Origin of the sequence: Staphylococcus sp. ZWU0021 (assembly GCF_000798895.1) — a bacterium.
Classification (GTDB): Bacteria; Bacillota; Bacilli; order Staphylococcales; family Staphylococcaceae; genus Staphylococcus; species Staphylococcus saprophyticus.
Map to the genome: position 1 here is coordinate 1 of NZ_JTLN01000027.1, position 57,281 is coordinate 57,281.

The 57,281-nt window shown below is 32.9% G+C and carries 72 protein-coding genes and 2 pseudogenes (1 of these 74 running past the window's edge); 70 read left to right on the forward strand and 4 right to left on the reverse strand.

The features are described 5' to 3' along the window. The 30 genes from L987_RS13700 to L987_RS05585 form a co-directional block, all read left to right on the forward strand. Positions 1-154, forward strand: a 154-nt coding sequence (locus L987_RS13700; RefSeq protein WP_269429215.1) for an SA1788 family PVL leukocidin-associated protein, incomplete at its 5' end; no start/stop codon positions are given. Further along, positions 154-969 (forward strand): DUF3310 domain-containing protein, encoded by an 816-nt coding sequence (locus tag L987_RS14105; protein ID WP_052190955.1) that lies wholly within the window; start codon positions 154-156, stop codon positions 967-969. The genes L987_RS13700 and L987_RS14105, both read left to right, overlap by 1 nt. After that, positions 969-1,178: a hypothetical protein gene (locus L987_RS05450; RefSeq protein ID WP_047503389.1), complete on the forward strand. Its 210-nt coding sequence runs from the start codon at positions 969-971 to the stop codon at positions 1,176-1,178. The genes L987_RS14105 and L987_RS05450 overlap by 1 nt, the downstream gene beginning before the upstream one ends. Beyond that, positions 1,162-1,536, forward strand: a complete 375-nt coding sequence (locus L987_RS05455; RefSeq protein ID WP_052190957.1) for a hypothetical protein — start codon at positions 1,162-1,164, stop codon at positions 1,534-1,536. Before L987_RS05450 ends, L987_RS05455 begins: the two co-directional genes overlap by 17 nt. Positions 1,537-1,649: 113 nt before the next feature. Then, the gene (locus tag L987_RS05460) at positions 1,650-2,126 is read left to right on the forward strand and encodes a hypothetical protein (protein ID WP_047503391.1); all 477 of its coding nucleotides are present in this window, start codon (positions 1,650-1,652) and stop codon (positions 2,124-2,126) included. Further along, positions 2,127-2,396 (forward strand): DUF1024 family protein, encoded by a 270-nt coding sequence (locus L987_RS05465; RefSeq protein ID WP_052190959.1) that lies wholly within the window; start codon positions 2,127-2,129, stop codon positions 2,394-2,396. It abuts the gene before it with no gap. 1 nt (position 2,397) lies between these two features. Next, entirely contained in the window at positions 2,398-2,583 is a 186-nt protein-coding gene (locus tag L987_RS05470) for a hypothetical protein (RefSeq protein WP_047503393.1), read from the forward strand. Further along, a complete protein-coding gene (locus L987_RS05475; RefSeq protein ID WP_047503396.1) occupies positions 2,576-3,097 on the forward strand; it encodes a dUTP diphosphatase in 522 nt (173 codons plus the stop codon). Before L987_RS05470 ends, L987_RS05475 begins: the two co-directional genes overlap by 8 nt. 142 nt (positions 3,098-3,239) lie before the next feature. Next, a complete protein-coding gene (locus tag L987_RS05480) occupies positions 3,240-3,434 on the forward strand; it encodes a hypothetical protein (protein ID WP_047503399.1) in 195 nt (64 codons plus the stop codon). After that, the gene (locus L987_RS13280; RefSeq protein ID WP_052190961.1) at positions 3,422-3,655 is read left to right on the forward strand and encodes a DUF1381 domain-containing protein; all 234 of its coding nucleotides are present in this window, start codon (positions 3,422-3,424) and stop codon (positions 3,653-3,655) included. Before L987_RS05480 ends, L987_RS13280 begins: the two co-directional genes overlap by 13 nt. Further along, positions 3,656-3,886, forward strand: a complete 231-nt coding sequence (locus tag L987_RS05490; RefSeq protein WP_047503402.1) for a hypothetical protein — start codon at positions 3,656-3,658, stop codon at positions 3,884-3,886. Continuing rightward, positions 3,887-4,303, forward strand: coding sequence for a transcriptional activator RinB (gene rinB / locus L987_RS14110; RefSeq protein ID WP_047503405.1), 417 nt, complete (start codon positions 3,887-3,889; stop codon positions 4,301-4,303). Between the two features lies 1 nt (position 4,304). Next, a complete protein-coding gene (locus L987_RS05500; protein WP_047503408.1) occupies positions 4,305-4,502 on the forward strand; it encodes a hypothetical protein in 198 nt (65 codons plus the stop codon). Next, positions 4,502-4,729, forward strand: coding sequence for a DUF1514 family protein (locus L987_RS05505; RefSeq protein WP_047503410.1), 228 nt, complete (start codon positions 4,502-4,504; stop codon positions 4,727-4,729). The genes L987_RS05500 and L987_RS05505 overlap by 1 nt, the downstream gene beginning before the upstream one ends. 9 nt (positions 4,730-4,738) lie before the next feature. Further along, on the forward strand, positions 4,739-5,014 hold the full coding sequence (locus tag L987_RS05510) for a helix-turn-helix domain-containing protein (RefSeq protein WP_052190964.1): 276 nt from the start codon (positions 4,739-4,741) through the stop codon (positions 5,012-5,014). Between the two features lie 2 nt (positions 5,015-5,016). Next, complete coding sequence (locus L987_RS05515) at positions 5,017-5,316, forward strand: hypothetical protein (protein WP_047503412.1); 300 nt, start codon at positions 5,017-5,019, stop codon at positions 5,314-5,316. 17 nt (positions 5,317-5,333) lie between these two features. Further along, on the forward strand, positions 5,334-5,780 hold the full coding sequence (locus L987_RS05520) for a DUF722 domain-containing protein (protein WP_047503414.1): 447 nt from the start codon (positions 5,334-5,336) through the stop codon (positions 5,778-5,780). A gap of 592 nt (positions 5,781-6,372) precedes the next feature. Then, positions 6,373-6,723: an HNH endonuclease gene (locus L987_RS05525; protein WP_047503416.1), complete on the forward strand. Its 351-nt coding sequence runs from the start codon at positions 6,373-6,375 to the stop codon at positions 6,721-6,723. Positions 6,724-6,884: 161 nt separating this feature from the next. Further along, positions 6,885-7,370, forward strand: coding sequence for a phage terminase small subunit P27 family (locus L987_RS05530; protein ID WP_047503419.1), 486 nt, complete (start codon positions 6,885-6,887; stop codon positions 7,368-7,370). Further along, complete coding sequence (locus L987_RS05535; RefSeq protein ID WP_047503422.1) at positions 7,363-9,114, forward strand: terminase large subunit; 1,752 nt, start codon at positions 7,363-7,365, stop codon at positions 9,112-9,114. The genes L987_RS05530 and L987_RS05535 overlap by 8 nt, the downstream gene beginning before the upstream one ends. A gap of 11 nt (positions 9,115-9,125) precedes the next feature. Beyond that, positions 9,126-9,317, forward strand: a complete 192-nt coding sequence (locus L987_RS05540) for a hypothetical protein (protein ID WP_047503431.1) — start codon at positions 9,126-9,128, stop codon at positions 9,315-9,317. After that, positions 9,317-10,552, forward strand: a complete 1,236-nt coding sequence (locus L987_RS05545) for a phage portal protein (protein WP_047503434.1) — start codon at positions 9,317-9,319, stop codon at positions 10,550-10,552. The genes L987_RS05540 and L987_RS05545 overlap by 1 nt, the downstream gene beginning before the upstream one ends. After that, a complete protein-coding gene (locus L987_RS05550) occupies positions 10,539-11,096 on the forward strand; it encodes an HK97 family phage prohead protease (protein WP_047503437.1) in 558 nt (185 codons plus the stop codon). Before L987_RS05545 ends, L987_RS05550 begins: the two co-directional genes overlap by 14 nt. Before the next feature lie 40 nt (positions 11,097-11,136). After that, positions 11,137-12,489 (forward strand): phage major capsid protein, encoded by a 1,353-nt coding sequence (locus L987_RS05555; RefSeq protein WP_047503440.1) that lies wholly within the window; start codon positions 11,137-11,139, stop codon positions 12,487-12,489. Positions 12,490-12,560: 71 nt separating this feature from the next. Then, complete coding sequence (locus tag L987_RS05560; protein WP_047503442.1) at positions 12,561-12,902, forward strand: head-tail connector protein; 342 nt, start codon at positions 12,561-12,563, stop codon at positions 12,900-12,902. After that, a complete protein-coding gene (locus L987_RS05565) occupies positions 12,892-13,221 on the forward strand; it encodes a hypothetical protein (protein WP_047503446.1) in 330 nt (109 codons plus the stop codon). The genes L987_RS05560 and L987_RS05565 overlap by 11 nt, the downstream gene beginning before the upstream one ends. Then, positions 13,218-13,622 (forward strand): hypothetical protein, encoded by a 405-nt coding sequence (locus tag L987_RS05570; protein WP_047503450.1) that lies wholly within the window; start codon positions 13,218-13,220, stop codon positions 13,620-13,622. The genes L987_RS05565 and L987_RS05570 overlap by 4 nt, the downstream gene beginning before the upstream one ends. A gap of 4 nt (positions 13,623-13,626) precedes the next feature. Further along, complete coding sequence (locus L987_RS05575) at positions 13,627-14,031, forward strand: hypothetical protein (RefSeq protein WP_047503453.1); 405 nt, start codon at positions 13,627-13,629, stop codon at positions 14,029-14,031. A gap of 12 nt (positions 14,032-14,043) precedes the next feature. Beyond that, positions 14,044-14,631, forward strand: coding sequence for a major tail protein (locus tag L987_RS05580; RefSeq protein ID WP_047503455.1), 588 nt, complete (start codon positions 14,044-14,046; stop codon positions 14,629-14,631). Between the two features lie 96 nt (positions 14,632-14,727). Continuing rightward, complete coding sequence (locus tag L987_RS05585; protein ID WP_047503458.1) at positions 14,728-15,267, forward strand: Ig-like domain-containing protein; 540 nt, start codon at positions 14,728-14,730, stop codon at positions 15,265-15,267. Positions 15,268-15,332: 65 nt separating this feature from the next. Here L987_RS05585 and L987_RS13480 read toward each other — a convergent pair whose 3' ends face one another. After that, positions 15,333-15,473 carry a ribbon-helix-helix domain-containing protein gene (locus L987_RS13480; protein WP_081979843.1) on the reverse strand — a complete coding sequence of 47 codons (141 nt, stop codon included), beginning with the start codon at positions 15,471-15,473 and terminating at the stop codon, positions 15,333-15,335. A gap of 106 nt (positions 15,474-15,579) precedes the next feature. On the opposite strand from L987_RS13480, the gene L987_RS13285 reads away from it, so the two are divergent. Genes L987_RS13285 through L987_RS05645 form a run of 15 tightly spaced genes read left to right on the forward strand, consistent with a single transcriptional unit; the run spans position 15,580 to position 31,371 of the window. Beyond that, positions 15,580-16,671 (forward strand): hypothetical protein, encoded by a 1,092-nt coding sequence (locus tag L987_RS13285; RefSeq protein ID WP_052190965.1) that lies wholly within the window; start codon positions 15,580-15,582, stop codon positions 16,669-16,671. 60 nt (positions 16,672-16,731) lie between these two features. Next, a complete protein-coding gene (gpG, locus tag L987_RS05595; protein WP_047503461.1) occupies positions 16,732-17,094 on the forward strand; it encodes a phage tail assembly chaperone G in 363 nt (120 codons plus the stop codon). A 32-nt stretch (positions 17,095-17,126) separates the two neighbouring features. Further along, on the forward strand, positions 17,127-17,279 hold the full coding sequence (gene gpGT, locus L987_RS14115; RefSeq protein WP_156105207.1) for a phage tail assembly chaperone GT: 153 nt from the start codon (positions 17,127-17,129) through the stop codon (positions 17,277-17,279). 28 nt (positions 17,280-17,307) lie between these two features. Further along, a complete protein-coding gene (locus tag L987_RS05600) occupies positions 17,308-21,831 on the forward strand; it encodes a tape measure protein (RefSeq protein ID WP_047503464.1) in 4,524 nt (1,507 codons plus the stop codon). A 1-nt stretch (position 21,832) separates the two neighbouring features. Continuing rightward, positions 21,833-22,660, forward strand: a complete 828-nt coding sequence (locus L987_RS05605) for a distal tail protein Dit (protein WP_052190967.1) — start codon at positions 21,833-21,835, stop codon at positions 22,658-22,660. Positions 22,661-22,668: 8 nt separating this feature from the next. Continuing rightward, a complete protein-coding gene (locus L987_RS05610; RefSeq protein WP_047503467.1) occupies positions 22,669-24,225 on the forward strand; it encodes a prophage endopeptidase tail family protein in 1,557 nt (518 codons plus the stop codon). Next, entirely contained in the window at positions 24,218-24,433 is a 216-nt protein-coding gene (locus tag L987_RS05615; RefSeq protein ID WP_047503470.1) for a hypothetical protein, read from the forward strand. Before L987_RS05610 ends, L987_RS05615 begins: the two co-directional genes overlap by 8 nt. Then, a complete protein-coding gene (locus L987_RS05620; protein ID WP_047503473.1) occupies positions 24,430-26,394 on the forward strand; it encodes a right-handed parallel beta-helix repeat-containing protein in 1,965 nt (654 codons plus the stop codon). Before L987_RS05615 ends, L987_RS05620 begins: the two co-directional genes overlap by 4 nt. A 3-nt stretch (positions 26,395-26,397) precedes the next feature. Then, positions 26,398-27,867 carry a phage baseplate upper protein gene (locus tag L987_RS13290; RefSeq protein ID WP_052190970.1) on the forward strand — a complete coding sequence of 490 codons (1,470 nt, stop codon included), beginning with the start codon at positions 26,398-26,400 and terminating at the stop codon, positions 27,865-27,867. A 4-nt stretch (positions 27,868-27,871) separates the two neighbouring features. Next, positions 27,872-28,273 (forward strand): hypothetical protein, encoded by a 402-nt coding sequence (locus L987_RS05630; RefSeq protein ID WP_047503476.1) that lies wholly within the window; start codon positions 27,872-27,874, stop codon positions 28,271-28,273. A 3-nt stretch (positions 28,274-28,276) separates the two neighbouring features. After that, positions 28,277-28,429, forward strand: a complete 153-nt coding sequence (locus L987_RS13485) for an XkdX family protein (RefSeq protein ID WP_081979844.1) — start codon at positions 28,277-28,279, stop codon at positions 28,427-28,429. A 36-nt stretch (positions 28,430-28,465) separates the two neighbouring features. Continuing rightward, the gene (locus tag L987_RS13715) at positions 28,466-28,906 is read left to right on the forward strand and encodes a hypothetical protein (RefSeq protein WP_156105208.1); all 441 of its coding nucleotides are present in this window, start codon (positions 28,466-28,468) and stop codon (positions 28,904-28,906) included. Then, positions 28,890-29,285: a hypothetical protein gene (locus L987_RS05635; RefSeq protein ID WP_041080056.1), complete on the forward strand. Its 396-nt coding sequence runs from the start codon at positions 28,890-28,892 to the stop codon at positions 29,283-29,285. The genes L987_RS13715 and L987_RS05635 overlap by 17 nt, the downstream gene beginning before the upstream one ends. A 53-nt stretch (positions 29,286-29,338) precedes the next feature. Then, the gene (locus tag L987_RS05640; protein ID WP_047503478.1) at positions 29,339-29,644 is read left to right on the forward strand and encodes a holin; all 306 of its coding nucleotides are present in this window, start codon (positions 29,339-29,341) and stop codon (positions 29,642-29,644) included. Further along, entirely contained in the window at positions 29,641-31,371 is a 1,731-nt protein-coding gene (locus L987_RS05645; RefSeq protein WP_047503480.1) for an N-acetylmuramoyl-L-alanine amidase, read from the forward strand. Before L987_RS05640 ends, L987_RS05645 begins: the two co-directional genes overlap by 4 nt. A 720-nt stretch (positions 31,372-32,091) precedes the next feature. Here the strand turns inward: L987_RS05645 and L987_RS05650 are convergent. Further along, positions 32,092-33,135 (reverse strand): annotated as a pseudogene (locus L987_RS05650) (tyrosine-type recombinase/integrase). Between the two features lie 616 nt (positions 33,136-33,751). Between L987_RS05650 and L987_RS05655 the strand changes: the two are divergent. The 9 genes from L987_RS05655 (at position 33,752) to L987_RS05690 (ending at position 40,501) form a co-directional block, all read left to right on the forward strand. Beyond that, positions 33,752-34,000, forward strand: a complete 249-nt coding sequence (locus tag L987_RS05655) for a GlsB/YeaQ/YmgE family stress response membrane protein (RefSeq protein WP_047503483.1) — start codon at positions 33,752-33,754, stop codon at positions 33,998-34,000. A 95-nt stretch (positions 34,001-34,095) separates the two neighbouring features. Beyond that, entirely contained in the window at positions 34,096-34,287 is a 192-nt protein-coding gene (locus L987_RS05660; RefSeq protein WP_011303347.1) for a hypothetical protein, read from the forward strand. 9 nt (positions 34,288-34,296) lie between these two features. Beyond that, positions 34,297-34,707 carry a YolD-like family protein gene (locus L987_RS05665; RefSeq protein ID WP_047503486.1) on the forward strand — a complete coding sequence of 137 codons (411 nt, stop codon included), beginning with the start codon at positions 34,297-34,299 and terminating at the stop codon, positions 34,705-34,707. Positions 34,708-35,020: 313 nt separating this feature from the next. Continuing rightward, a complete protein-coding gene (locus L987_RS14120; RefSeq protein WP_011303345.1) occupies positions 35,021-35,212 on the forward strand; it encodes a hypothetical protein in 192 nt (63 codons plus the stop codon). Positions 35,213-35,752: 540 nt separating this feature from the next. Beyond that, on the forward strand, positions 35,753-35,860 hold the full coding sequence (locus tag L987_RS13905) for a putative holin-like toxin (protein WP_011303344.1): 108 nt from the start codon (positions 35,753-35,755) through the stop codon (positions 35,858-35,860). Positions 35,861-35,943: 83 nt separating this feature from the next. Continuing rightward, positions 35,944-36,627, forward strand: coding sequence for a helix-turn-helix domain-containing protein (locus tag L987_RS05675; RefSeq protein WP_011303343.1), 684 nt, complete (start codon positions 35,944-35,946; stop codon positions 36,625-36,627). Next, positions 36,588-37,496 (forward strand): IS3 family transposase, encoded by a 909-nt coding sequence (locus L987_RS05680; RefSeq protein WP_081324953.1) that lies wholly within the window; start codon positions 36,588-36,590, stop codon positions 37,494-37,496. The genes L987_RS05675 and L987_RS05680 overlap by 40 nt, the downstream gene beginning before the upstream one ends. 140 nt (positions 37,497-37,636) lie before the next feature. After that, entirely contained in the window at positions 37,637-37,951 is a 315-nt protein-coding gene (locus tag L987_RS05685) for an ArsR/SmtB family transcription factor (RefSeq protein WP_047503489.1), read from the forward strand. Positions 37,952-38,143: 192 nt separating this feature from the next. Further along, positions 38,144-40,501, forward strand: a complete 2,358-nt coding sequence (locus L987_RS05690) for a heavy metal translocating P-type ATPase (RefSeq protein WP_231558575.1) — start codon at positions 38,144-38,146, stop codon at positions 40,499-40,501. A 558-nt stretch (positions 40,502-41,059) separates the two neighbouring features. On the opposite strand, the gene L987_RS05695 is transcribed toward L987_RS05690, so the two are convergent. Beyond that, on the reverse strand, positions 41,060-41,683 hold the full coding sequence (locus L987_RS05695) for a LysE family translocator (RefSeq protein WP_047503495.1): 624 nt from the start codon (positions 41,681-41,683) through the stop codon (positions 41,060-41,062). Between the two features lie 380 nt (positions 41,684-42,063). Between L987_RS05695 and L987_RS14125 the strand changes: the two genes are divergently transcribed. The 7 genes and pseudogenes from L987_RS14125 to L987_RS05720 all read left to right on the forward strand — a co-directional run bounded on the left by L987_RS14125 (position 42,064) and on the right by L987_RS05720 (position 46,444). Next, positions 42,064-42,318 carry an ATP/GTP-binding protein gene (locus L987_RS14125; protein WP_231558576.1) on the forward strand — a complete coding sequence of 85 codons (255 nt, stop codon included), beginning with the start codon at positions 42,064-42,066 and terminating at the stop codon, positions 42,316-42,318. Positions 42,319-42,843: 525 nt separating this feature from the next. Next, positions 42,844-43,338, forward strand: a pseudogene (locus L987_RS14130) (glycosyltransferase family 2 protein). 41 nt (positions 43,339-43,379) lie between these two features. Next, positions 43,380-44,069: a hypothetical protein gene (locus L987_RS14135; RefSeq protein ID WP_231558577.1), complete on the forward strand. Its 690-nt coding sequence runs from the start codon at positions 43,380-43,382 to the stop codon at positions 44,067-44,069. A 10-nt stretch (positions 44,070-44,079) separates the two neighbouring features. Beyond that, positions 44,080-44,700, forward strand: coding sequence for a DUF5776 domain-containing protein (locus L987_RS14140; protein ID WP_231558578.1), 621 nt, complete (start codon positions 44,080-44,082; stop codon positions 44,698-44,700). A gap of 613 nt (positions 44,701-45,313) precedes the next feature. Then, entirely contained in the window at positions 45,314-45,448 is a 135-nt protein-coding gene (locus L987_RS05710; protein WP_047503497.1) for a beta-class phenol-soluble modulin, read from the forward strand. A 38-nt stretch (positions 45,449-45,486) separates the two neighbouring features. Then, entirely contained in the window at positions 45,487-45,621 is a 135-nt protein-coding gene (locus L987_RS05715; protein WP_011303334.1) for a beta-class phenol-soluble modulin, read from the forward strand. 139 nt (positions 45,622-45,760) lie between these two features. Next, a complete protein-coding gene (locus L987_RS05720; RefSeq protein ID WP_011303333.1) occupies positions 45,761-46,444 on the forward strand; it encodes a YjjG family noncanonical pyrimidine nucleotidase in 684 nt (227 codons plus the stop codon). A gap of 114 nt (positions 46,445-46,558) precedes the next feature. Here the strand turns inward: L987_RS05720 and L987_RS05725 are convergent, their stop codons facing one another. Beyond that, the gene (locus L987_RS05725) at positions 46,559-46,999 is read right to left on the reverse strand and encodes an N-acetyltransferase (RefSeq protein ID WP_047503500.1); all 441 of its coding nucleotides are present in this window, start codon (positions 46,997-46,999) and stop codon (positions 46,559-46,561) included. Between the two features lie 262 nt (positions 47,000-47,261). Here L987_RS05725 and bshC point away from each other — a divergent pair, with 262 nt between their 5' ends. The 9 genes from bshC to ftsA all read left to right on the forward strand — a co-directional run. Further along, entirely contained in the window at positions 47,262-48,875 is a 1,614-nt protein-coding gene (gene bshC, locus L987_RS05730) for a bacillithiol biosynthesis cysteine-adding enzyme BshC (protein ID WP_047503503.1), read from the forward strand. 149 nt (positions 48,876-49,024) lie between these two features. After that, on the forward strand, positions 49,025-49,456 hold the full coding sequence (gene mraZ, locus L987_RS05735; protein WP_011303330.1) for a division/cell wall cluster transcriptional repressor MraZ: 432 nt from the start codon (positions 49,025-49,027) through the stop codon (positions 49,454-49,456). A gap of 14 nt (positions 49,457-49,470) precedes the next feature. Then, positions 49,471-50,406 carry a 16S rRNA (cytosine(1402)-N(4))-methyltransferase RsmH gene (gene rsmH, locus L987_RS05740; protein ID WP_011303329.1) on the forward strand — a complete coding sequence of 312 codons (936 nt, stop codon included), beginning with the start codon at positions 49,471-49,473 and terminating at the stop codon, positions 50,404-50,406. A 14-nt stretch (positions 50,407-50,420) separates the two neighbouring features. After that, entirely contained in the window at positions 50,421-50,813 is a 393-nt protein-coding gene (gene ftsL / locus L987_RS05745; protein ID WP_011303328.1) for a cell division protein FtsL, read from the forward strand. Then, entirely contained in the window at positions 50,794-53,028 is a 2,235-nt protein-coding gene (locus tag L987_RS05750) for a penicillin-binding protein (RefSeq protein WP_047503505.1), read from the forward strand. The genes ftsL and L987_RS05750 overlap by 20 nt, the downstream gene beginning before the upstream one ends. A 193-nt stretch (positions 53,029-53,221) precedes the next feature. Beyond that, positions 53,222-54,187, forward strand: coding sequence for a phospho-N-acetylmuramoyl-pentapeptide-transferase (gene mraY / locus L987_RS05755; protein WP_011303326.1), 966 nt, complete (start codon positions 53,222-53,224; stop codon positions 54,185-54,187). 1 nt (position 54,188) lies between these two features. Continuing rightward, complete coding sequence (gene murD, locus L987_RS05760; RefSeq protein ID WP_002483544.1) at positions 54,189-55,538, forward strand: UDP-N-acetylmuramoyl-L-alanine--D-glutamate ligase; 1,350 nt, start codon at positions 54,189-54,191, stop codon at positions 55,536-55,538. 15 nt (positions 55,539-55,553) lie between these two features. Continuing rightward, entirely contained in the window at positions 55,554-56,441 is an 888-nt protein-coding gene (locus L987_RS05765) for a cell division protein FtsQ/DivIB (RefSeq protein ID WP_052190972.1), read from the forward strand. 105 nt (positions 56,442-56,546) lie between these two features. Beyond that, positions 56,547-57,281: the 5' portion of a cell division protein FtsA gene (gene ftsA / locus L987_RS05770; RefSeq protein ID WP_047503508.1), read on the forward strand. The gene runs 696 nt beyond the window's last position; the window shows 735 of its 1,431 coding nt (coding positions 1-735); it begins with the start codon at positions 56,547-56,549; its stop codon lies off the right edge, out of view.

Sequence of the window (57,281 nt, forward strand, 5' to 3'; positions counted from 1 at the left end):
AGAGGACAGAGAACGTGAGGAACGTAGACGAGATAAGTTAGATGCTAAACAACGTAAAGAACAAGAACGACTGCAAATGATTGAAGATGCGAAGTGTAGAGACCCATACTGGTTTGACAATACTTGGAATCAAATGTTCAAGGGGTGGAGTTAATGAAGATTAGGGATTTAGACTTAGATCAATACGTAATCGTGTATGACATGGGTAAGAGTGAGAACAATGAAGGTATGACAGTTGTCGGACGTGTGGAAGAAATAGTGTTCAATGATGATAACGACAATGTAGCTACTATCAATTCGTTAGGTAACTTATACGATATCACAGACGATAACGATTTTGAGTTATGGAGTAAGAGTATCGAAGGTAAGACAGAGAATATAGGTACAACTATTAAATGGAATGATAACAGTAATTTAGAAGTGAAAGACAGTTATGAAATAAAAGTACCAAACGATATTTTAAATAATAATTCAAATTTAATTGAATATGTGGAAGATGAAATAAATACGCATAAGTCCAACGACGTACAACAACTTAAGCGTAACGATGAAAAAGTAGGATTATTTAAAATTAAAGATTTAAAAGTCGGTTATAAAGTCAAAGTGTTGGGTGACAACATGACAGGTGAAGTTACTGAAATAGCTGATAACGGTAAATCTGCTGAAATACAAGTGGATGATGGTGTGTATAGAGTTATCAATGATAACTATGATTTCACAATAATAGAATGGAATGCAGTACCAGAGTATGCAGAGGACATAGTCAACCACCCATCACATTATAACTACGGTGATATAGAAGTGATAAATTTCATAGAGCAGGTAACTCAACATTATAACGCTAACGTAGCTTATCACATTGGCAATGCGATTAAATACCTTGCACGTAGTCCGCATAAGAATGGTAAAGAGGATATAGCTAAAGCTAAGTGGTATATCGAGCGTGCGTTTGAGAATTGGGATAAGTAATGCAGCTATCAAACACAATCGACATTCGTTACAAATATAAAACTGGTGGGATGAACACCAAAGAAATGGCACAGTTGTTAAAGTATTATCGATTTCGGGGATATTTGAAATCCGTAAATACAAACAGTTTTATCGTGGCAGTGTTGCCAGAGGATAAAGGACATAACAGGAAAGTAATGGAGGGGATTATCAATGAAAATAAAAACTAAGAAACAACTAAACTTACCACAGTTGATTGAGTGGGCGTGGGATAACGATGTGAGAGGTCAACTTTTTCCAACAGACCAAAATCAAGAAGCAGGAATATACATTGCTACAAATAGGGATTTGATGATGAATAACGCAGATTATATTAAATATAACAATACTTTCACAGTAGAAGTCGAGGAAACCGTAACAGAAAAAACGGAGTTTGAACTTTTGATTGAAATAACTGATGGATATCCGAATTGTTTATGGGAAGAAGCATCTGTTGAGGATTGGAAAGATGAGGATAGCAAAGAATTCCACGCATACATTGACGGAGAGTTCAAATTAATCTGGCGCGATGGAAAGCTGGTGGAGTAGATGATAGCTAATATCTTTCTATTTATATCTTACTTGTGCCTAGTATTAAGTATTTACGGATTGAACGTAAAAATCGATAGATTGTATGAAGAAGTTAAAAGGAGTGATGGCGAGTGATTAATTATGAAATGGCATTATATGAAATTGAAATGTACAAAAAGGCACACGAAAGTTTAAGTGAAAATTTAACTCTCGCAAATAAAAAAGCGCAACAATACAAAGCAGAGCGTGACAAATTTGAAAAAATGCTCAATAAAGAATACGAATGTGGCTATAAATTGGAAGGTCAATTGTATGATATGACAAAACAACGAGATACTTTAATCGACGATCTATCTTGGTATAAAGCAAAGGTTAGTAGGTTGGAACGAGAGAATGAAAAATTTAAAGAAATTAAACAAGAAAAAGAACAATTTGAAGAATCTTTTCAATATCAAATAGAAAAAAGACTTGAATACTTTAATAAATACCAAGAACACAAAGCGTTAAATAACGAATTCTCCCAACACATCGGCAAGAAACCATCGAGCAGCACGTATAAGTATTTTAGAGCGAAGTTGGATGGTATTGGGATTAAGGAGAGTGAGTAGATGGCGTATGAATATGAGCATGAGCATAGAAATATGAAAGCTGGCGTGTATTCAGGATTAGCTACAAATGAGTCAGTTGAAGAAATTAAAGAAGTCTATCGCAAAGCTAAGGCGTTTGATGAAGTGAAGCAGTATGCTTTGAGTAAAAATAAAGATTTTGAAGATAGAAAAGATACAGCTAGAAGTAATAAAGAATTTAATTACTTTAACACACTACAAATAGCAAACAGAGCAATTATAAATAAATGTAAACAATTGGAGGACAAATAAAATGACTAACTCATTAGACACACTAATTGCATTAAGCAAAGAATATATAAGAGTTCTTGAAGAACGTAAAAAAGAAAATCTTGAGTATGATTTTAATGTTGTATCAGAAACTAGAGTCGAACGTACAGGATTAGTGCTAAGACAAACAATGCTGGATTACGAAAAAGGGAGAATTAAAAATGACTAACACACTACAAATTAAACTACTAAGCGACAACGCAACTAAACCTAAACGTGCAGATGATGAATCGGCAGGTTATGACATATACGCAGCTGAAACAGTGATAGTTGAGCCACAACAGAAAGCATTAGTTGCTACTGATCTAGCAGTGAATATTCCTAAAGGTTATGTGGGATTACTTACAAGTAGAAGTGGTGTGAGTAGCAAGACACATCTTGTAGTAGAAACAGGAAAAATTGACGCTGGTTATCAAGGTCATATGAAGATTAATGTTAAGAATGATTGGCAATATGATATGCAAATTGATGCTGAAGCTTTCTATCATCATGATATACAAGGGGGTATTCATTTTGATTATAAAAATAGATATTATCCAATGAGTTACAAAATACAAAAAGGCGACCGACTAGCACAGTTAGTTATCGTACCAATATGGACACCAAAGTTAGAACCAGTAGAGGAATTTAGCAATGAAACAGCAAGAGGGCAAAACGGTTTCGGTTCAAGTGGAACAAGATAAAGATATTCTTGAAAAAGTAAAGGAAGTGTTGAGGAAATGAACATTAATAAGAATAAACACAAGCATTATGATAAGAAATTTACACGTATTGTAATTGATATAAACACTGGTCAGAAAAGATATGAATAAGGAGTGAGTGTGGATGAGAAAAATATGGAAAGGTTTCGTAAATATCGTTGAATCTTGTTTAACTAGAATAGGGAATTTTGTACTTGGTTTCTTTAAACCGTTTTGGAGTTGGCTAAAACGTATTTTATATCCATATAGATACTTCATTTTTGCATTAGATGTAATCTTAATTATATTGCTGGTGGTGGTAATGATATGCAGTATTTAATTAGAACACTAACCGATTCAACCGGCACACCTTTCACTCATGTAACTAAAGCACGTGTGAATGAAAAATATCAAGTGGTTGAAGCAAAGAATAAGGAAGAGGCGTTGGAGATGGCAAAGAAACCTAAAGGATTATTAAGTGTAGTACCTTCTAGTTTTAATAACAGTCCAATTAGTAGAGCTTTATCGCAAGGTAACAAATATAGAAAGGACAGTGAGTGAATGGAGATAGGTAAATACTATTACGTTGTGGTTAACAATGAGAACAGAATGTTTAATGAAGTAGTAAAATTGTATGGTGATACTCATGCGGAAACGATTGTAACAACTACACTAGACACTGAAAGAGTTAGATTGTTTGATACTTACAAAGACGCTAAAGAGTTAGCTGATACTTATGGCTTTAAAGTTAAGAAGATTAGAACTGACATTTTAGGATTGGGGAGTAAATAAATGACTAAGTATATATGTGTAAGAAAAATGGATTTCAGTCCAAAGGAATATGAAGTGGGCGACATCGTTGAAATTAACAAATTGGACGAACCTATAACGGAAAGATATGAATTTGAAGATTTAACTTTTTCTGCAGAATTACATTATGAAATAGTAGATACAGGGTTCAGGTTGCAAGACAATACGTTGAAACGTTTCTTCAGAAAAGTACAACCTAAAGACACTATTCGCAAACGAATACTTAAAACACTACTGATCATTACCCTATACGAACTAAGCAAATACGTTACGAATGAAATTATCACACGCAGACAAGCAAACGATGCGGTGGATCAGTACCCGATGGATTATGCAGAGATTATAAGAGACCAGAATAAACAAATGAAAACATTAATGTATAACCTAGGAGGTAAGTAGGATGGATAAAAATTTAAACAATGAATTAGAAGATATGATGGCAAATGATATGGCTTATACATTCAGTAGAAACATGATGATGGCGAATAAAGAAAGTAGACAGATGATTGAAACTGCACAACGGTATGGGTTGTCTGAAAAACAAGCGGTATTAATGATTTTAGAATTTGGATCTATACAAGAGAGTGAGGACGAGTAATGTTCTGGATTATAGCAACTATTCTTCTAGGCGTAATCGCAGTCATTTCACTTATATATAACGCAATCAAAGATTCTAAGATAGATGCACTGGAATATGAAGTATCATACTTGCTAGATATTATATTCAATGATCATGGCGATGTGGTATTGAGGTTGAAGGAAAACGAATTAACGGATGAAGATATTAGAGAAATCAAAGACGTATGGGATAAACGTATAAAGTAGGTGGAGAGAATGATTGAGTGTAAATTAAATGAGTTAATAGAACAAAGAGGTGTTACGCAAACTGAAATAGCAAATGCTACTGGAATAACTAGACCTACATTATTATCGCTTATCAGAAATGACGCACAAGGTATTAAGTTCAATACTTTAGAGAAACTATGCGAATACTTCAATGTGAATATAAGTGAGCTATTAGTATTTGATGAGGTAAGAGAGCCAACCGAAAATGAACAATTAGATAAAATTATAGATATAGCAAGACAACTAAAATCTGGAGGTAATTAATTATGAATACAATAGATAAAATTAGAGAAATTAAACAAACGGTAGATGTGGATATATTAACATTCGCTACGAGATATGCAGGGTTGCCTTCTAAAGATATTGAGAAGATGGAAGCAATACTTTACAAAGATAATGTGTATGTAGATAAAGATGAACTCAATACTATATTGAATAACGTTAGAGATAAAGTAACAAGTAATCGTTCTGAATTAGCATGGGATATATCTAGTTTAGAGAATCAATTAAATCAATTAAACGACAGAAAAGAAAAGCTAGATAAAGTATCCAACTTAAATTACTAATAACTGGGAGGTAACATATGAAACTAGGTAAGGCAGATTTACCCAAACTTGAAGAATACTGGATTAACTATGATGAACTTAAAGGCCAACTTGCATATAGAAGATATGAACTGCTTTATCAACCGCAAGATACAAACATAGGTGGTGGTAAGTCCAATCTTCCGAGTAGTCCAGTTGAGAATGAAGTTATTAAACTACACAAGGATATTAAGTATCGTAACTTACAAGCAACACTCCAAGCAGTAGAAGATGTGTACAACAAAGCTACTGATGAACAGAAGGCTATCATTGAGTACAGATACTGGGAGAAAGATTTAACTGTATATGAATGGCCGGATATAGCACATGAGTTAACTAAGCGTAGAGCAGATGACAAGATTATAAGTAGGGATGCAGTATTAAGGATGCGTAATAAGATTATGAGAGATACAGCTGAACGAATTGGTTGGATTAACTTTGAATAGACCGCACTCCTAATAGTGTGGAAGTGCGCAGTGTCAACAAGGTATTATGATAACATAGGGTATTTCAGTTAAGGCGTTATAAATAAACAATACTATATTATATTTAGGCACACCTATTCCGCAGGTGTGTCTTTTTGTATGCAACTATTTAATCGACCCACCTAATAAGGACACATATATTAGGACGCTACTTATTAAGGTGAGGGAGTTAAGGTGTCACATACTTGAATACCCTTTAATAATGATATGCACAGTAATGACATTGTGTGTAGTTATATAGACAACATTCATTTAATTATATTAAAAGGTTTAATCAGTTTAAGAGATTGATGTAAACATTGAATAATAAAAAGTAATTGATGATTGTTGTTTAACAATTGAATATCTAAAGAAATGTTTTATTGATCATAAAGTTTATTAGATTAATTTGCATTTGATTGATGAAACAATTTCTAAAGTTAAAGACAAAATGATTTGAGATTATTATTTCTTATTTCGTTTTGTCTTTTATTATTTCTAAAACTAAATTACAAAATGAAATTAATAAAACAAAATTAAATAAATAAAATTCAAATGAAAGAAGTTGATTCATTTGTTTGTTCAACCAAAGGTTCGACTTGGTAACAAGAACTATACTCAAACCGAGTTGCAAAGGTATAGGAAAGCCAATACCAAAAGGTATAACCAAGAGGTTAGGCAGAATAGACGTAATAAGGAGTATACAGCGTTCTACAACAGTGCACAGTGGCGTAAGTTGCGTGTACAAGTGTTAATACGTGATAACTACTTATGTCAACACTGTTTAGCTGATGGCGTTGTGAATGACAAAGATTTAATTGTCCATCACAAGATTGAATTGAAACGGGATTGGTCGAAAAGACTGGATATGGAAAATTTAGAGGCGGTGTGTGTTTCATGCCATAACAAAATTCACGAGAAATAATTTCGTGATAATTTTTGAAAAATAAATTTGAAAATATTTTTGGGGCGAAGGAAAATCCCCGTCACTTCTGAGACGAGCGAACAACGAGCCGACCTTTTTTGCGACCAAATTCTAGAAATGAAAACTTTTTCACAAGCCATATACCGTTAGGAGGTGCTGGAATGGCAGGAAGAAAACCAAAATTAAACGCTACTAAGACAGGAAATCATAATAAAGATGTATTAGAACAATCGGAGTTAAGAGAAAACGGACTCAAAGAGTTTAAGAAAATAAATGTTGATTCTGTACCCGACGGTTTAACCGAAAATGCTGCTAAAGAATGGCTAAGAGTCGTACCATTACTTGAACAATTACCAATCGCTGATTTAGATTACTCACTTATCAAGAAGTATTGCGAAGTGTTAGATCAAAACGACACATTATATCGTGCAATAAGTGAGAAGAATGGTATTGAAGGAATGGTTGACCCAGAAACTAATCGTAAAACAGGCGCCTTCATGGCGTATATGGAATCGTTGAAAGAGTTAAGGTCAATCTGTGGTCAATTAGGAATGACTATTGATTCACGTATGCGATTGGTTGTACCGACTGAAAGCGAAGTTAAGCAGTCTGTGTACGATGAATTTGGTGTTGATGATGATGACTAACGTAAAGATACCTAAAGCATATGAAAAATTGTTGAATATACCGAATGAATTTAAAGACGATGCTTATAAATATTGCGTTATGGTATTGTCTGGTACTTACATTACATGTAAAGATACTAGACTTGCTTGTATACGCCATTTAAAGGACATACAACGGTCAGTTAGTGACGATGAATGGAATTATACTTATAAACCTAAACGAGCTAAAAAGGTTATTAAATTCGTTGAGGCGTTACCTGATACAAAAGGGAATATTAACAAACTAGGATTGTTCCAAAAGTTCATTATCGCTAGTGTGCGTGGTTGGTTTACTAAAGATACAGATATGTTGAGATTTAAAAAAGCATTTATATCAATGGCAAGGAAACAAGGTAAGTCAATTCTGGTATCAGGCCTTGTATTATATGCGTTCTTGTTCGATAGAGAGCCTAAAGAAGGTAGACAGATGTTTACGGCTGCCAATGATAAATCTCAAGCAAGTATTGTATTCAATATGGTGGCCAAACAATTGATGTATTTCGTATCTAAAGTACCTGAATTGAAAAAAGACGTTAAGAAAGTACGAGAATTACTTACACATACAAAAGATGGTTCATATATTCGTCCTCTCTCTCGTGATACTGGAGCAGTTGACGGTTTTGAGCCTTTTTTAGCAGTTATCGATGAGTATCATGCTGCAAAGACTAACGAAATGTTAGAGCTTATTCAATCCGGACAAGGTAACTTACTACAATCATTGATATTTATTATCTCTACTGCTGGTTTTGATCTAAACGCACCGATGTATACAGATGAATGGCCGTACGCTAAAGATATATTAGCAGAAGTATATACAGACGATGAATACTTTGCTGTTATCTTCGAACAAGATTCCGAAGATGAATGGCAAGACAGTACAATGTGGGCAAAATCTAATCCACTCATTAATGAAACAGATGAGCTTAAAGAACAAATCGATGATTTCCTTGAAAAGCGTGTTGCAGAAGCTACCAAAAAGGGTTCGATGTTTAGAGTATTAGTTAAAAACTTTAACTATTGGATGCAAGCAAGTGCAGAATCTTATTTAGACTTTAACGACTGGAAAAAGAACGAAACTGATTTTGACATTAACTATTCTAAAGTTTATATCGGTTTGGACTTATCACGTGCAGATGATTTAACAGCGATTTCGTTCATACACCTAGACGAAACCAACAAGCAATACTATATAACGTCACATTCGTTTGTAGGCACAAAAGGTGGCTTACAAGGCAAGATTGAACGTGACCTTATAGACTATCGGCAATTATCAGAAGAAGGTTATTGTACTATTACAAACTTATCAAGTGGCATTATTAATACTAACCAAGTGCTAGATTACATTGAAACGTATGTAAACAGACACAACCTAGATGTTCAAGCTATATGCTATGACCCTTATTCGATACATGGTGTGTTAGCAGAGATAGAACGTAGAGAATGGTATTACGACTTGTATGAAATAAGACAAGGGCCACAAACACTTTCTAATCCTAATTTAGATTTTAGACTGAACGTAATTAATGGAGATATTAAGCATCATAAAAATCCGTTGTTAGATACAGCAGTAAAAAACGCTGTTGCTAAGAATGTGAACGATTCAATAATGATTGAAAAGAAAATGAACAGACATAAAATTGATCCATTAATGAGTACTATTTTCGCATATGTGATAGCTAGCGAACATGAATGGGACACAGAAACGTTTATGCCAATGTTCTTATAGGAGGTGTGGCTATGAGCAAAATTCTTTATGCGTTATTAATACTTTTATTATTTATTTTAGGTATAGCAGGCGTATTTTACGGATTATATATTTTTTGGAAACCGTTAGCGTATATCGTTGGTGGTTTTATTTTTATTGGAATGGCAGGAATACTTAACCAAGCATATGATAATACCTCGAATGGTAAAGGAGGTGAAAATTAATGCCATTACTAGATTTAGGGTTTAGCAGTAAAGAAGAAAGAATGAGTAAAGATCTAGAACGTTTATTGTACTTTCAAGAACATGGTACACATGCAAGCTACACAGGGATAAACGCTTTAAAGAATAGTGATGTATTCACTGCGACACGAATTATATCCGCAGACATTGCTAGTACTAAGTTAAAAGTTAAAGGTCACGAAACTAATACAGTGATGAATCAAATATTAAATTTGTTTAATAACAATCCACACTCTGATTTACCAGGTTGGCACTTCAAATTCATCATCATCGCAAACATGTTACTCAACGGACAATCATTCGTTGAAATCATAAGAGATAAAAACGATTTCCCTACAGGCTTTAATTTCTTACATAACGACTTAGTAGGAATTGAAGAAAAAGACGGAGAAATTATTTACAACGTTAGTGAAGATTATGAAGGAAATGCAGTTAAGATAACTAGCGAAGATATATTGCACTTTAGATATATCACGTTAGATGGTTATGTGGGTTACAGTCCGTTATATGCATTGGCACATGAAATAGGTATATCACAAGGGTCGAAAGGTTTCTTGCGTAACTTCTTTGATAACGGTGGTACATCAACATCAGTGTTGCAATACAAGAAGGGTCAAATAAACTCGGAACAATTAAGAGATTTGAAAAAGAATTTTTCTGAAAGTCAGTTAAAAAATAATGGTGGTTTAGTTGCTATTGATGACACGATGGACTTTAAACGATTGCAAATACCCGTTGAAGTTTTGAATTTCTTAAACAGTTATAAGTTCAGTACTTCACAAGTTGCTAAAGCTTTCGGTCTACCAGTATCTAAATTAGGTATTGAAACAGTAAATACATCTATCACACAGGCAAACCTTGAGTATTTGCAAAGTACATTAGATCCAATATTCAAAATGATGATTTCAGAATTAGAAACCAAGATATTTAAGTTTATTGATTCTGGTTATGAATTAGAGTTTGATTCATCACGCCTTATTGATATTGACCCAGAATTACAATTGGAACGTATTACTGAATTGCATAGTAAAGGGATTATATCTACAGACGAAGCAAGAAGTGTATTTGGTTATCAACCTATTGAACACGGCGAAGAACCACTTGTGGACCTTAACAGAGCGCCACTTTCTACTTTACAGAATTATCAAGAATCTAAGATAGACAAAGAAGTCGAAAAGAACTCCATTAAAGGGGGTGATGAGTATGACGAACAGTAACGTTGACACTGGACAACAAGACATGGTTGTGGAAGGTTACGCAATTATCTTTAATTCAACGAGCGATGACTTGGGTGGGTTCAGAGAAATAGTAGCGCCAAATGCCTTAGACGGTGTAGATGTAAGCGACGTGAAATGTTTAATTAACCACGATTTCAGCTATGTTATAGGTCGAACGCAAGCAGGAACGCTTGAGTTAAAAGTCGATGAAAAAGGATTGTATTTCAAATGCCACTTACCTAATACATCTTACGCTAGAGATATTTATGAAAATATTAAAGCAGGCAATGTAAACCAGTGTAGTTTCTTCTACACATTACCACCTAATGATTCAACAGCTCGTACATGGCAAAACATTGATAATGAGTACGTTCAAACCATAAATAAAATCGATGAACTTATTGAAGTCAGTATTGTTACAATACCTGCCTACAAAGATACATCGGTTGAAGTCGGTCAACGTGCAAAAGATTTAAAGAAATTCAAACAGTTGGAACAAATGAAAATCGCGCTAGACATAGAAAGCCTTCGTTTTGAAACGTAAGGCTATTTTTTATACCTAAATTTAACAAGGAGGCATACACATGGCCAATTTAGATGAGCGCAAAAAAGAAATCGCTAGTCTGATTTCTCAAGCGCAAGAAGCAGTCGATAAGGGCGACCTTGAAACTGCACGTAATTATAAAGCTGATATTGATGCAAAGAAAAAAGAGTTTGAAGAACTCGAACAGCTTTCACAAGAAATTGAAGCGTCAGCACCTAAGCTAGAAGAAACACCATCTCCAAACGAAGGTGTAGAAGCGGAAGGTAACGAAGGTGATAACACTGGAGAAGGGTCAGAAAGTAAACCATCTGACGACAAAGAGGAGAAACCGTCAGACGAAGAAAAACCTGATGATAAACCGAAACCAGATGGTCCACCTGAATCTGAAGAGAAACCAGAAGCACCTGCTATCGAGAAAGTAGAAGAACCAACCGAAGAAGAATTAGAAGAAGAAAAAGACAAAAAGAAAAAAGAAGGAGCGAAACGTTCTATGGCGAAATTAAATCAAAACCAAGAAACTAACGAGGAAATCTTAGGTTTCGAACAATATATGAAATCCAAAGGTGCAAAACGAGATAATGTTAAATCTGATGATGCAGGTGTAACAATTCCACACGATATTAAATACATTCCAGAAAAAGAAGTTAACACAGTACAAGACTTATCACAGTTAGTACAAAAAGAAAAAGTTTCTGGTCCTAGTGGGGAGTACCCAATTTTGAAACGTGCTAATGCTAAATTCAGTACAGTTGCAGAATTAGAAGCAAACCCAGAGTTAGCTAAACCAGAGTTCAAGTCAATTGAATGGAAAGTACAAACTTATCGTGGATCTATTCCAATTTCACAAGAAGCATTAGACGATTCAGTTGCTAACTTAACTGCTATTGTGTCTGAAAACATCAACGAACAAAAAATCAATACGTTAAATGAAAGAATTGGTACTGTATTAAAGTCTTTTAATCCAACAACAGTGTCAAATGTTGATGACTTAAAACGAATTATTAACAAAGACTTAGACCCAGGTTACGACCGTCAAGTCATCTGTACACAAAGTTTCTACCAAAAATTAGATACTTTGAAAGATGGAAACGGTCGTTATTTATTACAAGATAGCATTATTAATACAGCTGGTAATACTGTGTTAGGTATGAATGTAACAGTTGTTCGTGATGATTTACTTGGTGCCAATGGTGATGCAAAAGCGTTTATTGGAGATATCAAGCGTGGCGTATTCTTCGCAGACCGTACTGACGTATCAGTTCAATGGATTGAAAACACAATCTACGGTAAATACTTGATGGGTGCATTCCGTTTCGATGTTAAACAAGCTGATGAAAACGCTGGTTTCTTCGTAACATTTGGTGAGAATGCAGAAGGCGATGATACACCCTAATGCTCCCCAAAATGTCGTAGTTAATACGAATGCAAAATCCGTTTCTATTACGGCAGAATAGGGGTGTTTAGATGTTCGATTTAGAAAGTAAAGAATCCGTAAAAAAAGCAATACGTGTGGACCATGATTTTGACGATGACTTAATTATGGAAGTTTATTTGCCTGGAGCGATTAACGAAGTGAAAACAGCTGTTTCGTTAAATGATGAGGATGAAGAATTTTATAATAACAATCAGACATTTAATTTAGCAGTATTGAATATCATCGCACACCATAATGATAATCGTTCAATTACTTCAAACGAACAAAGTTTTGACATACCGGCATCTTCAATGAAGTTAGTACAGACATTGCGTAGCGATCTTGCTAAATGGCGTAGAGATAATATCGAGGTGATAGCCGATGAATCTTAACCAATTAGATTACAGAGTTACGTTTTATGAGAATACTAATGACGGACCAGAAGCTGGTATGAACGAACGGAACGAATTATATAGTTGTTTTGCTGGAATGTATGAGCCTACACAAAAAGACGTTCAGTTAGGAAACTTAGAACTTAGCAAAAGGTCAGTCACATTAAATATTAGAGATGCTCAACCTCAATTTATACCTAATGTAAATCAAATATTCGAGGTACAAAACGGTATGTATGCAGGGTTGTTTTTTAATGTCAAAAATGTGGCACCTGCTAAGTCACCTAACTACGTCAAAGTCGTAGGTGAAGAACAATGACGGTAACAGTTAAAGGTGATAAAGAAATAATCGCTTATTTAGAAAAGACATACGGTAAATCTGCTACAAAGCGCATAACAGACTTTGCACTAACTAAAGGTGGACAGAAGGTTGCTCAAATAATAAAAAACAACATGAAGTCATTCAAAGATACCGGCGAATCTGTCGAAGAAACGACAGTATCAAAACCTATGACGATAAATGGTGTACGCACAGTGAAAATCCATTGGCGTGGACCTAAACAACGTTATAGGATTATCCACTTAAATGAATATGGTCACTTTGACCGTGCTGGTAAGTGGGTTAATACAGCTGGTAAAGGTGTTATCGAAAACGCTATGCGTGAAGGCAGAGAAACGTATTTTAGAACAGTTAAAGAAGAAATAAGAAGGAGGGTGTAACTTATTGGACGACATCACAATGAAGATATACCAAGCGATTATAGATAACAAAGAAATTATGGAACATGTTCCTAAGAACAATATAAAGTTCTTCGATTATCCCAACGCACAAGAAATCAAAGATGTAGTGATTGTCATAGATCCATTGGACACACCTAAACCTTCTGATTTCGCTGATGACGACAATTTAACTTACGAATACTTTTATCAAATAGATGTATTTGTAAAGCAAAAGCAAGGTGTAAACGGACGAGTGCTATCGGATAGGCTCGTTTTTTTATTGCAAAGAATGATGTGGGAAGTATTGGGATTTGGCGAAGCATCTTCCATGAAACCCGAATATATCAAAGAATTCAATATCTACCGACAAGCTAAACGGTTTGAAGGTAAACAATATTTTAATTTATAGGAGTGTTTTAATATGGCAGAGAAAAACTACCGTTCATTTACAGGTTTAACAGAGTTTTATTACAAAGTTCATGGTGAAGATGTACAACAAGTTACAGACCCAGAACGTATTAAATATTTACAAGAAATTTCAGTATCAAAAGACCAAGACATTGAAAAAGCATACGGTGATAACCAAGTAGCAGAAATGGCTGTTGCTAACGGCACAATTGAAGTGGAGGCTGGCTTCCACCACCTACCTTTAGAAGATAGAGTAGCTTTATTTGGCTTAGAAAAATCAGAAGATGGCATTGTATCAGTTGGTAACGATACTCCACCATATGTAGCTGTAATGTTCGCCAAAACTAAAGAAGATGGTTCTTGTGAATATGTTGGCCTTCCTAAAGGATTATTCACATTCCCTGAAGTAGAAGGTAATACGAAAGAAGATGGTGTTGAATTTAGTTCTGATTCTACTACTGCAGAATTTATGCAAGCACCAGTTAAAGGCTTTGAAGAAGAAAAAGCTATGTTATTAGGTCACGATGCTAAAGGTACAACAGTTATGAAGGATGCAATCTGGGCAGCAGTATTTGGAGAAAGTGAAGAAGATACACCCTAATACTCCCCAAAATGTAGTGGTGGATGCTGATGTTAATTCGGCATCTATTACTGCAGAATAGGGGCAATCATGATTAAAACACAGGAGGAAATATAAATGGCAGACACATTAAAAGTATACAAAGGTGAAGAAGTTGTAGGAACAGCAGAACGTGGAAAAGACGGTAAAGCAAAAGTCACAATTGATGGTTTAAACGCTAATACTGATTATGCAGTAGGTACTTATCAAGTATCATTTTCTAATGAGAATGGTGAATCAGATAAAGTTGACGTACCAGCTTTCAAAACAAAACCAATCGCAGTTACAGGTGTAACTTTAAATAAAGAGGCTACAGAACTAGAAGTAGGTGCTACTGAAACGTTAAAAGCTACAGTGGCACCAGGTTCAGCTACTAATAAAAAGGTAAGTTTCAAATCTTCAAATGAAGAAGTAGCTACTGTTGACAATAATGGAAAAGTGACAGCTGTAGCTAAAGGCAATGCAGATATCACAGTAACTACTGAAGATGGTAGTAAAACAGCTAAATGTGCTGTAACTGTAACAGAACCTGAGCCAGAGCCGGAGCCAGAACCTGAAGAACCAGCAAACATTGAAGTAGACACAAAAGAAGAAAGTGCTGACGTATCAGCAGAATAACATTATCGAGGGGGATATCCCCTCTTTTTATTTGCAAATAAAAAATAAGGGTTAGCTTTTTACAGCTACCCCTTATCGTACTTCTTCAATATTTCTTTAATTCCTAACTCGACGATTCGAGCTTGTGGAATATAAGTTTCTTTAGACAATTCTTTTAATTTGTCTAGCAACTCTTCGTCTAATGTAAACGTTGCTTGTTTTCTCATAAAATCACCTCTTTAATTTCATTCTACAATATATATATTGTTAAATCAATAGCAATGTGATACAATATAGATAAATAGAAAACAATATGTGAAAAGGTGAATGGATATGACAAAAAAATTAACTCAAAGAGAGTTTATAGACAGAGTTAAAAAAATAGGTAACGGAGAGTATACAGTATTAGGGGAATATAAAACGAATAGATCACCAGTTCTAACTAGGCATGAAGTTTGTGGATATGAATGGGAAATGAATCCTGGAAATTTTTATAGAGGGCGCAGATGTCCCTCGTGTAATGGAACCGGAAAGAAAATAACACAAGAAGATTTTGAAAATAGAATAAAAGAACAAAGTAGAGAAGAATATATTGTTATTGGTGAATATATTGGGAGGAAGAAACCAGTATTAATAAAACACAAAAAATGTGGGCAAGCATGGATGGTAAGACCAGAAGATTTTTACAAAGGTTGCAGATGTCCTTCGTGCTACAATATGAGCCTAAGGATTACTCAAAAAGAATTTGAAAATAGAATCGAAGAACAGGGAAATGGAGAATACACAGTAATCGGGAAATACCAAGGGATAAAAGAACCAGTATTAACAAAGCATAATCTTTGTGGTTATGAATGGGGTTTAATACCTGACATATTTTTTAGAGGCCATATGTGTCCATCATGTTCCAAAAGCCCAAAAATCGATACCAAAAAATATATTGAAGAAGTTAAAAAAACGGACGAAAATTACCGGGTTCTAGGAGAATATAAAACTTGTAAGAAAAAAGTGGAAATGATTCATAAAACATGTGGAAATACTTTTGAAATGTCTAGGGATAACTTTTTGCGTGGTAAACGTTGTCCGCATTGTAAGCAATCTCATGGAGAAACATTTATCTCGAATTTTTTAAAAGAACATTCAATAAATTATGAATTTCAAAAACGGTTTAAAGACTGTAGGGATAAATATCCTTTGCCTTTTGATTTTTATATTCCAACATTAAATTATTGTATAGAATTTGACGGCAGACAACATTATGAACCGGTCGATTATTTCGGTGGAGAAAAGGCATTAAAAGAAGTTCAAAGAAGAGATGGTATTAAAACGAAATATTGTAAAGAAAAAGGTATAAAACTTTTAAGAATACGATATGACGAAGATGTAGAAGAAAAAATGAAAACTATATTACAAAATTATAAGGCTTAGCTATAAAAATATAGCTAGGTCTTTTTTATTAAATTTTAAAATCTAAAGGAGCAATTCAAAATGACAAAACGTAATTTTATTAAATTAATTCAAATAGATAAAAAAGGTAACGCAGTAACAGATTCAGAAGGCAATGCTAAATACGACACATTCATTACTCCTACACATATTCCATTTAGAAAAATTTATGACGCAGCTGATTTAATGGATGAATCTTCCAATGAAGAAAATTCAGCTCAAGAAAATATCGACCAAATGTTAGATATGGTTGTCGATATCTACAATAACCAATTTACAAAAGACAGTTTGCTTGACCGTCTTAACGCACCAGACGCAGTAGAAGAATTACAAGGACAAATTGAATTTATCGCACAAGGACAAATGGATGAAGAAAGAAAAAAGGAACTAGCGAGAATAATTTAAAATCTCTATCTTATAAAGAACATAAAGAAAACATGAAGAAACTCATGCTACAAATGATGAAAGATGGGGGCAAGGATATTAATGACATTTTGGATATGCCCTTTGCTTTCTTCATGGAGTTAGTTGACGAAAGTAATAAGAAAAACGTCAAGAAAACGGATAGCATGCTCGATGCATTTATGTAATACATCTCACAAGTAAGGAGGTGGAGTAATGGCAGAAAGAATAAAAGGGTTACAGATTGACCTATCCATGCGTGACATGGGAGTTAGTAAAACACTATCTGGTATTAAGCGTGAGTTTAGGTCTTTGAACTCTAGTTTGAAATTATCTAGTAACAACTTTAAATATGGTGAAAAGAGTGCATCTTCATATAAAACAAGAATGAATGATCTCGACAAATCTATTAAAGTTGGTACATCTAATTTAAACGAACTAGAAAAGCAATATAAACAAGTAGCACAATCACAAGGTGCAAGCAGTGCTAAAGCGGTTAGGTTACAAACAGAGTATAACAAACAAGCTAATGCTATTAATGCTATGCAAGATGAATACGGTCGTTTAAATCAGTATTATAGAGAAAACTTTTCTATGGCTGGACGATTAAGTAATTCGTTTAGAAGTATAGGAACTAGCATGCAAAGTGTAGGTGGCCAAGCTCAAAACATGGGCCGTTCACTAACAAGCAGTATTACTAAACCTGCATTAGTCGCTGGTACTGCTATGGCAGGTATCACAGCTAAATTAGGTTTCGACAGGTTAGTCGGATTAGATAGTGCTAAGGCTAAACTTGAAGGACTAGGCTATTCAACGAAAGAAGTTGGCTCAATCACTGACCAAGTATCGAAAGCTATTGAAGGTGGTATGACCACAATGGCAGAAGGTACTGACGTGGCAGCAGGTGCATTGGCAGCAGGTGTAAAAGAAGGTAAAGACTTAGAAAAATACATCAAGCTAGTTGGTGATGCTGCAGTAGGTAGTAACAGACCAGTGGGCGAAATGGCAATGATATTTAACCGTGTTCAAGGTCAAGGTAAGTTGATGACAGAAGAATTGAATATGGTAGAAGAAGGTATGCCAGGTTTTAGTAATGCTATGGCTAAACATTTAGGCGTTTCATATGATGCGTTTAGAGAAATGGTTACCAACGGTGAAGTTAGTTCGAAAGATTTCTTAACTGTAATGGACGACTTCGCAGGTGGTATGGCAAACGCTTATTCTAAATCATGGAAAGGCATGATGCAAAACACTAAAGCCTATATTGGTATGATAGGTGAAAGTTTATTAGGAGGAGTGTTCGAGCAGTCAAAAGACTCACTCCACGAATTTGAGAAGATGTTAAAATCTCCTGGCGCTCAACAATGGGCGAAAGAAACAGGAGAAAAATTAGGTAGCGCCTTTTCTAAAATAGCTAGTGGTATACAGTCAATCATAAAATGGTGGCAAAGTTTAGATGGTTCCACTCAAAAGACATTAGGTGGAATAGTCAAATGGCTAGGTATTACTTTAGTAACAATGGGTCCAGTTTTAACGATATTCGGCAAGATGGCTAGCACTATTGGTGGTATGTTTAGTGGAATGTCTAGTTTGATACAATTCTTCATTAGACATAATGGTGCGGCTAAAGTATCTGCTGCATCACAGGCTATTTGGAATGGTGTTACTACTACAGCTAGGAGTATAGCCAACGGATATAGAGCTGCAATGACTGCATTAACCACTTCTCAAACAATACAAGCAATTAAATCGAGAATTGCAGCAACTGCAATGACAATATGGACTGGCGTAACTAAAGCGGCCACGTTAGCAACTAAAGGATTAGGCTTAGCAATAAGATTTATGACTGGACCAGTTGGAATTGTCATCACTGTGATCACCGCTTTAGTAGGTGCTATCATTTACCTGTGGAAAACAAACAGTACATTCAGAAATGCAGTTATAAGTATTTGGAACTCTATAAAAGCAGCAGCAATATCTATCTTTGGATTTATCAAACCTTACATCATTAATATTTGGAACGCCATTAAAAATTCCACAATTGCCATTTGGAACGGCATTAAAACAAGTGCTGTAACAATTTGGAATGGCATTAAATTTGCTGTTCAACATCCTATACAAGCATTAAAAAATGTTTTATCTGCTTTATGGAACGGAATGAAAGTTGCAGCTATTAAAATATGGACGTTACTTAAAAATGGCGTTTTGGCAATAATTAGAGCTTATGTAGCACAAGTTAGATCTAACTTTAACTTAGTGAAACGTATTGTAATCACAATATTCAACGCGATTAAATCATTTGCTATCAAAGTGTGGAACGCTATAAAAAATAGTGTTATAAACCTTGTTAAAGGTTTGAAAAATGGAATAGTAAATACATTTAATTCTTTGAAAAAAAGTGTTACTTCAATATTTAATGCAATCAAAAATTTCTCTTTAAAATTATGGACTAACATTAAAAACGGCGTTGTTTCAAGAGCTAAATCTCTATGGAACGGCGTTAAAAACATGTTCAATAACTTGAAAAACAGTGTTGATTCAATCACAAGTAAAATCAGAAGTTTTTTATATAGTGTTTGGACTGCTATAAAAAACAAAATTATTTCACTTGCTAAATCCCTATGGATTGGTGTTAGAGATAAGTTTAACGCTTTAAAAAAATCTGCTACAGATATTACACAGAAATTGAAAAATGCAGTGAAAGACAAGTGGGAATCTCTTAAGGAAAATGTTGTTGATTTAGCAATTGGTGCTAAAGACGGTGTCGTTAAAGGCTTCAAAGCAATGTACAACAAAGGTGTAGAATGGCTAGATAAACTTAAAGGATTTATCAAGAATGCTAAAGACGGATTCAAGAAAGTAGCTAGTGACTTAGGTAAAGGCGTAGCTAATGGAGCTATCTCAGGATTAAATGCCATGATTGATGGGATAAATACACTTTCAGATAAGATTATGAAGAAAAAACTTATTAAGAATAAGATTAAACCACTATCCATAGGAACTGGAGCTAATCCTAATGTACAAACAGATTCACAAGGTAGATTAACGAAATCAACCAAAGCGATTGTTAATGATAAAGGTTTAGGTAATGCATCGGGATCAAGAGGTCATAAAGAAATCATTCATCGTAGAAATGGAAAGATTGAACAACCTAGAGGAAATAATAAACGTGTCAATCTAAAACGTGGTGATGCAGTTTATAACGGTATTCAATCTAAATCATTAATGCCACATCTTTCAACTGGTACAGGAGCAGACCTATTAAAACAAGCCAAGAAACGTAAGAAACATGAAGAACCACACGGTGATATGTTTGTACCTAAGAACTCAGGTTTCGGTGGCGGAAACATTGCTGAAGATGCTCTAAACTGGACTAAAGAAACTGCTAATAAAGCTAAAGATAGTTTTGGCAAAGCAATTGGCGATGTAATGGATTATATGGATAATCCAGGTAAGCTTGTTGGTAAAGTAATGAAACACTTTGGTGTAGATTTCTCTAACATTAAAGGTGCTATGGGTGGCACAATGTCTTGGGCTTACGGAGGACTTAAAAAAGGACTCAAAGACCTTATCACAGGCTGGTTTGAAGAACAGAGTGGCGCTGGTGATGGTGGATATATCGACTTGTCACGAGGTATAAACTTTGGATTTGCTCGAACAGGTGCAGAAGCAATTGCACAAGGTTATCCATTTGCTAGACCTCACCACGGTATAGATGTTAACTACCCTTACGGTACAAATGTTTATTCAACTATATCAGGTAAAGCAACTGGTACGCACGGTTATAATGGTGGTTTCGGTAACAACATGACTATTACATCGGGTATCATGAAAGTTATTTATGGTCACTTGAGTAAATTAAACTGGACAGGTACAAGGCAAGTTAAACCTGGCGACCTTTTGGGTAAATCAGGCGGAGACCCTAGCAGACAAGGAGCTAATGCAGGAGATTCTACAGGACCTCACTTACACTATGAAATGCAATGGAACGGAGTGGCAAAAGACCCGTTACCATGGCTTAAGAAAAATAATGGTGGAGGAAAAGCTGGAGGTAAATACGGTAGCACGATTAAACAAGCACTAGGAATGGCTGGATTACCACAAACTTCGCAATACATTAAAGCTTGGCAGGAACAAGCGCGTACAGAATCAACATTTAATCCTAAAGCTCAAAACCCTTCAGGTGCTAGTGGTTTAGTACAAGTTAAACCAGCTACATTTAATGCGTTTAAATTACCTGGTCACGGTAACATTTGGAATCCACTTGATAACTTAATTGCGGGTATGAGATATGCTAAAGCAACTTATGGACCTAAGAAAATGCTTAATCAAATTGGTCATGGATTACCTTATGCCACAGGTGGATTAATCAATTCATCTGGATTCTATCAACTTGCAGAAGAAGGTCACCCAGAGTTTGTTATACCAACAGATCCAAGTAGACAATCAGATGCCATGAAGTTACTTGCTATTGCTAGACAAAGAATAGAAAGTAATAAGAAGAATAAACGACCTAATCAAATGCGAACGCCATCTACTGGTGAAAGTAACAGTAATGACAACACAGAACTATTACTACAAATGATTGCTAACCAACAAAAACAACTAGATGCTCTTATGCAAATTGCAAGAAGTAATAAGAATATCGAACAAAAACCGTCAATGAACGAGCGAGGAATAAGCAAAGAACAGGCTCGCCGATTGAGTTTGGAGACTTATAGTGCAGGGGGTACGATTTAATGTGAATAAAAGAGTGAGATTTTTTAACGATAAAGAAAGTTATTATCTTGATGAAGTTATCCCGAGAATTAGGTTTTTAGATGCAACAGAGGAGGATGTTGAAACAAATGTAAACTCACTTGAAATTAAAGGGACAGATGGTGTGATGATGGGACCGAGTACATTCGGTCCTTTTAAATTGATTTTAAGATTCTCTTATATTGGTGAAGATATTACAGATTACAAGTTGGTAAAAACCAAACTAAGAAATCTATTATATCAACGAAATCCATATTACGTTGTTCATTCGGATATGCCAGGGAAAAAATATGCCGTATATTGTGAAAATAATGCCATTGAAGATTTGACAAGTAAATTTGGAACGTTCGAAATAACCTTCCAAGTTTACAAAGGATATTCTGAATCACTATATAAAACAGACCAATACAGTTTAATGTCTGATAAGTGGCAATTTGAAAGCGGTGTAATGCCTGATGCAGATATCAAATATAAACACACGCGACAAAAATTTTCTATATACAATGGTAGTAGCGATACGATCAATCCACGTATGCGACATCAATTGCAGATATGGATAAGGTTAAAAACTAATACTGGGTTTAAATTAGTTAACAAAACTACAGGTGATGTATTTGAATATAAAGGTAAGTTGGAAACAAATCAAAGTTTCTTGATAGACGGGGCTTATCCTTATATTGAGAAAGAGCGATGTGGTAGATTAACGAATCATGGATTGATAACACTGGTACCAGGTTATAACGATTTCGAAATATGGGGAACTGTAAGTGACTTTGAAATACAATTCATTTTCCCATTCATATATAGGTAGGTGAAGAAATGAATACAGATATTATAGTCACAGATATAAAGGGAACTATGTCAGAATTATTGCTTGATTTTGCATACGACACTTTCAAATATGAGTACGAACGAAATAACACGAGACAGATTTCTTTCACTGCTTACAAATCTAGTTATAACGAGGATGTTTACAACATACTCCAAAACGAGTCGTTTATTGATTACAGTGGTCAACGTTATGTCATCAAAAGTGCTACTCCATCGTTTGATGGTATATTACACACTAAAGAAATAACAGCTACCCATATCATGTTCGAGTTTCAAAATCACTATGTGAGTAAAGATATTTCAAACGAAACAATGAATGAAGATACGGACGAAAATATAAGTCAAACCCTAACCTTAAAACAATATCTTGATTTTGGATTTAAAGACAATGATTTAGGTTACAGTTATGAAATCGATGGCACATTTAATGAAAAAGTCACGATAGAAGAATTAGGGTCGAAAAATGGCATTGAACATTTAGTTGAAGGTGCAGAACTTTTCGGTTATATATACTTTGCAGATAACAAAAAGATTTATATATATGATGAAAACGCCTTTTATAAACTTACAGAAAAAACAATACGTTACAGATACAACAATAGTGAAGTGAAAGCTACCATCGATACTAAGGATTTGAAAACCTATATTCGAGGTTATGGTAAGAAGTTAACCGAACAAGAAACCAAGAATTACAATCCAGTTAAACCTAAAGATCTAACATACAATGGTAATTTCATAAAAGATGGAACATGGCGTACCGAAGTTGTCGGTGCGTCTTTTTCATACACACTAAATTGTAAACATGGTAATGAAACTATTATTTTCAATCTTAAACGTATGAGTAAAGGTGGAATTATGAAGTTGTATTTTGATGACGTGTTGATAGGTGAACAAGATTGTTACAGTAAGTCAGCTAACACAAAAGCAATCACATTATCAAAAAACGCTGAACAAGGAAAACACACTATTAAAGCAGTTTTTAAAGGTGCTAAAAGTGGGATTGATTATAAAAATTCTAAACCTTGTATGTACGTAGGTACTTCAACTGCTACTGTGATTAATACTACAGCTAAGATAAAAGGAGAAGAAATATATAGTACAAAAGTTGTATATGAATCACCTAATTTAAAAGTATTTGGTAAACGTGTAGCACCGGATGTGTTTGACGATAGAATAACGAACAATAAAACCCTAGAAAATAAACTTAAAACAGAATTGAAAGATGAACCCGATATTGAATTAGATATTAATTACGTTGGTGATGAAGATATTGGCGAACGTGATGCTATTTGGTTTATCCATGAAATCATGGGTTACAACACAGATTTAAAAGTTGTATCACTCAACAAAACACATCCATTGAATCCAGAACCAGACGAAATAGGATTCAGTAACAATAAAAAAGATATTGTTCAAATAAGTAACGTGTTAAATAACAAGATTAAAAACGTAAACGCTGCATTAAATAAAACACAAATAAATAACATATATTCCGATGGTGGCGTTAACGGGTCGATAGTAGGGAGTGTGTTAGTAGATGAGTAAAGAAATACCAATCGTACGCTTTGAATTTGGTGGCGAAGATGCTTTCGCTCAAACGCATGTAGATGGTGTTATTGGTTTAGAAGATATGATTGAAGATTACGTCAATAAAGATGTTGTTTTGCGTGCTAACAATGGCGCGCTATTTAAATTAGTAGTTAATGAAACTGGCGAATTATCTACAGAAAGAATAGAAGGTGACAATGTATGATAAGACTTCAAACTAATATGAGTTCACAGTTAGATCAACGGTACAGAAGCGAAAATGTAAGTAACTTCAAAAAGATACAATACAATAGCAATGATATGCAAAATAACATGATATATCATCAAGTAGAACAATTAAAAGCACATAATTCTAAACAAATAGATCATAACGGTTCACCTTTAAATCAATGGGCTAAACGTAATGATAAAAGAATAGAAAACTTAGTAACAGGCACAGATGGTGATGGCGTTAAAGAAGTTACTGATAGTAGAGTATCAATGGATGGAGAAATACATGGTCTACTTTATAATAGATTAGAACATGATTTTAACAGAGTTAACGAAGAACTAGAAAGAATCGAAAATAAGTTCATTGAGATTAACTTTGGTGATTATGAACCAGACAATACAGGTCAAACAGATGTATCTGAAAAATTGCAAGAAGCTTTGAATAAAATAAAGCATGCAAAAGCAGGGAAGATATTTATACCAGCTGGTGATTACCTTATTGACAATAGAGTGATTATTTATAAAAACACTACTTTTGAAATGGATAGTAACGCAACATTGTTACGTGGAAATACTAACGAAACGATGATGAACCAATCTTACGATGATAAATATTATGGTTACGAAGGTAATGGTAATATACATTTTATAGGCGGTACATTTGATTCGAATTATGAGCAAATAGATAAATATCCAACTAAAGCAGCAAACCAAATAAACCTTATGCACGCCGAAAATATAACCTTCGATAATGTAACCTTTAGAAATACAATTTCTTATCATGCTATTGACACTAACGGTGTTAGAAACATGAAAGTGAATAACTGTATTTTTGAAGGTTATATTAATTTAACAGATGAATCAATGAAAGAATCAATACAATTATCAGAATATGTTGAAGCTACTATTGATGGTCAAGGTTACTACGACGGTACACCGTGTAGAGATATATTAGTTACAGGTTGTAGTTTTAGACCATCTGATATATTGAGCGCACCACATGTTGGTGTTGGGAACCATTTAAGCGTTCATAACATATACCAAAATAATATTATTGTTACAAAGAACACTTTTATAGGATGTAAAGGTGCTGGCGTTAGGCCATACAAATGGGAAAACGTAAGAATAGAAGATAATTTGTTTGAAAATTGTGAAGAAGGCGTCAGAATTTCCTCTGTTGGCGGAATGGATAAAAGTGCAAATGATGTTAACGGAATACCAAGTGAACGACCTCAAGCAGGTAGAATGTATTTTATAAATGGTAACATCTTTAAAAATTATAAAAAATATGGTGTGAGTTCCTATGGTCAACAATACAACGATATATCTGCAAAAGTATTTAACCTACACATAAATAATAATGTGTTTGATTGTGATAATAATGATGTAGGAGAAGCAATAAATTTAAACATTTGTTCCAACATACACATTAAAGACAACTCTTTTAACTATGGTTATAGAGGTGTTAGACATAGAGCATGTGATACTTTATTCATCGACAAAAACTATTTCAACAATATTAAAACAGAAGCTATATACAATATGATATCCCAATATACAGGATATGAAGCTTATTGTAGACATTTACACATTACCAATAATCTAATCAATACTACTGGAAGAAACGGTATATTTGTCCAGTATACTAAAAACTATTTCGTTAGATTCAATACAGTTACAAACACAAACCAACAAATAGAAGATAACAATCCACGTGGTGGTATTTACTTAGCTTACGCTGAAACTGGTGCAGTTGAAAACAACCATCTGTGGGGGACAGATAAAGATTTCGCAATAAGATCTGTAGGATTAAAAAACACAATTGTGTTTAACAATGGTGGTTCTGGTGGAGTTTTTGTTGACGGTGATGACAATACAAAATCATCTGTTATTGGTTATTTCAATGTTGATACTCAAAACAACATTGTAAAAGTCGATAAAAAAGGAGAAGTGTAGACTATGGCTATAGATAAAAAAACAAATATAAAACTCGAAACAACTGCTAATTATCAACCTTTATCTAATTTAAATGTTCAATTTTACAATAGGGATATTAACACATCTGTGCTTAATTTTATTGTTACAAGAAACGGTTCACCTTTATTATTAGGTGCTGCAAATGTAGACACGAGTATAACGCTTGTTGCGGAAGATGGTTCTAAAATTAGAGATGAATTAGTAATCACTGATGGAATGAACGGTATAATCCAATATACGATACCGAAAGAATTTTTAAAACATACTGGGAAAGTAACTGGACAAGTTGAAATAGCTATAAAAGGTAAAGAGGACACTGTCGTTGAACGGTTGTTCTCTTTTAATATTGCAGAAAGTTTAGTTGAATCATTCGGTGCTGACACTAAATTGGTTTACATTAAAAAATTCGATGATTTAGAAATTAGAATAGATAATCAAATGACTAAAATTGAAGAAGCTATGGCTAATGGAACCGATTATGTTACAGAATTAGAAAAAGCTAGAGCAAAAGGGTTATCTGATATAGATATTGCTAAAACTAATAGTTTAGAAGAATTAAGCACATTAGCTAATACAAAACTAGAAGAAATAGAGTTAAAAGGCGATGAATATGTAAATGGATTGAATACTGCAAAAAATGATATTGATACAAAAATAAATCAATTTAACGATGATGTTCTAGCTGGTGGCTATTTAAAATCTACGGAAACAGAAACTTGGCAAAAATATGGTTTCACTTTAGATGATGGAAAAAGAAAGTGGTTAGGAACTTTAGAAGTAAAAATAGAAACTTTGCCACCTGGTCTTTATGAAGCAACAATACCTTACGACAATGCTAGTGTAGGTGTACCTCCTGATTCAAATGGAGATTCCTATATAGCATCATTTGACATTTTTGAGTCTAGTAATGGGCTAAAACAAATACGTTTTACACAAAATTTTCATAATAGACATTATATAAAGACTATACATTCCAATGGAAATGACCGCGGTTGGAGAGAGTTTATCACCGCTGAAAACACGAAAGATATTGAAACTACAATTGGAGCGCAAAGAAAAATAGATGAAGCTATAAAAACGTTAAATGAAGCTATCGATTTGAAACTATACGATACAGGTTGGCAAGATTTACCCCTTATGAGTGGATTTCAAGAAGACTCGATTGGACCTTCAAAATACAGAATTAAAAATGATGTATGTACAATTATTTTTAACGCAAAGATTACTAGCAATTTGTTAAGTAACGGCTCGCCTATGTTCTCTTTACCTTCAAATTACTCGCCTAAATACGCTTTTAGTTTTTTAGCTAGAACCAATGGTAATAGTGGGAAAAACCCAATAAAAGGTAGTTACGATGAAGTAAACCAAGTATTTAAAATTTGGGAAGATAATAGTAATACAGCTGCAATTGGAAACTTTATATATGGTCAATTAACTTTTATAGTGGGGTGATTAAATGTTTAAACAGGTATTTGATTATAATGGCAACGCATTTTTAGTAAAAACTAATGATAACGGAGAATTGTTAGTTGATGATTTGAAGAAACAAGGTTTATATCAATACACAGATATAATGCCCCCTAGCAATTTATTCCCTCCTAGAATATTTGATGGTGAACAATGGCATGGTTCTACTATTAAAGAAGATGGAAAAGAAGATCATAAACCAAGTGCAATAGAATATATGTTAGCACAAGCGCAAATGCAAGTAACTAAAACAGCAGCGAGATTGATAACTTCACAAGAAGAACAGGCGAAAGTTAATTTGGAATTAACTAAAAAAGAAAAACGTATACAACAGTTAGAGCAACAACAAGCAGACACATTATTAGAGATTGCCAAATTGAAAGGGGAATAAATTATGTATCCAGGATTCGATTCTATCAAATATTTTTACGACATTAACTGTTACACAAACGAGGACATTCAAACTTATGTTGAGTTAGATGCACTAACTAAGGAACAATATACAGAAATCACTGGTGAAAAATATCCAGAACAACCACAGGCTTAGGCTTGTGGTTTTATTTTATAGAAAGTGGGTGAGTGAATGAAAAGGACATTTAGTATTAGTAAGTTAGACACAAAAGAAATATTGTTAATCACTCAATCCCTACTACTAGGTTCGACCATATTTGGACGGGGTGTACTTTGGTTTACAAGTCCAGAAACAATATTGAAAGATTCGCCTTTTTATCTAGCTTTAAATGAAATCATGCCTATTTGGTTATGGGGTTTAATAATTATGATTACTGGTTTTCTATATGCTATGAGTGCATTGTTTGTGACAAGTATGGAAGAAAACAGCAAATATTATTTCTTCATCTTTGTAGGCGGTTTAACCTCGTCGATATTCTACTTCGTTATGACGAGCGCTGGGTTGTACAATAATTTAAATTGGCTAACACCATTCAACTTTTTAATATTGACAGCATGGACTGGTGTTACATCGTTTGTAGGTGGTGCGGAGTTATATGGTAGACGAAAATAAGTTTGTTACACACGATGTATTTAATACACGTGAACGAAAAATATATCAGTACATTGACAGAGGCGACCAAGAGTTAAAAGATTTATACCATAAACTAGATAAAAAGTTAGAGTTAGATCAACAACGAGGCGAACAAACGATAAAACAACAAGATAAAATGATAGATAGTTTAGACAAGATTAATAGCAATTTAACTGGTTTTGATAAGCGTGTTTCTAATATTGAAACGCAAACAAAATCAAACACAGATGCAATAAAGGAAATTAAGGCAACAACTAAAGAAAAGAAAATGGGTGCTGTTCAAGTAACAATTGCCATCATAACGGCGTTAGGTGGTATTTTTGCAGCAGCGATAGGTTTTGCGCAAGTATTCTTTTAGAGTCGGCACATATGTGTCGGCTTTTTATTATATATATATGGAGGTTTTTATAGATGGAACAAATTATAGCGTTTGCAGGAATTATTTCAGTAATCACAATTGCATTAACACAAGTTATTAAGAAATCGAGTGTTGTGCCTAAAAATATCATACCAATCATTTCAATGGTGATAGGTGTTGTGGTAGGCGGTGTTACTGCCTTTATACCAGAGATAGTAACTGAATTATCTATAGCAGGTCGTTTGTTAGCTGGGTTAATAAGTGGTTTGATGGCTACAGGTATTTGGGAAACGTTACGCACTCGTGAAGGCAGCACTAAAGAAACCAATAATAAAATAGGTGGAGGTAATGTGAAATGACAGAGAAATGGAATGGTGTTCCAGTTAAATATGATTGGTTACCTATAGGAACACGTAGAAGTGGGCAAAAATTAACAAGTGGTAAGCCAATTTTTGCAGTTGCTCATGACACAGGAAATCCAAACACTACAGCACAAGATAACGTGAACTACTATAAAAACAGTTATAATATTGATTGGTCATTGGTTGCTAGCGCGCATATTTTCGTAGACGATAAAGAATGCATAGTTTGTATACCAGTGACAGAAAAGGCGTGGCACGTATTATACAATACACCTATTGATAATAATTGGTATAATGCTGATGCAAATGATGCTGCTTTCGGCATTGAAGGCTCTTATTTTGATGATAAAGCACGTTCTAGGAAATCGTTAGATAACATGGCACGTGTTATGGCTTACTTATGTAATTATTGGAAAATAGACTATAAAACAGAAGTTCCAGGACATCAAGATATTCAATCAGATAAAGTAGATCCCGGTAATTTATTGCAAGCTGCTGGTTACTCTAGGAACGTAAGTAACTTTGATAAACAAGTTGCTAAATATATCAATGGAGTTAAAGAAGATAGTAACAAAGAACCATCTAAAGATTTATCAGAACCAACTAAAGAGAAACCAACACCTTCACCTCAAAGTAACGTAGAGTATAAAGCAGCTATTGAATACATGCATAGTTTGAAAGGTCAGTATATTGATTTTGATAATGCATGGGCGTATCAATGTGCTGACCTGGTTGTTGATTTTGTTGACCACGTAACAAACGGTGTTAGATTTTGGGGTAATGCAAAAGACTTACACATTGTGAACAGCATGCCTAAAGGTTGGAAAGTCGTAGAAAATACACGTGATTATATCCCACCTATTACAGCAATTGCAATTTATACTACTGGTATATACCGCGAATACGGTCACACAGGTTTAGTGTGGGATAACAGTGGAGGTACTAGCTCATTCACAATATTAGAACAAAACTATGATGGAAATGCTAATTCACCAGCTAAATTAAGAACAGATAACTATAGTGGATTAACACATTTTATTGTTCCAGATTTTGCAGATGACAGTGTTGATTTAACCACAATTGGAAACGTAAAACCTAAAGAACCATCTAAAGGTCAATCATTGAAATTAAACAGCATTCCACCTAAGAAATTAACGTGGTCCAACCAACCATACTTCAAAGCAGTTGCAGACAATGCTGGCGCTACAATTTGTAGACCTAACCATAACAATGTAATGGTTCTTACAAATGAAGTATACGGTCAAGGAGACGTATTCTATGTGTACGAGATTAGAGATGGTTGGGCTAGAGTATACAGTGCTAGTAACAACGGCTATGTTTGGTATGAACGTTTAAGAATTACAGAAGTATACAAACCGGGTGGTGGAGAAAATCTAAAAAACAAAGCTGATAAACAAACTGTTAATCAAAAAACGAACGCTAAGAAAACAAGTGGTTTGAAGTTAGGAAGTATTCCACCTAGCAAAGTTTCTTGGAGTAAAAAATGTAAGTTTAGAGGTAGAGTTGACCATTATGGGGCAACTATTGCTAAACGTAGTGGCAAAAAAGGAAATTACAAGTGGTCATTAACTAACGAAGTTTATAAGGCTGGATATGATGATTTTTATATTTTTGAAGTGTTAGACGGTTGGTGTCGAGTATACTCGCACAATAATAATGGTTGGGTATGGCACGAACGTTTAAGAATAGTAGAAGTTTATTAGACATGCTATAATATAAGTAGAGTTAATAAGTTGTTACTATGATTTGTTACCACCACGTGATCATATTAAAGGGTAGGCACTTATGTGCTTGCCCTATTTTTTTGTGCGTAAATATAGTATAATAGGTGTATAGATACGTGAGAGATACCACGTATCGCAAGAGTTGGTCTCGGGTGGTGACTTCTTCCATTCCAGTATCTAACACCAAGTAGAAAGGTGTATAAACAAAAGCTATATAGGACATCGAATCAGGCGATAGTTCCAATTGTGTCCGAAGGATTCAGCTTATAGCCTTACGAGGTATAGGCGATATGTATTAAGGCATAGTGCCACGGGGTATTCTTATCCTTTTAAAACTAAATGATCTATTGGGTCAACTTTCTAAGAATGACCCCCAAACCACCTAACTAGTCACTGGGTGGTTATTTTTTACATAAATAAACCCACCTTAATTGGTGGGTCATGTGTCAAATACGTGTCAAAATGTTTCTGTTTCGTTCTATTCCGTTCTAAAGTATATACTCTAAAATCCTTTAGTTGTGCGGTTTTCGATTATATCCGAAAGTATACAAATGCCCTCCCAGGACACTAATAGCGTTGAATAGCGCACATTCCAAACTTAGAAACCCCGTTGTTACGGGGTTTCTTTTATTTTGTCTACAATGCGATACAATAGAAAACAAAATTTTATGGCACTGGCATGGCACCGAGAACATATTTTTACATTGCTGATAAAATTTCAATTGCTTTGTTATTTTCTTCAAGATATTTTTCTTCCAATAAATGGGAATAGATTTCAGTGGTAACAGAAATATTTTTATGGCCAAGCCTTTTTGAAATATAATAAATCGATACATCATTTGCGAGGAGATAAGAGCAATGCGTATGTCTTAACGCATGTGAAGTAATCTCGTTTATATCGTGTAACTTACATGCCTGTTTTAGTTGCTTGTTAACTGCGTTAATAGTAAGTGTAGTCCCAAAAGAATTAAATAGTAATCCTTTGGTATTTAGTTTGAGTTTTTCAATCATTTCAATGATGTGTTTCATATCATCTTTAGCGATTGTTAAAGTACGAGGTGACACATCATTTTTACGTTCATCTATAAATAATTCATTTTTTACTTGGTTAATGTATTCATACTTCATATTTAAAACACCACTTATTCGACAGCCTGTACAAATCATGATAAATAGGGCGAGGGATGAACGATTATTTTGTGATTTGAAATATTGTTTAAGTGTTTCGTATTCTACTAGGTTAATAAACTTGCTTTGTTCATCTTTTGGAGGATTAGACCCTTTAAATGTGACCTTATAAGTAATATTCTTAGCTAGTAATCCTTCATAAACAGCATCGTCTAATGATGATCTGATATATCAATTTAGTTTTCTTATTGTTTCTTTTGAGTGTGTTTTAGAAAATTCATTTATAAATTGTTGATACATATTTCGTGTTAATGATTTAAGGCTTGTCTGCGAAAATGAATGATTACCAATATGTTTGATAGCTGCCTTATATGATTTGTAAGTTATAGGTGTAACATTAGGTTGTTTGAATGTTTCGCACCAATTCTTGAAGTAATCATAAAAGGATAAATCATTATCAAGATAAAGCCCTTTAGTTAATTCATTAAACTTTTCATTTCCTGCATATTCAGCTTCACGTTTAGTTTTAAATCCTTTTTTTCTATAGCGTTTTCCTTCATATACAAAGTCATACATCCACTTTTTTAGTTTTTTATCATATTGTTGGGTTTTCATAAGTTGTTCCTCCTAAAAAAGATAAAAATATAAAGGGCAGTAGAGACTGCCCCTTATCACATTAATTATAACTAATGTGGTATAGTGATAGCCAAACTCAAAAAAAGCGGTTCAAAGTTAGACCTATGATGATTATAGGTTCTGAAAAGATACTTTTCAAACAGATTTCACTGCCTTTCCTATTTCTTCTGTATCTAACAAGGCTAATTTGAATCCAGATTTTGATATAAATATAGGGTGTAACTTTTGTCCTAATTTAAAGCACATAACTTATTCTGATTGTTATGTGCGGGTACATAAACCTACTACTTATAAATTCGAATGATATTTTAAGAGAAAAAGAAAATGATGATATTTGCAAAATTTATCCAGATAAGTACAAAGAGATAAATGATGCTTGGATTAATTTTAATAAAACTCTATTTTAAAACACTCACCAACTGGTGGGTGTTTTTATTTATATGATCGTTGGGTAATATAACATTGTAGTAGTTCCACACCTTCCATTGAAAGTTATATATTAAGTGCAGCCATTAATTTGGTTGCTTTTTTATGTTTGTTTATTTATGTAGTGGGGAATAAAGTTAGGGACATTATTTCAAAAGGAGAGGGTAATATGGGCTTTATACTTATGATAATCGTTGGAGGATTAATAGGATGGCTTGCAGGAGCTATTCTAGGTAAAGATATTCCAGGTGGAATTATTGGTAATATCATTGCCGGCTTAATTGGTTCTGCAATTGGAAGTAAACTGTTGGGCACATGGGGACCAGTTTTAGGCGGAGTGCCTATTCTACCAGCTTTAGTTGGTGCTATCATTTTAATATTTATAGTTTCATTTATTATGAAAGCAATTAGAAAGTAACCATAGAGAAAAATAACCACCCTGATAATTTTGGGAGGTTATTTTTTTATTTACATATGCGAACAAGTGTTCTATTATATTCATGAGGTGATTATATGAAACCTAATTTAGATTGGAGTAAAAATTTTCAAGAATTTCAAGAAATATTAAATTCTGGAATTAATCCAGAGTGGTTATATAATGCTAAAGCGAATATGGTTTTAAACCCAGCTTATACTGGTGAAGGCAAGCAATTTTTCTTTACTAAGGACATTATAGAAGCTAGTAAAACTATTCCATTTTTTTGAGGTGATAATATGAAAATAATAAATCCAAACGCACCAGATGAATATAAATACGAAACTGATTATCGTAATATACCGAGAGAATATCTTAATTCACATATACCAGAAAGTAGAGGCATCGTTAAGTGGCAAGCCTTCAAGACACTCCCCGAACAATACGAGCAACTAGAACAATACATACAAGATCAAAATAAGATTGATAGACCGATATTAGACGACGATCAATTGAATGAGCTTAATAACACATTAATTTTCAAAATGTATAACGACCCATCTATTGAATTGCGTTACTTCGAAAATGGATATATTAAAACTAAAGTAGGTTATATTCATAAAGTAGACGTGCATACTAAAACACTACACATGTATGAAGATACTGGAATGAGTGTGTTGAATTTAAAAGATATTGTGGAGATAAAATAAGGGAGCTATTATGGAAACACATCAGTCCGCCTGAGCATATCGTTGAGTAGTTATTATTGTTATTAAAGTTGACATAGATTTTTTTAATTACTCTTATTATTGTATATTAAAATTAGCTAGTGAAAAACTAGCGCAATTCACCTTTTGTAAAATGATATATTTTTAACAGTCTGCCCCCACAGGCTGTTATTTTTATGTAAATTTACTTAACATAAATTTTTTCACAAAAAATAAATAGTATATAATGATTTTAGCTAGCGGAAACTAGCTATCTTAACCTTCCACTATTTAAATAAAAACGAGCGTGATAATTATGAGTGAATACAAACAGGTAATCAAAAAACTAATTGAAAGCGAGATAACTGGTTATCAAATATATAAGAACACACTTATAAATCAAGCTATAATTTCTACTTTAAGAAATGGGAAACGTGATTTAGACAATCTATCATTAAAGAATGCAGAAAAACTATACCAATATGGAAAAGCCCACCTAAGTGAATAGGTGGGTATTTTTTAGGGCAAAAAAAAGACAGATTATTTAAAAAAGTGCAGACGCTCATAGAAATATAACATTTTAAAAGTCTTTTAAAACAGTAATTCCACAAGTCCTTTTAAACATCAATATACAATCGTAAAAGTAATAACAAGAATCTGTCAAGGTGTTTAAAATTGCACAATAATAGATTTAGTAACGTTAAAGATAACGAACTAGTTTCTACCATTAAAATGTAAGAAATATACAATCAATATTTTTATGGCACTGGCATGGCACTAAAACGCTACAAACACTGATAATAAGGGCTGTATAGCAGACCTCCCAGGACACTAAAAGAATAAATTACATATTATTCAATTAAGAATCTTGCGCTTGCAAGGTTCTTTTTTTATAGAATTAATGTAAGCGGGATAGTAAGCGAAATGGAAAGATTTGAAGAAAGCAGATTAAGGTGAGTAAGTTGGATAGATGGTGGCTAATATCAGTATAAAGTGAGGTGGTGCTTATGAAAGTACCGACAAAATCTTTAGAAAGGAGACGCCTTGTTTGGTTTCAATTGTAGAAGTGCCGTACTTAATGTTAGGTTTCGGTACATTCATCGTTACCTTGTTAGGTATAGCAATCACAATTGTTAAATCAAGCCATAAAAAATAACCATCCCAACTTTTGATACACTCCCCTAAAAGTAGACACTTTAAATATAAAAAGTGAACTATAATTAGGGGAGTGTATTTTTTATGACTACAAATAAGATGCCTTTAGAAAAGCGTATTAAAATAGTTGAAGATATAGTTGATGGAAATATATCTAGATATAGTACAGCAAAAAATAATGGAGTTTCTAGCGCTACATTACAAGAATGGGTAAGAAGATATAAAGCTTATGGTGTAGATGGATTAAAACCTTTTAGTAAAAGAAATAAATACTCTGCAGAGATTAAAGCAATAGCTATAGAAGATGTGTTAGAAAGGAATATTCCACTGTATAAAGTTGTTAACAAGTATAATATTAGCTCTATATCAGTTTTAAAATTGTGGTTAAGAAATTATAAAAAGGGAAAATCTAACAAGCACACAGGGAAAGGGTTTTCCACTATGAATAAATCAAGAAAAACAACTTTATCTGAACGTATTGAAATTACTGAAAATGTCATAGCTAAAAATTATAACTATCAAGAGGCTTCCGTGGAATATGGTGTTTCCTACCATCAAATATACCATTGGGTGAAGAGCTATAAAAAGAATGGTATAGATGGATTAAAAGATAAACGTGGAAAAAATAAAAAACAAGAATTATCTGAAATAGAACTAATAAAATTAGAAAATAAAAAACTAAAAACAAGAATAGAATACTTAGAAATGGATAAAGCAATCGTAAAAAAGTGGCAAGAGTTCAAGTATCGAAACAATCATTTTCATTAGGTCATAAAGAACATTTATATCAAATGATATTTGAGCTCAACAGAGAACAAAATTACAGTATTAAAATGTTATGCGAGCGTCTAGAAGTCAGCCGTAGTGGTTATTATAAATGGTGTAATAAAGAAATTTCTAATAATGAAAAACGCTCTAAATTAATTGCAAAAGAAATTAAGTGTATATTTAAGAACTCTAAAGAAACCTTCGGTGTAGTAAGGATACATTACGCTTTAAAAAGAGAGTGCAATTTAAATGTTAATATAAAATGTATTAGAAGAATTATGCGAATTTTAGGTTTACAAGCACAAATCAGAAAAAAACGTCCTAATTGGACTAGAATCAAACCACATTTCACAGCTGAAAATATATTGAATAGAAATTTTGAAGCCAATAAACCAAATCAAAAATGGTTTACAGATATTAGTTACTTAAATTATGGAAAAGGTCAAAAAGCTTATATTAGCGCTATAATTGATAGGTATGATTTAAGTATAATTGTTTATAAAGTGAGTAAGCGTAATGATTTAAAATTGGTTATGGACATATTGAAATTAGCCTTACAAAATAATGATGCATCTAATACAGTTTTACATAGTGACAGAGGTTTTCAATACACTTCTAAACATTACAAGAACTATTTAGATACACATAACGTAAAAATCAGTATGTCAAAAGCAGGAAGTTGTTTAGATAATCAACCGATAGAAGCTTTTTGGGGTACGTTAAAATCAGAATATTACTATAGAAATCAATTCAGCACATATGAAGATCTTGAAACAGGCATCAGTGAATATATTAATTATTATATGAATAAAAGATATGTTCCAAAATTTGATGGACTAACACCAAATGAATATAGGAACGTATCTTAAGAAAGAATAATTACAGACTAACTAATAAAATTAATTAGGACAAACGAAATTCTAATTAACATTATAAAAAGGATTGAATAACATATTATCAAATGGTAATATGTTATTTATATTAGTCTTAGGTAATATGAGGTGATTAAATGCATGATATTGAGTTAAAAGCACATTTTATACATGGTCTTTCTAATAAAGTACGTTTGATGATATTAGAGCTACTTAAATCGAAAGAAATGACTGTCAATGAGATTGTTAAACAATCTCAAATAAGTCAATCTAGTATTTCTCAACATTTATCTTGTCTCAAAGGGTGTGGTTTGGTTAATTCTAGACAAGAAGGTAAATACGTTTATTACCAAATAAAAAACAATCAAATTTTAGAACTGCTTAAACTTATTGATTCTGTAGTTGAAAATATTGAAGATGATATTCAAAGTTGCCAGTATCATACTATATAACGAAAGAAGATGACTTAAATGAGTACTAATTGCTGTAATAATAAAGCTGAATCTAATACTTGTTGTACAAGTAACTCAGTTAACGAAAATAAGTGTTGTAGTAATGAGCCTAAGGTAGCAAATCAAAATGACGAATGCTGTACAAATAACGGTGAAAGCATCGATTCAACTCATAACATTTCATGTAATGCTATGAGTAATAGTTCTGAAGAAGACGATGAAGTAGCCACCCCATTTTCAAATTATAATTTTAAAGTAACAGGTATGGATTGTAGTTCATGTGCAATAACCATTGAAAAAGCGTTAAGACCTTTAGACGATGTAACTAATCCTAAAGTTAATTTTTCTACAAGTAAATTAAGCGTTGGACTAAAATCTCAAAGTAGTATTAATCAAGTGACTCAAACACTAAAAAAATTGGGTTATGGTATCGAAGAAAATGATAGCAATCAAAACTATACAATATTTTCAATAGAAGGTATGGATTGTGGTAGTTGTGCTAAAAGTATTGAAAAACATTTGAACAATTTACCCTATGTAAATGACACACAAGTTAGTTTTTCAACTGGAAAAATGCAGATTGATTTTGAAGGCAATCAAACTAAAAATATTGAAAAAGAAGTTTCTAAAATCGGTTATTCTGCTACATTACAATCCAGTAATAAAAATAATAATACAAAGTGGCGTTTGTTTAGTAAGCCTATTATATCAACACTATTTCTTATCCTTGGTATTGTTTCATCTATGGTATCACTACCCATTTGGATAACTAATTTGATGTATATCATAGCTATTGTAGTCAGTGGTATAAAACCCTTAAAAAGTGCCTATTATGCTATTAAATCTAAGAGTTTAGATATGAATGTTTTAATGTCTGTAGCTGTTATTGGTGCCATATTAATTGGTGAGTTTTTTGAAGGCGCAATCGTCGTTTTACTATTTACTATTGGCACTTTATTACAAACTATTTCTATAGATAAAACAAGAAATTCTATTCAATCGTTAATGGATATTACACCAGCAGAAGCAAACGTTGTAACAGAGACGGGGATAATTTCAAAAAACTTAAAAGATATTAGTATTGGAGAAATTTTACTTGTAAAACCAGGCGATCGAGTACCACTAGATGGTACGATTATAGAAGGATATTCAAGTTTAAATCAGGCACCTATAACTGGTGAATCTATTCCTGTAGACAAAACGATAAATGAAGAAGCTTATGCAGGTTCTATTAATGAAAACGGGACTTTAAAAATACGTGTTTCAAGATTAGTTAAAGATACCACACTGTCTAAAATCATTCATATGGTTGAAGAAGCACAAGAAAACAAAGCACCTACACAAGCTTTTATCGACCGGTTTTCTGAAATTTATACACCCATTGTATTCATATTAGCATTATTAGTAATGGTAATCCCTCCTATTTTTTCTTTAGGAACATGGGGAGAATGGTTTTATAAAGGACTTGAACTACTTGTCATAGCATGTCCGTGTGCACTAGTTATTTCGACTCCTGTAGCTATTGTTACTGGGATTGGTAGCGCAGCAAAAAAAGGTGTACTTATCAAAGGTGGCAACCATTTGGAAGCTTTAGGTACACTTTCAGCTTTAGCTTTTGATAAAACTGGAACGCTGACTGAAGGACGCCCAAAAGTTTCAGAAATTAAAACAATCGAATCTGACAAAGAAATGTTTTTGAATATTGCGCTAAGTTTAGAATCATACTCAACGCATCCAATTAGCAATGCAATTGTTGATTATGTCTCACAATTTAAATCTATAACATACGATGTTACTGATTTTGAAAATATTGTTGGACGAGGTATTAAAGGTAAAATTGACCATAATAATATTTATGCAGGAAACATAAAGTTAATCGAATCTATAAATGAAAATATTGTAAATTATAAAGAAGAAATATATTCATATGAGCAACAAGGATATACAGTTATTATTATTGCAACAGCAGATAAAATCCATGGTTTTATTACTGTTGAAGACCCATTAAGGTCGGATATTAAGCAAACATTACAACAATTAAATGGAAGTAATATTAAAAATACTATAATGCTTACAGGTGATAATAAAGGAACTGCACATAAAATAGCGCAACTTTCAGGTATCAAAGAGGTTTATGCTGAGTTAATGCCTGAAGATAAATTATCATCTATCAAAGATTTACAAAGCAAAGGCTATCGTGTAGGAATGATTGGTGATGGTATCAATGATGCCCCTGCTTTAGCACAAAGCGAAGTTGGTATTGCAATGGGCGGTATTGGTTCAGATACTGCAATGGAAACAGCAGATGTTGTATTAATGTCAGATAATGTACATCAACTAACAGACACTATCACTATTAGTAACAAAGCTAAGAATATAATTAAACAAAATATATATTTCTCTATTATTATTAAAATGATTGCTTTTATCTTAGTATTCCCTGGGTTACTAACACTTTGGTTAGCCGTATTCAGCGACACTGGCGCAGCGATATTAGTTATACTAAATTCATTGCGCTTATTAAGAACTAAGAAAAACAATTTATTATAAGTTTGTCCAACAGTTTGAATGAAATAATATTAACTAATACAAAAGCTAGAACAGCATTTACTGTTCTAGCTTTTGTATTTACTTCTATATTAAGTGAAATTATTATAAAAATAAAAGATACGTTCTGTAATTTCACAAATTATTGCCAAACTCTGGAACGTATCTAAATAATTAATTTTATATTTAAGGTGTCTACCTTGACGGTAGTGGTTTATTTGGCAGGTTGATGGTTATTTTTTAACTATAAATTTCAGGAACCGTCTTTTTAACGGGCTCAATTGGGCGATACACTTATGTGTGTTGCCCTTTTTTCAACATACAAATTAAAACAACACAAAATATCAACAAATTATATAAGCAAGCAGTTTTATAATATTTTAGTAATTCATTGAACACATAAATCATAGTGTGGTCATATATATGAAAATACTTAGTGGACAATCTACTATGAGTTTTTAAATTGTTTATAAGTTAAGCTATTTTGACTCTAAGACATTTATTTATATATAAGACTCGCAATAACCAAAAAGTAATTAACAAAAACGATATTGTAATCATTTAATGTTTTGTAGTTAATATCTTGAGGGATAATGCAATTAAAGTTGTACTAACGATATAATCGAAACACATTTTAACCTTAGGTTTTTCAAAGATGATTTTTATGTAATTAAAGACCAAAGTACATAAACTAAACCATGTGATTACAGTTATTATAAATAGGATTGAAAATATTGCTACTTGGATACTTTGGTTACTTTGATGGTTTATAAATTGAGGTAATATACTAATATAAAATAGAATTGCTTTTGGATTTAAAATCATAGTGATGAATCCTTGTTTATATGACTTAAATAAATCGGGTTTTTCTGTATTTAAGCCATCTGATTTATCATACTCAAATTTGTGCGCATTCAGTATGTTTTTCAAACCAAGATAAATAATGTAGGCTGCACCTAATATTTTGATTAATAAAAATATAGTTTGTGAACTTACGAATATAAAAATAAGCCCAAGTGTTGCTAATGTAGCGTAAATTAAATGGGCACTGGCGATACCTAATGTTGTGGAAATACCGCTTTTAATGCCACCATGTGTACTGTTTTTTATAACTGCAAAAAAACTAGGCCCCGGTACAATAAGTATGAGTAATGACATAATAATAAAGTTAATCCAATGATTCATATGATATTCCCCCTTATATTGAATTTTAGAAATGAGTTACACCTTGTTTTCATGTTAATTTAATAATATGCAAAATCAAATAAATTAACAACTCATTCAAATAAAAAGTTAGCTGTTTTTTAAATTGCGAAAATGGGCGAAATGGTTGGTTGGAAATAGTAAGGACAGAGAAACAATAAAAAATATTCAAAGGCTCTACGTTCTAATAAACGTAAAATATACAGATTTAGTGTTTGGCTATTGTTTCCATTACAGTGATATTTAGTATCATATTCTACAAAATGATTCACAATATATGCTTAATCGTATATGCTTAACGTTACTTACCACTCATATCATAATGTCTATAACTTTCAACATAGTTAAATGGAGGTAGAACGATGGATAAGGTAATGGTTGTTGGGTCTTTTGGATCAGGAAAATCAACGTTTTCACGTCAATTATCAAAGATACTTAAAGTCCCTGTTTATCATTTATATATGTATTTTTGGAAACCAAATTGGCAGATGATGCGTTATGACGAACAAATTAAGATACATAAGCAATTGATTCAAAATAATAAATGGATAATTGATGGCAATGATTCATCGCTATTTGATGAAAAAATTAATGAAGCAGATACAATCATTTTATAGATTTACCTAGAGTCGTTTGTTTTTACAGAGTGTTTAAAAGATATATTGCAAATATAGGAAAAACACGTATAGATATGAGAGAAAGTTGTGAAGAAAGGTTAACTTTCACATTCTTAAAATATATTTGGCGCTATCCAATTGATAGAAAACCGCAAGTGCTAGAAAAAATTAAAATGCAAAGTAACCATAAACATGTATTTGTATTGAAGGGTCAAAAGCAAATTCGAAATTTTTCGAGGAATTGTTAATTTATATGACGCAATATGATTAAAATTCGAGATTTTTCATCTTATACTTAGAAGGTTGAAATATTGATTTTTCTATTAAATATATTCCTATAATATATTTAATGATTATAAGTGTAGTATATGGTTATTGTATGTTAACGTAAGATAAGACTTTCTCAAAAATTAATTTTTAAGTATTCAATTATATCTACAACTTAGATTATAAAAGTGTTAGAAAACATTTAGCATTAACATATATAAGTATCAAACAGAATTTATTTAAAAGGGGATTCATGCAATGAAGAAATTGCTATCTATCATAGTACCTGTATACAACAAAGAGTTATTTTTAGAATCATGTGTAGAGTCTATTAATAATTTAAATATAAATAAAGAAGCCATTGAAGCAATTTTTGTAGATGATTGTTCTAGTGATCAGTCTTTAGAAATAATAGAAGAATTTGTGACTAAATACAATTTTATTAAATTGATTAAATTAAATGAAAATACAGGGAGCCCTTAGGAACCTAGAAATGTAGGGATAAACAATGCGCAAGGTGAGTATATTACGTTTTTGGATGCCGATGATTGGTTAGACGCAGAAGGATTGCCAACATTATTAAATCAAGCAGTGGATCATCATTCAGATGTCGCATTTGGTCAAAGTGTTAAACATACTGAAAAAGCAATTAAGAAATTAGGTAGATTTAGCTCGTATAAAGTCGCCAATCATTTAGTTCCTTATGAAATTGAACGTATATTTAGAGCTGTAGGTCCACCTGGAAAATCATAAAACGTCAAATTATTTTAGATAATAATATAAAATTCAAACATATGAAGTATGGAGAAGATAAGTTATTTTTTATAGATGCGATCTCAAGATGTCAAACGGCGTCGATGAATCCGAGTCCGGTATATCCTGTTAACCGTTATTCTTATAACCAATCTTTAGTCGGCGAAACGAGCATTATTGAGAAAACACAATTAAACTTATCTGTTTTAGAAGAAGTACTAAAATTAGATATTCCTGAAAACGCTGAATATCAAGCGATTAGTAGAATTATTGAAATGGATTTTATGTCGCGTTTATTTAATAACAAGCGATTTTTAAATGCTGAAGATAAGCAAGCGTTTTATGATTTGTTTAATCAGATGGAGCGCACGCTAGAAACTCATGGTAAAAATTTAGAATACTATTTATTTAATGATAAATTTAGAAATATCTATCACTTTTTAAAACATGAGTCATATCAGGAATTATGTGATTTCATAAAATTGGTTATACAAGGTGGAAACGCTAAAAAGTATGTTAAAGATAACCAAATATATTTTTTAATGTCTGATAATTTAACAGAAGCGTTACCTATCAAAGAACCTCTTTTCGCAGTTTATGAAGGCACACACTTTATCGATAATGAAATGAAAGAGGTCGTTCGTTTATATAAAGATGATAATAAGGTAATTAACAAGGTTGTACTGACTGAACTTAATAATGAAATCAATACAATATATGTAGAATTTTAGGACTGATGATTTGAAGCAATGTGATTTTGATTTCAATATTAGTATTATTTACGATGGTTATAAATTCGTAAACGTCAATATGAACTTACCCAATGCAAATACTACTATAAATCTTAAAAGACAAGGATTTAAAGCAGAATTCATATCAACAATAAAACCGAAGTCCAAAAAAGTGGACGATAGTAAATATTTAACATATAACCCTAAAGCGATTTCTCTTGTGAAACAAGCCAAACTGTATGATGATGTTGAATTTAAACAACCTGCTCAAATGACCATTGAAATGGGGGAATTAATAAATATTAAAGCATTGGTATATACGCGAAACGGGACACCAAGACTTCAGACAGAAAAAGGTCACTATTTAACTGCAAATAAGCAATTTATTCAAGCAGTTAATAAATCGAAACAAGCCCAATATATTTATAATCAACCTAGAAGCGTTAACATCTTGAAAAAATGTAAGGAATACTCAAACAGAAAATTCGATGGAGAAGCAGTGAATGTATTATCTGTTAGCGATCATGTAGACATTCAAAAAATTGTACTATCACCTAAGGGGACGCCAAGACTCAAAACTTTTAAAGATACATTTATCACTGCTAATCGTGATTTTGTAGAGGAAAGTTAAGATCCAAGAGATTTAAATTTGGTCCATAAAACGAAAAGTAAAAAAACTAAAGCGAGCGACAGAAATCGAATGGTCCAATAACGATTTCATAGTTCCATCTAGCCATTCACTAACTGGCTAAAAAGACTAAGACATTTTTTATGTGCTTAGTCTTTTTTTGTAAATAATGATAAATCTCTAAAATACATTGCTGTCGATGTGCTTATACTGCATTGATTAGCGCATGGCATTTTATTATGCCCTCTATTTATCATACTTTTTAAATTAGCATCGATTTTGCGGTTAGATCATGAAAGTAATAATCAATTACATAATGATATTCAATTTCATACTTTAAAATACTAAACAAACTCAAAAGAAATATTCTGTTTACTTAATTGTGCGATATTAAATTGTGCATAATACAGTTAGCATGCGAAACTGTTTTGAATTTGAGATAAAAGGACAGTTAAAGTCAATTTATGACTAAGTAAGAAAAATCGACAATTAAATCACGTCATATCTTATAGTATATATATCGAACGATAGCTAGACGAAATAAGATTTTGTAAATATCGTTCACTACATTAAAAACAGTCATAATAATCTAATTTTTTATCGAGGGGTGTTTATAATGGAAGGTTTATTCGAAGCAATCAAAAACACAGTTCAAGCAGGTATTGCTGGAGACGGCGCAAAAATTGGATCAGGCGTTTTAGATATTATTTCTAACGGCGCATCATTAATTGGCAAAGCATTAGAACTTTAATCCAGAATTAAAAATAATACTTAAAGGGGCTTATTATAATGGCAGACTTATTTAACGCAATCAAAGAAACAGTACAAGCAGGCATCGCTGGAGACGGCGCGAAATTAGGAACAAGCATTGTAAGCATCGTAGAAAACGGTGTAGGCGTATTATCAAAATTATTCGGATTTTAGTATTATTAATATCATAAACAATGGTCAGGGTGATAACCTTGGCCATTTTTGTGTTATATAAGTATATAATAATATGGAGAAATTAAAGAATATGATATATTTGAAATAAATATATTTAAGCGTACTAGAGGGTGACAAAATGAGAACGAAAAGTTTACTTATAGATTTTGATGACACATTGGTGGATTTTGATGATGCAGAAGCATATGCATTTTATGAAATGACACAACAATTTCAAATAAAGACCAATCAAAATGATTTGCATACATTTAAAAAAATAAATCAGGCACATTGGGATGCTTTTCAAAAGAATGAATTAACTAAAGATGAAGTTTTAAGTAAACGTTTTGAGGCATACTTTCATTTACATCAAATGAAGATAGATGGTAAGTTAGCTGATCAAATCTTTAGAGATGAACTTGCGAATGCACCGATTAAACATTTCGATCAAACAATTGAAACTTTAAAACAATTAAAAGAACATCACGATTTGTATATAGTGACTAATGGTGTTTTAGAAACGCAAGAAAGACGAATTGAAAAAACGAAGATAGGTCATTGGTTTAAAGATATTTTTGTTTCTGAACAAACAGGATACCAAAAACCGATGCCTGAATTTTTTGATTACGTATTTAATAAGATAGGTGAAGATAAACGAGGTTACGCAATGATTATAGGTGATTCTATGTCTTCTGATATTTTAGGTGGGAAAAATGCGAATATCGAGACATGTTGGTTTAATCCAAGAAATAAAACAAATGATACGGAAATTAAACCAGATTATGTAGTGAATTCGTTAAAAGAAGTAATCGCGTATGTTTAACCGTTCATTTAATTATTACTAAACGAATTCAAGTCATATAAAATGCCCTTCAAAGTTTTCATTTTTTAATGATTGCTTTGAAGGGCACTTTTCATTTTATTAGGACCCGTTTGATTATGGAGTCCAAACTAAAACATCATGACCATCTCTATTTGTTTCTTCTAAATCTGTAAAACCTTGTTTAATGAAAAAATCTTTAGATTGATTTCGTGCGATGACTTTGATTGGTAAGCCTTGATCTTTGGCAAAATCTAATAAAGATGTGCCATAACCACGATCTTGAAAATCACGTAGCACTTCTAATTTCCAAATTACGTTATAATCATCAAAGCCCGGGAAATGAGTTTCCTCAACTTCTCCTTTACGATATAGTGCCATTCGAGCCCCTAAACAATCACCTACATAAATACCATAGAAAGGTGAATCTGAACTTGCATCAATCATTTCTCCTCGAAGTTCATCTACTAAATACAAATCTTTATTACCGAAGTTTCTGAAATCTTCGAATAGTTCGTCTGTTTTATAATTTATATCAAGACGCTTTACACTACTCATCGCATCTTCCCCCTTTGTTATCATTTATTCTATTATACCTTATTTTTATTGTTTTTTCACAAAAACGATAGTTTAAACATATATGTATAGTTGTTTATATTTATAAAAAATAGATACTGAAGTTTTTTGAAAAATGAAGTGATCTAAGTGTGTACATATTATATAGGTTATTAAAATTTGAAAATTATAAGCCGTTAAATTGTCAATGATGTATATAAACTTTATACTAATTAGGAATAGAGTAACATAAGGAGAATTACGCATGGATTGTATGATTACAAAACTTAATGAAAAAGATCAATTTATTTCTAAAATCAAAGATAGTGATTCAAAAATAGGACAGTTTTATCACTTTGATGCTATGCAAGAAAAGAGCTATAGTGAACGTTTATCAATGCCGAATAATGGCAGAGAAGTGGCATTAGCTCAAGTTATTAAAAATTACATGAGCGACTTAACATTAACAGAGAAGCAATTGCAAAATATTTCATTATTAAGCGAAGGCGCAAAAGTCATCATAGGTGGACAACAAGCTGGATTGTTTGGTGGGCCTTTATATACTTTTCATAAAATATTTTCTATTATAACGATGAGTGAAAAACTCTCAAAAGACTATAATACAAATGTAATACCAGTATTTTGGATTGCTGGTGAAGATCATGATTTTGATGAAGTAAATCATACTTATGCCTATAATGCTCAAAATGCAAAATTACAAAAAATAAAATATCATACAATGACGCCACCTGAAGCAAGCGTCTCAACATATTATCCTGATAAAGCGCAATTAAAAGACGCGTTGAAACTATTTTTTAAAGAAATGAACGAAACCACACATTCTAAGCAACTGATTGAAATGTGTACGAAGATTATTGATCAGTATGATAGCTGGACGGATATGTTTAAAGCGTTGTTGAACGAAGTGTTTAAAGCGTATGGTTTATTATTGATTGACGCAAACAATACTGAATTACGTAAATTAGAACAACCATTTATCCAAAAAATTATTGAACATCATCAAGATGTAGATGCGTCATTTAGAAATAATCAACATAACACGATTGCTAATGGATTAGAACAAATGATACAGACTGATACGAATGTACATTTATTTTTACATGAAGATAACATGAGACAGTTACTTACTTTTAAAGATAATCAATTTTACCTAAGTAAATCAGATAAATACATGACTAAAGAGGAATTATTAAAAATACTTGAAGTTGAACCAGAACGTTTTTCAAATAACGTAGTCACACGACCAATAATGGAAGAATGGTTATTTAATACAGTTGCTTTTATTGGTGGTCCAAGTGAAATTAAATATTGGACGGAACTGAGTGAAGTTTTTAATACATTGGATGTATCGATGCCAATTGTATTACCACGATTAAGAATTAGTTACTTGTATCCACGAACTGAAAAATTACTTAGTCAATATCAATTAAAACAGCATTCGATTATAGAACAAGGTATTGAAAAAGATAAGGAAAAATTCATACGTGCGCAAGCATCTCAAACATTTGTTGATAAAGTGGAAGAAATTAAGGTGCAACAAGAAAAATTGTATCAATCACTACTAACTGAAGTTGCTGGTAACAATGATAACCAGTTATTAGTAGAGAAAAACAATCATATACACCAAAAACAATATGAGTATTTAATTAATAGGTATTTATTGAATATTGAAAGAGAAAATGAAATAAGTATGAAGCACTTTAAAGAATTAAGTGAAACACTTCATCCGATGGGCGGATTGCAAGAAAGAATTTGGAATCCACTTCAAATAATGAACGATTTTGGGATAGACGTGTTCAGTCCCTCCACCTACCCCCCACTTTCTTACACATTTGATCATATTATTGTTAAACCCTAGATATGAAAGGGATTCACCCGATTCATCAATTTGATGAAACGGGTATTTTTTTACGCTTTTTAAGAAAAACTAGTTAAATTTGTATAATTAGTGGAGGATAGTGGTGAGATGTGGTAAATTATATATATGAGAAGGTAAGGTGATTATAAATGTTCATGGGAGAATACGAGCACCAATTGGATACAAAAGGACGTATGATCGTTCCATCCAAGTTTCGCTATGACTTAAATGAGCGTTTTATAATCACTCGCGGCCTTGATAAATGTTTGTTTGGCTACACTTTAGAAGAATGGCAAGTCATCGAAGAGAAGATGAAGACATTACCAATGACTAAAAAAGACGCACGTAAATTTATGCGTATGTTCTTCTCTGGTGCTGTTGAAGTTGAGTTAGATAAACAAGGGCGTATTAATATTCCACAAAATTTACGCCAATACGCGAACTTAAGTAAGGAATGTACAGTAATAGGGGTTTCAAATCGCATTGAGATTTGGGACAGAGAAACTTGGAGCAGTTTCTATGATGAATCTGAAGAAAGTTTTGAAGATATTGCTGAAGACTTAATTGATTTTGATTTTTAAATGGAGGTGCTAAATTGTTTCATCATGTCAGTGTAATGCTTAAAGAGACCATTGATTATTTAAATATTAAGGAAGATGGCGTGTATGTCGACTGTACATTAGGTGGAGCAGGCCACGCACTCTATTTATTAAATCAACTCGGAGACGAAGGTAGACTTATTGCGATAGATCAAGATACAACAGCTATAGAAAACGCAAAAGAAGTATTGAAAGAACACTTACATAAAGTGACCTTCGTCCATAACAACTTTAGAAAAATAACTGAAATTTTAAATGATCTGAATATTGAAAAAGTAGATGGTATTTATTACGACCTTGGTGTTTCTAGTCCGCAACTGGACGTTCCTGAGCGAGGTTTTAGTTACCATCATGATGCAAAACTGGACATGCGTATGGATCAAACACAATCATTATCTGCTTTCGAAGTAGTAAATGAATGGGAATTCGAAAAATTAGTCAGAATATTTCATCGTTATGGTGAGGAAAAATTCTCTAAACAAATTGCCCGACGCATAGAACAAAATAGAGAGCAAAAGCCAATCGAAACGACATTAGAACTTGTAGATGTTATTAAAGAAGGTATTCCAGCTAAAGCAAGACGAAAAGGTGGACATCCAGCTAAAAGAATATTCCAAGCAATTAGAATTGCTGTAAATGACGAATTATCGGCATTTGAAGATTCATTAGAACAAGCAATTGATGCAGTAAAAATGGATGGTAGAATTTCAGTCATCACATTCCATTCATTGGAAGATCGGTTATGTAAACAAATGTTTCAAGAGTACGAAAAGGGGCCAGATGTACCAAGGGGATTACCAGTAATACCTGAAGCATACACACCTAAATTGAAACGCGTTAACCGTAAACCTATTATCGCAACTGACGAAGATCTTGAAGAAAATAATCGAGCGCGTAGTGCGAAGTTACGTGTTGCAGAAATATTAAAATAAGGAGTGAATGTTGAGTGGCAGTAGAAAAGATATATCAACCTTATAACGACATAGAGACACAAATACCTGAGTCGCCACCGTCGACCCAGACCAAAACCGTAAAACGCAAGGTAGTAGTTCAACTTACAAAGTTTGAGAAGATGTTATACATAGGACTAATAACAGTAATTGCTTTAATAAGTATATATATGCTATCTTTAAAAATGGATGCGTATGATACTCGAGGAAAAATTGCAGATTTAGATACAAAAATCGAAAAACAATCAAGTGAAAACAGCGCAATAGAATCTGAAATTAAAAAGAACTCTTCATATGAACGCATTTACGATAAGGCTAAAAACGAAGGAATGAGCCTTAAGAACGACAATGTAAAGGTAGTGCGTAATAATGTCGAAGCGAAAAATTAGATTTAAAAAACCCAAATTTCAAATAAAACAAAGTAAAATAGGGGCAGTCCTACTCATCCTTGGATTCGGACTGCTCTTTTTTACGTTGGTTTTAAGATATTCATATATTATGTTGACCGGACATTCTTCTGGAGAAGACTTAATAATGAAGGCAAATGAGAAATACTTAGTAAACACCCAAGAACAACCAGAACGAGGGAAAATTTACGATCGAAACGGCAAGGTATTAGCAGAAGATGTTGAACGGTATAAAGTAGTTGCAATTGTTGATAAAAAAGCAAGTGAAGGTAGCGATAAACCTAAACATGTAACTGACAAAAAGAAAACTGCGAAAAAATTGGCTACCGTTGTTGATATGTCGGCTAAAGAAATTGAAGATAAATTAAATAATAAAAAAGCTTTCCAAGTTGAATTTGGTCAAAAAGGTACAGATTTGACTTATCAAGAAAAAGAAAAAATAGAAAAAATGAAACTTCCAGGTATCACACTATATCCTGAAACCGAAAGATTTTATCCTAATGGAAACTTTGCGTCTCATTTAATCGGTATGGCACAAAAGAATCCAGACAATGGAGAATTGAAAGGTGCTATGGGCGTAGAGAAAGTTTTTGATAGTTATTTATCTGGTCAAAAAGGTGCGTTATCTTATATTCATGATATCTGGGGATATATAGCGCCAAATACTAAGAAAGAGCAAACACCTAAACGCGGTGATGATGTTCATCTTACACTCGATTCGAATATTCAAGTATTCGTTGAAGAAGCATTGGATGGCATGGTAGAACATTACAAACCAAAAGATTTATTTGCAGTAGTGATGGACGCACATACAGGAGAGATATTGGCGTATAGCCAAAGACCAACTTTTAATCCTGAAACTGGTAAAGATTTTGGTAAAAAATGGGCAAACGACTTGTATCAAAATACGTATGAACCGGGTTCTACTTTTAAATCATATGGTTTAGCAGCAGCTATTCAAGAGGGTAAATTTGATCCAGATAAAAAATATACAGCTGAACCAAGAGAAGTAATGGGTTCAAAAATTTCTGACTGGAATAAAGTGGGTTGGGGTAAAATCCCAATGTCACTTGGTTTCACTTATTCTTCAAATACATTAATGATGCATTTGCAAGATTTAGTAGGTGCAGATAAAATGAAGGATTGGTACGAGAAATTTGGTTTCGGTAAGTCGACAAATGGTATGTTTGACGGTGAAGCTACAGGCGGCATCGCTTGGGATAATGAAGCTCAACAGAAAACATCTGCCTTTGGTCAATCTACAACAGTTACCCCAGTGCAAATGCTAAGAGCACAATCAGCATTCTTTAATGGTGGTAATATGTTGAAACCATGGTATGTTAACAGTATTTCAAATCCAGTAAGCAAAGATACTTTCTTCAAAGGTAAGAAAGAATATGCAGGCAAACCGATAACTAAAGATACTGCTAAAAAAGTTCGTACTGAATTAGATAAAGTAGTTAATAGTGAAGATAGTCACGCGAAAAATTATCAAATTGATGGTTATGATGTAGCTGGTAAAACAGGTACCGCACAAGTAGCTGACTCAGATAACGGTGGTTATGTTAATGGAGAAAATCCTTATTTTGTTAGCTTTATTGGTGATGCACCTAAAGATGATCCAGAAGTGATTGTTTATGCTGGTATGAGTTTAGCTCAGAAAAATGATCAAGAGGCATACGAAATGGGTGTCAGTAAGGCGTTCAAACCAATTATGGAAAACACATTGAAATATCTAAATGTTGGAGATAAAGAATCTAAAGACAAGTCAGATGTTAAATATAGTGAAGTACCTGAAGTTGAAGGTCAAGAAACTCAAAAAGCGCAAGATAAAGTGAATAGCAAATCGTTAGAACCAATCGTTATTGGTGACGGTGAGAAAATTACAAAACAATCGGTAACTGCAAATAAAAAAGTATTACCAAACAGTAAAGTCTTGTTACTCACTGATGGCGATATAACAATGCCAGATATGTCAGGTTGGACAAAAGAAGAAGTGGTAGCATTTGAAAATCTTGCGAATGTGAAGATAACGACTAAAGGTAGTGGATTTGTTTCACAACAATCAACAACCAAAGGTCAGAAAGTAAGCAAAAATGATAAGATTGAAGTAACTTTATCTTCAGAAGCTATTGATGGTCAGTCCTCAGAGGAGCAAGATAGTGAAAAAGATTCGAAAGATAGTAAAGATTCATAGCACATAACGAATACGGTATTACATTGATATTATCATGCATACTGCTGTACTAAATTGAGGTTTTAAACAATAGTGCGAATATTTTAAAGTGGAGTCAACACTGTGGAATGTTCGCCTATGACCTCTATACATAGTTTTAAACACTCAGCATAACGACATAATCCAATTAATTAAGTATATAAAGGAGCATAATATGGTTTATCTACTCGCAATCATCGCACTTTTAATCACATTTATATTAGTCCCAGTATTAATACCGACATTGAAAAGGATGAAATTTGGGCAAAGCATCCGAGAAGAAGGTCCTCAGAGTCACATGAAAAAAACAGGTACACCAACAATGGGTGGACTCACTTTCCTAATTAGTATCATCATAACTTCAATTTTAGCGATTATTTTTATAGATAATTCTAATCCTATTATTTTATTGTTATTTGTAACAATTGGATTTGGTTTGATTGGCTTTATAGATGATTACATTATTGTTGTAAAGAAAAATAACCAAGGCTTAACTAGTAAACAAAAGTTTTTAGCTCAAATCGCGATAGCAGTTATATTCTTTATATTGAGCCAAGTGTTTAATTTAACGGACTTTTCAACAGGAATTCATATACCATTTATCAATTTTGAAATTCCTTTGTCAATTGCGTATGTAATTTTCATAGTTTTTTGGCAAGTTGGCTTTTCAAATGCAGTTAATTTAACAGATGGCTTAGATGGTTTAGCAACTGGACTATCAATTATTGGTTTCGTTATGTATGCAATTATGGCTTATTTCCAAGGTGCAACATCTATTGGTTTATTCTGTATTATCATGATTTTTGCATTATTAGGATTCTTACCATTTAACTTAAACCCTGCAAAAGTATTTATGGGTGACACAGGTAGTTTAGCCTTAGGTGGTATCTTTGCTACGATTTCTATTATGTTAAACCAAGAACTTTCATTGCTATTTATTGGATTTGTATTCGTAGCTGAAACATTATCAGTGATGATACAAGTAACATCATTTAAATTAACAGGTAAACGTATTTTCAAAATGTCACCTTTACATCACCATTTCGAACTTGTCGGTTGGAATGAAACTAAAGTAGTAACGGTATTTTGGACAGTCGGTCTAATTACAGGACTAATTGGTTTATGGATTGGAGTGAGTTAACATGCTTAAATATAGAGGATTAGAAAATAAAAATGTTTTAGTCATTGGACTAGCAAAAAGTGGCTATGAGGCAGCGAAATTATTAAATAAACTTGGCGCAAATGTGATTGTGAATGATGGTAAAGATTTAAGTCAGGATGCACATGCAATTGATTTAGAAAATGAGGGTATTAAAGTCATTGGTGGAGAACATCCATTGTCTTTACTGGATAGTCATCCCATTATTGTGAAAAATCCGGGGATACCTTATACAGTACCTTTGATAGAAGCGGCTGTTGAAAAAGGTTTAACTATTTTAACTGAAGTTGAATTGAGTTACTTAATATCGGAAGCACCAATTATAGGTGTAACGGGTACAAATGGTAAAACAACTGTGACTTCATTAATTGGAGATATGTTCCAAAAAAGTAGAGTGACTGGGAAATTGTCTGGTAACATTGGCTATGTGGCTTCTAAAGTAGCACAAGAAGTGACTGCTGACGATTACTTAGTGACTGAATTATCTTCATTCCAGTTATTAGGAATTGATCAATATAAACCTCACATTGCTATTATTACAAATATCTATTCTGCACATTTAGACTATCATGAAACTTTAGACAATTACCAAAATGCCAAAAAGCAAATTTATAAAAACCAAACTGAAAATGATTATTTAATATGTAATTATCATCAACGTCATTTAATTGAATCAGAGACACTAAGAGCAAAAACGTATTATTTTTCAACACAACAAGAAGTTGATGGGATATATGTTAAAGATGACTACATCGTTTTCAAAGGTTTTAGAATTATCCATAAAGACGATTTAGTATTACCAGGAGAGCATAATTTAGAAAATATTCTTGCTGCTGTATTGGCTGCGCTACTTTCAGGTATATCCGTTAAAGCCATTATTGATAGTTTGACTTCTTTTTCTGGCATTGAGCATAGATTACAATATATTGGCACGAATAAAACAAATAAATATTATAATGACTCTAAAGCGACGAATACACTTGCGACACAATTTGCATTGGATTCGTTTAAACAACCAATAATTTGGTTATGTGGTGGCTTAGATAGAGGAAATGATTTTGATGAATTAATTCCTCATATGAAAAATGTCAGAATGATGGTCGCTTTCGGTGAAACGAAAGAAAAATTTATCAAATTAGGTGAAAGTCAAGGAAAGTATGTAATTACAGCAAACGACGTGCAAGATGCTGTTGATAAAATTCAGTCAGTTATAGAGCCAAACGATGTTGTGTTACTTTCTCCGGCTTGCGCAAGTTGGGATCAATACAATACTTTTGAAGAGCGAGGAAATAAGTTCATTAAAAGTTTCCAAGCAAATTTACCTTCTTTTTAAAGGGTGTGAAAATGAATGGCTGATAAAGTAAAAGAATTTGATTCGGATTATTTGAAAGAAAAAAGAGCAAAACGACGAAAAAGACAGAAACAAATTCAATATTCAATATTTGGTGTTTTGTTATTCATCATCATTTTAATCTTGATTTATATGTTTACACCCTTAAGTAAAGTTAATAGTGTGAAGATAGCTGGAAACGATAATGTTTCTAAAAGTACGATAGATAAAGCTATTAATGTAAAAAGCAGTTCACGAATGTATACGTATAGTACAACAAAAGCTAAAAACAATTTAGAAGACAACGAGCTTATCAAAAGTGCAGAAGTTAAAAAAGTTTTTCCAAATAAACTATCCGTTAAAGTGACTGAAAAGCAAATCGTTGCGATGGTTCAAAAGAAAGATAATTATGTGCCAATTTTAGAAGATGGATCAGAATTAAAGAATTATGATGGAAATGCGACGGATGATGGCCCAATTCTTGAAGGGTTTGAAAAAGATAAAAAAGAAAAAATTATTCATGAATTATCAAGTATGCCAGCAAATGTGAGAAGCATGATTGCAGAAATTAAATATGATCCTCAAGAAAATGCGCAAAGCCAAATCAAATTATTTACAACAGATGAAATACAAATAGTAGGTAATTTAAATACAATTGCTAATAAAATGAAGTATTATCCACAAATGTCGCAATCCTTAGAACGTGATGAATCTGGTAACTTGAAAAAATCAGGGTATATTGATTTATCAGTAGGTGCATCATTTATTCCATATAGTGATGGAGGTAGTACAAAATCTACGAGTGAGCAAAATGTACAGAAAAAAACAAGCGAAGAAAATGAAGCAAAAGATGAGTTGCAAAGTGCATTAAATAGAATTGCAGATAAGTCAAACGAAAATAATTAAAAAATTTAGACAAACACATGTGTTTATAGTTCACAAGCGTTAAAACGTATTGTAAACTGTTAATAGTGTGAACTTGAATAAGTGATTGTCAGGAGGTGCCTATCTATGGAAGAGCATTATTATGTAAGTATAGATATCGGTTCATCAAGTGTTAAAACAATAGTGGGCGAAAAATTTCACAACGGAATAAATGTGATAGGTACAGGACAGACCTACACAAGTGGGATTAAAAATGGTCTTATTGATGACTTCGATATTGCGAAACAAGCGATAAAAGATACAATCAAAAAAGCCTCTATTGCTTCAGGAGTAGATATAAAGGAAGTCTTTTTAAAACTTCCAATAATCGGAACAGAAGTATTTGATGAGTCTAATGAAATAGAATTTTATGAAGATACTGAATTAAATGGTACGCACATTGAAAGTGTGCTTGAAAGTATTAGAGACAAAAATGATGTACCAGAAACTGAAATTATTAACGCATTTCCAATTAAATTTGTTGTTGATGGCGAAAATGAAGTTTCTGATCCAAAAGAACTGATTGCAAGACATAGTTTGAAAGTTGAAGCAGGCGTCATCGCAATTCAAAAATCAATTTTAATTAATATGATTAAATGTGTTGAGTCTTGTGGAGTAGATGTACTAGATGTTTATTCTGACGCATATAATTATGGCTCAGTGCTTTCTGCTACTGAAAAAGAATTAGGTGCTTGTGTAATTGATATTGGTGAAGACATCACACAACTTGCGTTTTATGAACGTGGAGAATTAGTTGATGCAGATGCTTTAGAAATGGCAGGTCGTGATATTACTGAAGATATAGCCAAAGGGTTAAATACT

What these genes read in the sequence shown, in the direction of transcription:
- L987_RS14105 (WP_052190955.1), top strand. Translation starts at nt 154, where the DNA reads ATGAAGATTAGGGATTTAGACTTAGATCAATACGTAATCGTGTATGAC.
- L987_RS05450 (WP_047503389.1), top strand. Translation starts at nt 969, where the DNA reads ATGCAGCTATCAAACACAATCGACATTCGTTACAAATATAAAACTGGT.
- L987_RS05455 (WP_052190957.1), top strand. Translation starts at nt 1,162, where the DNA reads ATGAAAATAAAAACTAAGAAACAACTAAACTTACCACAGTTGATTGAG.
- L987_RS05465 (WP_052190959.1), top strand. Translation starts at nt 2,127, where the DNA reads ATGGCGTATGAATATGAGCATGAGCATAGAAATATGAAAGCTGGCGTG.
- L987_RS05470 (WP_047503393.1), top strand. Translation starts at nt 2,398, where the DNA reads ATGACTAACTCATTAGACACACTAATTGCATTAAGCAAAGAATATATA.
- L987_RS05475 (WP_047503396.1), top strand. Translation starts at nt 2,576, where the DNA reads ATGACTAACACACTACAAATTAAACTACTAAGCGACAACGCAACTAAA.
- L987_RS05480 (WP_047503399.1), top strand. Translation starts at nt 3,240, where the DNA reads ATGAGAAAAATATGGAAAGGTTTCGTAAATATCGTTGAATCTTGTTTA.
- L987_RS13280 (WP_052190961.1), top strand. Translation starts at nt 3,422, where the DNA reads ATGCAGTATTTAATTAGAACACTAACCGATTCAACCGGCACACCTTTC.
- L987_RS05490 (WP_047503402.1), top strand. Translation starts at nt 3,656, where the DNA reads ATGGAGATAGGTAAATACTATTACGTTGTGGTTAACAATGAGAACAGA.
- rinB (WP_047503405.1), top strand. Translation starts at nt 3,887, where the DNA reads ATGACTAAGTATATATGTGTAAGAAAAATGGATTTCAGTCCAAAGGAA.
- L987_RS05500 (WP_047503408.1), top strand. Translation starts at nt 4,305, where the DNA reads ATGGATAAAAATTTAAACAATGAATTAGAAGATATGATGGCAAATGAT.
- L987_RS05505 (WP_047503410.1), top strand. Translation starts at nt 4,502, where the DNA reads ATGTTCTGGATTATAGCAACTATTCTTCTAGGCGTAATCGCAGTCATT.
- L987_RS05510 (WP_052190964.1), top strand. Translation starts at nt 4,739, where the DNA reads ATGATTGAGTGTAAATTAAATGAGTTAATAGAACAAAGAGGTGTTACG.
- L987_RS05515 (WP_047503412.1), top strand. Translation starts at nt 5,017, where the DNA reads ATGAATACAATAGATAAAATTAGAGAAATTAAACAAACGGTAGATGTG.
- L987_RS05520 (WP_047503414.1), top strand. Translation starts at nt 5,334, where the DNA reads ATGAAACTAGGTAAGGCAGATTTACCCAAACTTGAAGAATACTGGATT.
- L987_RS05530 (WP_047503419.1), top strand. Translation starts at nt 6,885, where the DNA reads ATGGCAGGAAGAAAACCAAAATTAAACGCTACTAAGACAGGAAATCAT.
- L987_RS05535 (WP_047503422.1), top strand. Translation starts at nt 7,363, where the DNA reads ATGACTAACGTAAAGATACCTAAAGCATATGAAAAATTGTTGAATATA.
- L987_RS05540 (WP_047503431.1), top strand. Translation starts at nt 9,126, where the DNA reads ATGAGCAAAATTCTTTATGCGTTATTAATACTTTTATTATTTATTTTA.
- L987_RS05545 (WP_047503434.1), top strand. Translation starts at nt 9,317, where the DNA reads ATGCCATTACTAGATTTAGGGTTTAGCAGTAAAGAAGAAAGAATGAGT.
- L987_RS05550 (WP_047503437.1), top strand. Translation starts at nt 10,539, where the DNA reads ATGACGAACAGTAACGTTGACACTGGACAACAAGACATGGTTGTGGAA.
- L987_RS05555 (WP_047503440.1), top strand. Translation starts at nt 11,137, where the DNA reads ATGGCCAATTTAGATGAGCGCAAAAAAGAAATCGCTAGTCTGATTTCT.
- L987_RS05560 (WP_047503442.1), top strand. Translation starts at nt 12,561, where the DNA reads ATGTTCGATTTAGAAAGTAAAGAATCCGTAAAAAAAGCAATACGTGTG.
- L987_RS05565 (WP_047503446.1), top strand. Translation starts at nt 12,892, where the DNA reads ATGAATCTTAACCAATTAGATTACAGAGTTACGTTTTATGAGAATACT.
- L987_RS05570 (WP_047503450.1), top strand. Translation starts at nt 13,218, where the DNA reads ATGACGGTAACAGTTAAAGGTGATAAAGAAATAATCGCTTATTTAGAA.
- L987_RS05580 (WP_047503455.1), top strand. Translation starts at nt 14,044, where the DNA reads ATGGCAGAGAAAAACTACCGTTCATTTACAGGTTTAACAGAGTTTTAT.
- L987_RS05585 (WP_047503458.1), top strand. Translation starts at nt 14,728, where the DNA reads ATGGCAGACACATTAAAAGTATACAAAGGTGAAGAAGTTGTAGGAACA.
- L987_RS13480 (WP_081979843.1), bottom strand. Translation starts at nt 15,473, where the DNA reads ATGAGAAAACAAGCAACGTTTACATTAGACGAAGAGTTGCTAGACAAA.
- L987_RS13285 (WP_052190965.1), top strand. Translation starts at nt 15,580, where the DNA reads ATGACAAAAAAATTAACTCAAAGAGAGTTTATAGACAGAGTTAAAAAA.
- gpG (WP_047503461.1), top strand. Translation starts at nt 16,732, where the DNA reads ATGACAAAACGTAATTTTATTAAATTAATTCAAATAGATAAAAAAGGT.
- gpGT (WP_156105207.1), top strand. Translation starts at nt 17,127, where the DNA reads ATGAAGAAACTCATGCTACAAATGATGAAAGATGGGGGCAAGGATATT.
- L987_RS05600 (WP_047503464.1), top strand. Translation starts at nt 17,308, where the DNA reads ATGGCAGAAAGAATAAAAGGGTTACAGATTGACCTATCCATGCGTGAC.
- L987_RS05610 (WP_047503467.1), top strand. Translation starts at nt 22,669, where the DNA reads ATGAATACAGATATTATAGTCACAGATATAAAGGGAACTATGTCAGAA.
- L987_RS05615 (WP_047503470.1), top strand. Translation starts at nt 24,218, where the DNA reads ATGAGTAAAGAAATACCAATCGTACGCTTTGAATTTGGTGGCGAAGAT.
- L987_RS05620 (WP_047503473.1), top strand. Translation starts at nt 24,430, where the DNA reads ATGATAAGACTTCAAACTAATATGAGTTCACAGTTAGATCAACGGTAC.
- L987_RS13290 (WP_052190970.1), top strand. Translation starts at nt 26,398, where the DNA reads ATGGCTATAGATAAAAAAACAAATATAAAACTCGAAACAACTGCTAAT.
- L987_RS05630 (WP_047503476.1), top strand. Translation starts at nt 27,872, where the DNA reads ATGTTTAAACAGGTATTTGATTATAATGGCAACGCATTTTTAGTAAAA.
- L987_RS13485 (WP_081979844.1), top strand. Translation starts at nt 28,277, where the DNA reads ATGTATCCAGGATTCGATTCTATCAAATATTTTTACGACATTAACTGT.
- L987_RS13715 (WP_156105208.1), top strand. Translation starts at nt 28,466, where the DNA reads ATGAAAAGGACATTTAGTATTAGTAAGTTAGACACAAAAGAAATATTG.
- L987_RS05635 (WP_041080056.1), top strand. Translation starts at nt 28,890, where the DNA reads ATGGTAGACGAAAATAAGTTTGTTACACACGATGTATTTAATACACGT.
- L987_RS05640 (WP_047503478.1), top strand. Translation starts at nt 29,339, where the DNA reads ATGGAACAAATTATAGCGTTTGCAGGAATTATTTCAGTAATCACAATT.
- L987_RS05645 (WP_047503480.1), top strand. Translation starts at nt 29,641, where the DNA reads ATGACAGAGAAATGGAATGGTGTTCCAGTTAAATATGATTGGTTACCT.
- L987_RS05655 (WP_047503483.1), top strand. Translation starts at nt 33,752, where the DNA reads ATGGGCTTTATACTTATGATAATCGTTGGAGGATTAATAGGATGGCTT.
- L987_RS05660 (WP_011303347.1), top strand. Translation starts at nt 34,096, where the DNA reads ATGAAACCTAATTTAGATTGGAGTAAAAATTTTCAAGAATTTCAAGAA.
- L987_RS05665 (WP_047503486.1), top strand. Translation starts at nt 34,297, where the DNA reads ATGAAAATAATAAATCCAAACGCACCAGATGAATATAAATACGAAACT.
- L987_RS14120 (WP_011303345.1), top strand. Translation starts at nt 35,021, where the DNA reads ATGAGTGAATACAAACAGGTAATCAAAAAACTAATTGAAAGCGAGATA.
- L987_RS05675 (WP_011303343.1), top strand. Translation starts at nt 35,944, where the DNA reads ATGACTACAAATAAGATGCCTTTAGAAAAGCGTATTAAAATAGTTGAA.
- L987_RS05685 (WP_047503489.1), top strand. Translation starts at nt 37,637, where the DNA reads ATGCATGATATTGAGTTAAAAGCACATTTTATACATGGTCTTTCTAAT.
- L987_RS05690 (WP_231558575.1), top strand. Translation starts at nt 38,144, where the DNA reads ATGAGTAATAGTTCTGAAGAAGACGATGAAGTAGCCACCCCATTTTCA.
- L987_RS05695 (WP_047503495.1), bottom strand. Translation starts at nt 41,683, where the DNA reads ATGAATCATTGGATTAACTTTATTATTATGTCATTACTCATACTTATT.
- L987_RS14125 (WP_231558576.1), top strand. Translation starts at nt 42,064, where the DNA reads ATGGATAAGGTAATGGTTGTTGGGTCTTTTGGATCAGGAAAATCAACG.
- L987_RS14135 (WP_231558577.1), top strand. Translation starts at nt 43,380, where the DNA reads ATGAAGTATGGAGAAGATAAGTTATTTTTTATAGATGCGATCTCAAGA.
- L987_RS05710 (WP_047503497.1), top strand. Translation starts at nt 45,314, where the DNA reads ATGGAAGGTTTATTCGAAGCAATCAAAAACACAGTTCAAGCAGGTATT.
- L987_RS05715 (WP_011303334.1), top strand. Translation starts at nt 45,487, where the DNA reads ATGGCAGACTTATTTAACGCAATCAAAGAAACAGTACAAGCAGGCATC.
- L987_RS05720 (WP_011303333.1), top strand. Translation starts at nt 45,761, where the DNA reads ATGAGAACGAAAAGTTTACTTATAGATTTTGATGACACATTGGTGGAT.
- L987_RS05725 (WP_047503500.1), bottom strand. Translation starts at nt 46,999, where the DNA reads ATGAGTAGTGTAAAGCGTCTTGATATAAATTATAAAACAGACGAACTA.
- bshC (WP_047503503.1), top strand. Translation starts at nt 47,262, where the DNA reads ATGGATTGTATGATTACAAAACTTAATGAAAAAGATCAATTTATTTCT.
- mraZ (WP_011303330.1), top strand. Translation starts at nt 49,025, where the DNA reads ATGTTCATGGGAGAATACGAGCACCAATTGGATACAAAAGGACGTATG.
- L987_RS05750 (WP_047503505.1), top strand. Translation starts at nt 50,794, where the DNA reads ATGTCGAAGCGAAAAATTAGATTTAAAAAACCCAAATTTCAAATAAAA.
- mraY (WP_011303326.1), top strand. Translation starts at nt 53,222, where the DNA reads ATGGTTTATCTACTCGCAATCATCGCACTTTTAATCACATTTATATTA.
- murD (WP_002483544.1), top strand. Translation starts at nt 54,189, where the DNA reads ATGCTTAAATATAGAGGATTAGAAAATAAAAATGTTTTAGTCATTGGA.
- L987_RS05765 (WP_052190972.1), top strand. Translation starts at nt 55,554, where the DNA reads ATGGCTGATAAAGTAAAAGAATTTGATTCGGATTATTTGAAAGAAAAA.